Origin of the sequence: Longimicrobium sp., from assembly GCF_035474595.1 — a bacterium.
Lineage (GTDB): Bacteria > Gemmatimonadota > Gemmatimonadetes > Longimicrobiales > Longimicrobiaceae > Longimicrobium.
In genome coordinates, this window is sequence record NZ_DATIND010000026.1 from 1 (window position 1) to 56827 (window position 56827).

Here is a 56827-nt window from a genome sequence, read left to right on the forward strand (position 1 = left end):
TTCACTCCCGGCGCCGTGAACTCTTCGAAAAACTTCCTCCGCTGCTCCTCCACCGTTCCACTCCAGGGCATGCCCAAGCCTCCTTTGAAGGTCTTGGGCGTTCATTCTGGAGTGTCACCCATCTCTCCGAACGGGTGTAACCTATGTCTCCGGTCTATACAACAGCCTGGGGGAGGGTGTCGCGGCCTGCACCGACCGGCTTGCAGTCCAGCACCGGTGTGTCGGAGGCGAAGGGAAGCAGGGGTGCAGTCCCGCAGGGACTTTGTGCTGTTGTTGCCGGCGAATTCCATTCGCCCTCCCCGCCTTCCGACCGACCGGATGCTCCGCTCCGCATCACCCGCTCCCCATCTCCCGTTCCTGTAACGCCATCGCCCCTCCGCTCCCCTTGCCGCGCCTCGCGCACGCCGCGTAATTGCACCCATCCGCGCCAGGGCGCGCGGGCGGACCGCGAAACCGGGAGGGGGCTCATGCGGCTCGGGATGGTCGGGCTGGGGAAGATGGGCGGGAACATGGTCGAGCGCCTGCTGCGCGGCGGCCACGAGGTGGTGGTGTTCGATCTGGATGCCGAGCTGACGAAGAAGATCGGCTCGGCCGAGCGTGCCACCCCCGTGTTCTCGCTGGAGGAGATGGCGGGCGCGCTCACCGGGCCACGAGTCGTCTGGGTGATGGTGCCCGCCGGCGCGCCCACCGAGGACACCCTGCAGAAGCTGGCGGCCCACATGCAGCCCGGCGACGTGCTGATCGACGGCGGCAACTCCAACTTCCAGGACAGCAGGCGCCGCGCGACCGAGCTGGCGCAGCGCGGCCTGCACTTCGTGGACGCCGGGACCAGCGGCGGCATCTGGGGGCTGAAGGTGGGCTACTGCCTGATGGTGGGCGGCCCCGCCGAGGCCGTGCGCATCTGCGAGCCCGCCTTCCGCACGCTGGCGCCCGAGGACGGGTACCTGCATGTGGGCCCCAGCGGGGCGGGGCACTTCGTGAAGATGGTGCACAACGGCATCGAGTACGGGCTTCTGCAGGCGTACGCCGAGGGGTTCGAGATCATGCACGCCAGCGACTATCCGCTGGACCTGCGCGCCATCGCCGGGCTGTGGAACCACGGGAGCGTGGTGCGCAGCTGGCTGCTGGAGCTGCTGGAGCTGGCCTACGGGCAGGAGGGGCAGGACCTGGAAGCCATCAAGGGGTGGGTGGCCGACAGCGGCGAGGGGCGGTGGACGGTGCAGACCGCGCTGGAGCTGAACGTTCCCGCGCCCGTCATCACCCTCTCGCTCCTCCAGCGCTTCCGCTCGCGGCAGGACCAGAGCTACGGCGCGCAGGTGATCGCGGCGCTGCGCAACCAGTTCGGCGGGCACGCCGTGAGGTCGGCGGACGCCGGGGGCCACGCGGGCGGATGAGCGACGCATCTCCCCAGACCGAGGTGACGATGGCCTCGGGCGCGCCGGCCGATACGCCGCTGCGCAAGACGATGAAGTCGGGGCGCACGCCGGAGCCGCAGGCGCTGGTCATCTTCGGCGCCACGGGCGACCTGACGCGCCGCAAGCTGATGCCCGCCGTCTACAAGCTCTTCTGCGACGGACTTCTCCCCGAGCACTTCGCGGTGGTCGGCTTCGCGCGCGAGGCGATGACGGAGGACGAGTTCCGCCGGCGCATGCGCGAGGCGCTGGGGGAGTTCGCCACGAAGCCGGGCGACGAGGAGTGGGCGCGCTTCGCCCCGCACTTGGCCTACGTGGGCTCGGTGTTCGAGGACCCGGAAGGCTTCCTGGCGCTCCGCCGCCGGCTGGAGGAGCTGGACCGGGAGCAGGGGACGGGGGGGAACCGGCTGTACTACCTGGCCGTCCCGCCGGGGGTGATGGAGCTGGTGGCCGAGCAGCTGGGGCGCGCGGGGCTGGTGTGCGACGCGCGCTCGGATTGCTTCTCGCGCATCATCGTGGAGAAGCCGTTCGGGCACGACCTGGAGAGCGCGCAGCAGCTGAACGCCGACCTGCACCGCGTGTTCGACGAGCGGCAGGTGTTCCGCATCGACCACTACCTGGGGAAGGAGACCACGCAGAACATCCTGGTCTTCCGCTTCGGGAACGTGATCTGGGAGCCGGTGTGGAACCGCACCTTCGTGGACCACGTGGAGATCACCGTGGCCGAGACGGTGGGGGTGGAGCAGCGGGCGGGCTACTACGAGAAGGCGGGCGCGCTGCGCGACATGGTGCAGAGCCACCTCCTGCAGGTGCTGGCCCTGGTCGCGATGGAGCCGCCGGCCAGCTACGACGCTGACTCGATCCGCACCGAGAAGGTGAAGGTGCTGCGCTCCATCCGCCCCATCCGCGGCGAGGACGTGGCGCACGACGCGGTGCGCGGCCAGTACGCGGCGTCGGAAGACGGGAAGGCGGTGGGCTACCGCGCCGAGCCGAACGTGGACCCCCAATCGCGAACGGAGACCTTCGCGGCGCTGCGGCTGTGGATCGACAACTGGCGCTGGGCCGACGTGCCGTTCTACGTGCGCACGGGAAAGCGGCTGAAGAAGAAGGTGAGCGAGGTGGTGGTCCGCTTCCGCCCCGCCCCGCACCCCATCCTCGACAACGTGGAGGGCGACCGGCCGGCGCCCAACGCGCTGGTGCTGAAGATCCAGCCGCAGGAGGGGATCAGCCTGTTCTTCGAGGCCAAGGTGCCGGGGATGCGGGGCGAGCTGCGCCCGGTGTCGATGGACTTCGACTACAGCCGCGCCTTCCAGCGCGAATCCCCCGAGGCGTACCAGCGCCTGCTGCTGGACGCGATGGTGGGCGATGCCACGCTCTTCGCGCGCGAGGACGAGGTCGTGGCCGCGTGGACGCTCATCACCCCGATCCTGGAGGAGTGGGCTCGCACCGGCGAGCCGGAAGCCTACCCCGCCGGGAGCTGGGGCCCCGCGTGCTCGGACCGGCTGATCGGGGAGACGACGCGGGCCGAGGACCGCGGGCGCGAGTGGCGGGAGCCGTGAAAGTGCTGAGTGCTGAGTGCTGCGTGCGGGGTAACTGAAGGCGAATGAATTCGCGGCAACAACTGCACAAAGTCCCTGCGGGACTGCGGTCCAGCATCCGGCTGCTTCTTCCGGCACACTGCCGCCCGCCGGGTGAGCCGGTGGATGCAGGCCGTGCCGATGCCCCGTCCCTCCCCCAGGCGGTTTTGGGGGAGGGACAGGCGGACCGGCGGCGCGACGGGAGTCGCGCCGGGCAAGCCAGGGAGAGGGCCCGCGATGCGGCGGGCGCGCCGCCTACTCTTCCGCCGCGCCGCTGTCCGCGGGGTAGATGCCGCTCATGGCGCGGTCCAGCGCGGCGCGCAGGTCGGCGGCGCTGGCGCCCTGGTGGTACGCGGCGACCACCACCGGGCGGATGAGCCCCGCCAGGTCGTCGATGCGCGCGGGGACGGCGGCGGAGCGCTCGGCGATGCGGGTGCCGCGCGCGCCGTCGGTCACCACCACGCCCAGGCGCTCCAGCTCGGCGTAGGCGCGCGCCACCGTTCCCGGGGCCACGTCCAGCTCGTCGGCCAGGCCGCGGACGGAGGGGAGGCGCTCGCCCGGCTTGGCCCGACCCGTGGCCACCGCCTCCTGCACCTGCCCCACGATCTGCTCGTAGATCGATTTGTCCGACGCATCGTCGACGTGGATCGCCATCCCCGGCGGCGACGACGCGGGGCGGGTGGCGCGCAGGGCCTCGGGGGTGAGGCCGAATGTGGCCAGCGCGCGCGCCCCGATCCCCGTCTCCTCGCCCAGCACCCCGGCCAGCAGGTGGCGCTGGGTGATCTCGGCGGTGTCGCCCATGCGCGCCTCGTCCACGGCCAGTTCCAGCACGCGTTTGGCGCCGGCGGTGTAGGGAAGCTCGCTGCGCACCGGCGCGTTCCCCGGCCGGGCGGGCGCCGCGTCGCGCACGTAGCGCCACAGCTTCTCCGGGTTCACGCCGACCATCCCCAGCAGCCGCACCGCCTCGCAGCCGGAGTCGCGCAGCAGTCCCAGCAGGATGTGCTCGGTGCCCACCTGCGGGTGCCGCAGCTCGGCGGCTTCCTCGCGCGCGTTGGCCAGCGCCAGGCGCACGTCCTCGCCGAAGGTGTAGTGCCCCGCCTGCATTTGTGGCTCGCGCCGCCCCTGCGACCGCCATCCGAACACCATCCGCAGCTCTCCGGAACGGGTAACATCTTGTACTACATATGATAGTACATCGACGGCAGAGATGTGTCAAATCTTCTGGTACAAGAACATCGATCGTATTCGCCAGCCACATCTCCGCGTCTCCCCAACCGCGATTTCTCACGCGGAGAAGCGGAGTCGCGGAGAACCCCGTGCCGTGACGAATCCTCCGCGCCTCCGCGTCTCCGCGTGAGATTCAACGATATAGCGGTCGAGCGACGGTGGAATCGTCAGGACTGTTGTGTACGTACTTAGAGCCGCGTGCTCGGCCCGCGCTCGGGGCCGGAGGCGAATTCGCGGAGCCGCTCCAGGTTGCAGCCGCAGCTCGCCAGCGCGATGCAGGCGGGCGACCGCGGGTTGCGCAGGAGGCCGGCGAGAAGGTGCAGGGGATTGATGACGTCGTTCCCGCGCTCCCCGGCTTCCGCGGCGGCCTGGGCGAGCACCGCGTGCGCCGATGCGCCGAAGGGAAGGTCGCCGAGCGGGACGTCGTGCCCGCCGGGCCGCATCCCGGACCCGATCGCCGCGCGGACGGCGGCGGGATCGACCTCGGTGCGCACCAGCGTGGCGTGGATGAGCTCGTGCTCCAGCAGCGCCAGCAGGATCTCCGCGTCACCCACCTGGCCGCGTCCCGCCCCCGCGGCGATCTCGCGCGCCCGGGCGAGCGTGGGCGTGCAGCGGCGGAAGGCGTGCAGATCCAGCGCGCCGTTCGCCCGCGCCGGGGCCGGACGGAGCCATTTGCGGAAGATGCGGAGCCAGTCCAGAATCATCGGGGTGCGCGCGGCGGGGATCGGATCGGCGCCCGCAATGTAGCGCGCCGGACGGCAAAGGGGAGCGGAGATGAGCGAGGCGAGGATCGAGGTGCACGCGGACGCGCACGCGGCGGCCCGCGCGGGCGCGGAGGCGTTCGTGGCGGAGGCGCGCGCGGCGGTGGAGGCGCGCGGGCGGTTCACGGTCGCGCTCTCCGGCGGCACCGCGCCCAGGGAGATGTACGCGCTGTACGCGGCGGAGGAATTCGCCTCGCGGATCCCGTGGGAGGGCGTGCACCTGTTCTGGGGTGACGAGCGCTGCGTGCCGCCCCGCCACCCGCGCAGCAACTTCGCCGTGGCGTGGGAAGCGTTCATCCGCCGCGTTCCCATCCCCGAAGCCAACGTGCATCGCATCCTCGGCGAGATGCCGGCGGAGGAGGGCGCGGCGCAGTATCGCGACGAGCTGGAGCGGGTCTTCGGTGCCGGCATCCCGCGCTTCGACGTCATCCACCTGGGCGTGGGGCCGGACGCGCACACCTGCTCGCTCTTCCCGTTCAGCGACCTGCTGCGCGAGCGCGAGCGCACCGTCGCCCCCGCGCTCCTCCGCGAGCTGGGCGAGCCGCGCGTGACCTTCACCTTTCCCGTGGTGAACGCGGCGCGGCGGGTGGAGATGTTCGCCGTCGGCGCGGGGAAGGCGGGCATCGCGTGGCAGGTGCTGCGCGGCCCGCTGGACCCCTTCCGCCTCCCCGCCCAGAACGTCCGCCCCGGCGACGGCGACTACGTGTGGATCATGGACGAGGCCGCCGCCGTCAAGCTTTGAGAGGAATGGAATCATACGGAGGTAACGGAGAAACGCGGTTCCCTCCGTTTCCTCCGTGTCATCGTTGGTAGCATCGTCAGCAGCAGCACTGTGCGCGCCGCCAAACTGCCTTATGCCTGCAACTTACGCCACCGGACAAGATCCGTTACCTGCCTGTGGTGGGATAGGTGTGGGATATGTTCACGAAGTCTTCTTCTGGTGTCTGTCCCCCTCGGCGAGGAAGGCCCGCATGCTGCGCCGGCTTCCGCCGCCCGCGCCCGCACCCACTCGTTCTGCGGCTCCTGGTAGATCCGTTCCCGCGTGGCACTGTCGGCGTGGCCGGAGAGGCGGTTGAGCACCCGGGCGTCCTGCGCAAGCTCGAGTGCGAGGTCCGTTGCCTGTCTCCGGAAGCCCGTAAGACGCGCGGCCCTCCTGATGCAAAACGCCCGCAATCGCCTCCAAGGCCTTGAACAACCCGCGTATGGTGCAATCCGACCAAGGTCGCTTTGTCGCACGTGCAGGCTCCGGCTTACGGAATCTGCGAGGCATTCCGCTTTTGTAGCGGCGGCTTCAGCCGCTCCCGCGCAGGCGCCGGACGACGCGGATGTCATTGCCCGTCGCAAACGAGAGCGGCGTCACCCCGCGCGGGATGCCGCCGCTTCGTCATCTGTCGATCAGCGATGGCGACTAGACCGCCGTCCGTGATGTCGCGGGATCTCACCCGGCCGCTTCAGGCCAGTGCGGCCCCCAGGCAGAACTTCATGCCGGCGCCTTCAGCGCACCACATTTGTGTAGCATTCGCGGTAGCCGAACGAATTCGAAACCACGTGCGTCGTGGAAATCCAGCCGTGGATGCTCATGAACCATCCCGAGGCCAGTATCCTGCTGATCTGGGTCGCTCCGAAGTTGCTGCCCGAACGCGGGCTCTGCCAGATCGGGGTGCCGGAGGCCCTCCTGAGACTGGCCGAGTGATCATACGCCAGCATGCCGTCCTGCCACGTGTTCGACCAGCCAAAGAACTTTTTCCGCTCCCACTGGGTCCGCACGCCGGCTTCACCGTATATCCCTAGGTTGGTGATGTACGAGGTGCCTTTCATACGCTTGGTGCCACCGTCGAAAAGTTCGACACAGGCGTCCTTCAGAATGCGTATGCTCGAGCCATCGGATGCCCCATCCGCCGTCCGGACGAGCAGCGGCTCTTCGTCGGACACGGAAGTTTCCACCGGATTCACGACGATCCGCGGATCCGCGGCGGGAGCCGGTGAGCTCAGGGTCGGCACCAACTGGCTCAGCAGGGCCAGGTTCTCCGGGGCGACCACGTAGGCGTTATCGCGGGTCACCTTGTAGATGCTGTCGCCGACCTGAACCTCTCCCTTTTCGTTCAGGATGGAGAGAAACGCATCGCTTACCTCAAAGTCCTCGCGGAACACGCCGTCGTTCTGCAGCGCGATGGCCTCGTTCCCGGTGGGGCCGTCCGTGTAGGCCCATGCCAGCGCGCCGGCCTCCGTCGATTCGCCGTTGTCCAGGTAGCCACGCAGCGACAGGGCCGGGCCCCGTTGCTGCTCCGCGGCGCGAAGCTGGACTTCGGATGCATCGTAAAGCGTGCTCAGGTACGACTCCAGGTCGGCTCCGGAACTGAACACGATCCGCTCCGCCGGCAGCGGGCAGGGGTACAGGTCTCCCGTCGCGGGGTCCAGGCATTGGAGATCCAAGGGAGCGCACGTGGTCCCCAGGCCGGACACAAGGGAGCACACCGGCTGGCACGGGGCCGGGTCGGTGGAGCAGTCCACCGGCACGCCGACGACGTCGGCCTTCACCGTCCGCTCGGGGGTCAGGGTGGTGGAGTCACACGCAGAAATAAATAACCCGATAAGCGCGAAAACTGTGCAGAGCACGAGGCCCCGTCGGCGGAGGTGCGTCATGGTGAACTCCTGTGTCTTCTGGAATGAAGGGGCCGTATGCAGGATTCTACGGCGAGGGAGAGCGGACGCGGCGCTGATGCTCCGCGTCATTTGCATCATACGTCGGGAAATAATTGTTCGCAAGCATTATGGCGTTTTTTGCTCGCCCCGGCGGAGACGATAGGGTACATGAATAAGGCCTTGCAGGCCTTGTTTTCGCTGCCCAGAGTCGCCACGACGGCGAGGTCCGCCGAAGCGCCATCTTTCAAGCCGGCCGGGCCGCTGCTGGGCGGCGTTCTGGCGACCTTCCTTCAGCATCGGTCCCGTGGTGCCCTCGGAGCCTGTAACGGTGCGGGTGTTCCGTCCCCGACGCCCCCTCGCCGCCCGCTGCGGCCCGTAGCCCTGTGGCTCCTGCGGTGCACCGTTCAGGCTCCGCGCCGGACGCGGCTCGGGCTCTATTCGTGTTCCCGGCTTGGGGAAGTATACAGATTGTACGCGCGAGCCCGACGGAGCAGGCCGGAAGGTGGGATAGGTTCTGGGATAGGGTTACCGCGAGAACGCGGCATGTCGGCGCCGGAAGTCCGGTAGGCCCTTCCGAAACATCAAGGATTGACACGGGTTTCGGCATCCGTGCCGATTCCTTTGCTGACTCCGTGTGATCGTAAACAGGAAGGGCGGAGATCGCACGGATCTCCGCCCTTCGCATCGGAACCCGGCCAGCGCCTCAGTTCCGCATGGAGCCCACGGTGCCGGGGTTGATGGACGGCGGCGGGGGCGGCGGCGCGCCCATCATCGCGCCCACGCGGGCCGACTCGGGGGCCAGCAGCGCCGGCGTGGGCCGGCCGTGGATCTTGTTCAGGTAGAAGTTCGCCGCCTCCGACGCGATCGGCGCCGCCGACGACGCGCCGTGCTCGCCGAACTCCACGATCACCGCCACCACGATCTCCGGCGGCTTTCCGCGCGGCCCCGCGAACCCGGTGAACCACCCGTGCGGCCGCGCGGGGTCCGCCGAGTTCTGCGACGTTCCCGTTTTCCCGGAGAGCTGCCAGTTGCGCAGCTCCACGGCGTGCGCGGTGCCGCCCTCCTCGATCACCCGCGCCAGCCCCTCGTGCACCGCCGCCAGCGTGGTGGGCGCCACGTGCAGGTCCGTCTCCACCGGGATGGTGTTCAGCGGCTTCATCAGCAGGTGCGGCGTGCGCGACGTTCCGTTGCCCGCGAGCGCCGAGAAGAACTGCGCCATCCTGAGCGGCGTCTCGTCGTTCGGCCCCTGCCCGATGGCCACGTTCATCACCTCGCTGGGCGGCGGCCGCCACCCGAAGCGGCGCACGTACCACTCGCGCCCGGTGGGGAAGTTCCCCGCCTTCTCCGAGGGCAGGTCCACCCCCGTCTTCCGCCCGAACCCCAGCCGCGTGCCCTCGCGCGTCAGCACGTCCAGCCCCAGCATGATCCCCAGCTGGTAGAAGTAGACGTTGCACGAGTTCTGAATGGCCTGCAGCAGGTTCTGCGGGCCGTGCCCCTCGCGCTTCCAGCAGTGGCTGTAGCGCCCGGCGTAGCTCATCCCGCCGGTGCAGGCGATGGGCATCACCTGCGTGGGGGTGATCACGCCGCGCTCCAGCCCGATCAGCGCCGTGGCCAGCTTCCAGGTGGAGCCGGGGGGATACGTCCCGTGCGTGGCGCGGTTCAGCAGCGGCTTGCCGGGATCGGTGTTCAGCTGCTGCCACACCGCGCGGGGGATGGAGCCCACCAGCAGGTTGGGGTCGTACGTGGGCGCCGAGTACAGCGCCAGGATCTCGCCGGTCGACGGCACCATGGCGACGACCGCGCCGCGGCGGTCCGCCGGCCACACCTGGTGGATGTAGCGCTGCAGGTCCAGGTCCAGCGTAAGGCGCACGTTCTCGCCCGCCGCGGGGTCCTCGCTCAGCCGCCGCGTCAGCCCGCGCACCAGCTTGCCGCGCGCGTCCACCTCCACGTAGCGCGCGCCGGCGCGGCCGCCCAGCATGCGCTCGTACTCGCGCTCCAGCCCCGTCTTGCCGATGTTCTGGCCGCTGCGGTAGCCGCGCCAGTCCTCGCTCTCCAGCTCGCGGTCGCTGATCTCCGACACGTACCCCACCACGTGCCCCACCGCCGCGCCCGCCGGGTAGTGGCGGATGGGGTACGGGTCCACGTGCAGCCCGGTGAGCCGGCCGCTCCGCTCCGCGAACCACGACACCTGCGCGAAGCTCAGGTTGTGCGACACCTGCACCGGCTCGTCGCGGTGGCGCATGCCCCACTCCACCAGCTCCTGGATGCGCGCGTCGTCCAGCCCCACCACCCCCGCCACCTGCCGCAGGCGCGCGCGCAGCTGCTCCGGCGGGCCGGGGTCGGTGGTCAGCGAGTAGCCGGTGACGGTTTCGGCGATGACCTTGCCGTTGCGGTCCAGGATGGCGCCGCGCGGGGCGGGGATGGGCTGGATGCGGAAGCGGTTGTCGTCCGAGCGCAGCACGAACTCGTCGTTGCGGACGATCTGCGTGCGGAAGAACGCCGCCCCCAGCAGCCCCAGCATCATCAGGATGCCGAAGCCCGCCTGGAACGCGCGACGGCGCCGGGCGTGCGGGTGGTACGGGTTGTACGTGCTCAGCGAGCGATTGTAGGTGCTCAGCGAGCCGTTGCGCGTGCTCAGCGAGCGGTCGATCAGGGTTGCCATCGGAGACGGCGAGAGAAACGGCGATGTGGGGGTGCCGTAAACATAGACGCTTTAACGCTTTCGCGCCAGCGTCACGTGCACCGGACCGCGGAGCGGCGGCGGTCGTGTTTTCGGAAGACGGGAAGATGACGCGCATCCACTTCTCCGCGTCACTTCCGCCACCCCGTGCGGTTGCGCGGCTCGGGACGCCTGTTTACCCTTCGGCCGGTTCCATCATCTTCCCGTTTACGGCCGGCGCCGCCCTTTGACGGATGGATTCACGGCCGCCGCTACGATGCCGGCGGCGACATCGCGCTGTTCGACCGCGAGGACGAGCTGGCGCGCACGAGCCCGCTTGAGGGCCGCCGCGCACGAGCTGAACGCCTGCGTGGACCGGCATCGCGACGCGCTTGACTCGCTCCCCGACTCGTTCGCCGCGGGCGGCCGCTGACCCGCCGCGCGCGCCGCGCCGCGATGTGACGCGGCGACCGGTCCGGGCGTCCATGGAGACAGCCTCGACGCGCCGGAGAGGAAGGGGCGGGGACGACGGAGCCGCGGGGGTGCGGACGGTGGATGAGATCCATTGGCCGCCTTGCGTTTCCGTCCCGTTTTGCTATCTTCCTGCTGCCCGCGCACAGATCGGACGTCATCTCCTCCCTGCCGCCTTCCGCGGCACGCAACTTGACGTGCTCCACGCGCGGCCTCTCTGACCAAGCCCACACACGAGGAGACGGGCACTTCCAAACTTCCGGCACTCCGCCGGCGGCGTCTTCGCGTCCCTGAAACGAATTCTGGAATAAACTGCATGACCATTTCCGCCCAAACTGCCGCAGCGGAGCGCGAGCCGCGCCCGGCCGCCGCCCCCGCCGCGTCGGGCCTCCTCGAGATCCTTCCCAGCGGCAGCGGTTTCCTGCGTACCCTGGCCAACGGCTACCAGTCGGCCGACGGCGACGTGTTCGTCAGCCAGTCGCTGATCCGCCGCTTCGGGTTGCGCACCGGCGACCGCGTGGAGGGCTCGGTGGGCACGCCGCCGGGGCGCGGCAAGAGCGCCCCGCTGGACGCCGTGACCGCGGTGAACGGGCTGGACCCGGCGCTCGCCCGCGGCCGCGTGGACTTCGGCTCGCTCCCGGCCACCTATCCCGACGAGCAGCTGCGCCTTGAGTGCGAGTCGCAGCGCTTCCGCGGCAAGCGCGACAACACCAACCGCATCATCGACCTCATCGCCCCGCTGGGGAAGGGGCAGCGCGCCCTGATCGTGGCGCCGTCGAAGGCCGGCAAGACCACCGTGCTCCAGAACATCATGGAGGGCGTGGCGGTCAACTATCCCGAAGCGGTGCTGCTGGTGCTGCTGGTGGACGAGCGCCCCGAGGAAGTGACGGAGATGGAGATGCTGGGGCGCGGCGAGGTCATCGCCAGCTCCTTCGACTGCCCGGCCGAGCGGCACGTGGCGGTGGCCGAGATGGTGCTGGAGCACGCCCGCCGGCAGGTGGAGAGCGGGCGCGACGTGGTGATCGTGCTGGATTCGCTGACGCGCCTGGCGCGCGCCTACAACACCACCGAGCGCGGCACCGGCCGCGTGCTGTCGGGCGGCATCGACAGCGGCGCGCTGGAAAAGCCCAAGCGCTTCTTCGGCAGCGCGCGCAAGGTGCGCGGCGGCACCGGCAGCCTCACCATCATCGCCACCGCGCTGATCGAGACCGGCAGCCGCGGCGACGAGGTGATCTTCGAGGAGTTCAAGGGCACCGGCAACAGCGAGATCGTGCTGGACCGCGAGCTGGCCGACCGCCGCATCTTCCCGGCGATCAACGTGGACAAGAGCTCCACCCGCCGCGAGGAGCTGCTCTTCGCCGCCGACGAGGTGGACAAGGCCATGCAGCTGCGCCGCGCGCTGAACTCGCTGCAGCCCGCCGACGCCATCGAGCTGCTGAACAAGCAGCTGAACGACACCAAGACCAACCGCGAGCTGCTCAGCCGGCTCCGCTAGGTTCTTTCGGACATCGCAGCAAAAGAGGACGGCGCCGCAAGGTGCCGTCCTCTTCTGTATTCAGTATTCCGGAGATCGCTGGATCTCACGCGGAGCCGCGGAGACGCGGAGGTGCAGGCAAAGTCCTTCCGCGTCTCCGTGACGCCCGGTGGGGCCAATGCCGGGAGACGCGAAGAACTCTGTGTCGCGATCAGTTCTCCGCGTCTCCGCGTCTCCGCGTGAGATTACCGGACGCTACGGACGCTCGATGGGGAGGCGCACCGCGTTGCCCCACTCCGTCCACGAGCCGTCGTAGTTGCGCACGTTCGGCCAGCCGAGCAGGTAGCTGAGCGCGAACCAGGTGTGCGACGAGCGCTCGCCGATGCGGCAGTAGGCGATGGTCTCCTCGCCCGGCTTAAGCCCGAGCTGCCCCTCGTACAGCCCGCGCAGTTCCTCGGCGCCGCGGAACTCGCCGGTGTCGGGGTTCACGGCGCGCGCCCAGGGCATGCTCTTCGCCCCCGGGATGTGGCCGCCGCGGACGGCGCCTTCCTGCGGGTACTCGGGCATGTGCAGCTTCTCGCCGCGGTACTCCTCGGGCGAGCGGACGTCCACCAGCTGCCCGTGCTTCTTCACGTGCTGCAGCACGTCGTCGCGGAAGGCGCGGATCTTCTCGTCGTCGCGCTTGGGCACCGGGTACTCGGCCGGCGGATACGACGGGTAATCGGTGCTGGTCGGGCGCCCCTCGTCGTCCCACTTCTTCCGCCCGCCGTCCATGATCTTCACCCGGTTGTGGCCGAAGAGGCGGAAGACCCAGAGGGCGTACGTGGCCCACCAGTTGTTCTTGTCGCCGTAGAAGACGACGGTGGTGTCGGGGGTGATCCCCTTCTCGCGCATCAGCTTCGCGAACGCCTCCTCGTCCAGGTAGTCGCGGTCCAGCGGGTTCTGCAGGTCGGTGTGCCAGTCGATCTTCACGGCGCCGGGAACGTGGCCCACGTCGTACAGCAGCACGTCCTCGTCGCTCTCGGCGATGCGGATGCCGGGGTCGTTCAGGTGGTCGGCCACCCACTGCGTGGAAACCAGCGCCTCGGGGTGCGCGTAGCCGCGCGCCTCGATGGGGGTGGGGGTGGTCAGCGTGTCGGTCATTCCATCCCTCCTGGATTGATCAGGTGTTTCGCCCGCCCGCCGTGCCCGCGCGCCCCCGCCCGGAGACAGGAACGCCCGGCCTCGCAAGTGCGGACCGGGCGGCGCGGCCGGGTGGGTTGACCCGGCGAAGTTGGACCCGCGCTTCAGCAGCGCGCGCGCACCGTCGGTCCGTCCGGAGACGGGCGACAGGCGGTACAGGCGCGGAAGCAGGCGGCGAAGGTCATGCCTGCCATCCTATGGGAACCGCTGGATGATGTCAAGAATCATTCTTTGCGTCCGTGGGTGACGGATCGATCGATGTCGGCGCGCTATTGGACCGCGACGCGTCTCCGCCGTATCGCGCCCTCTCCGGCCGGCCGAGGCTGTCCACTCTCCCGTACCGGGAGAGGTAGCTGCCGCGACATCTCCGCGCTGCGATTCCGTCGAGAGCGCAACGAAACGCGAGCCCCTGCGCATGAATGGCGCGGGAGCTCGCGATTTCCATCCAGAGAAGCGCCCTACGAGTTGCCGCCCTCGGCCTCGCGGACGGCGCGCTCGGCGGCCTGGAAGCCGAGCTTGGAGTGCGTGCCGTCGCAGAACGGCTTGTTCGTCGACGCGCCGCAGCGGCACAGGGAGATGCCCTTCCCCGGCGTGAGCGGGTACTCGTTCCCGTCCGCGTCCACGAGCCGGATCGGCCCCTCCACGCGGTACGGCCCGTTGTTACGGACGGTGATGGTGACCTGCGGCGTCTCGGCCTGCGGCGTTTCGTCGGTCATTCGCGGTTATCCGGGAAGAAGGAAGTCCTAAGTCCTAAGTGCTAAGTCCTAAGCTTGGTGACGGAATCACCCTCTACTTTCGCACTCTCGCACTCATCAGGCCGCGCTGAGGGCGCCGGCCATCCACACGATGCCGAGGGTGGCGCTGCCTACGGCCGTCAGCGTGCGCAGGGTGCGGCCGAGCGTGGGGACGCGCGTGCCGGCCTGGTCGAAGAGGAGGCCGGCGGCGACCGCGTAGAGTCCCATCGCAACCGTGGTGCCGACGCCGAAGAAGAGCAGGTAGGCGCCCGCGAGCCAGGCCGAGCGCGTCAGCGCGGCGGGGAGGAGCGCCACCAGCGGCGCCGTGCCCGCCAGCCCGTGCGCCATCCCCACCCACAGGCTGCCGTGGCGGTGCGTGTGCGGATGCGCGTGGTCGTGCTCGCCGCCGCGCGCGGCCATGCGGTGCGCGCGCTCGTGCAGCACGCTCCAGAGCAGCCACGCGCCCAGCCCCAGCAGCATCCCGCCCACGCCGAACTCCAGCCCGCGCGTCAGCCGCTCGGGCACGCGCAGGTCCAGCGCCACCAGCAGCAGCCCGACCACCAGCAGCGCCGCCGAGTGCCCCACGCCCCAGCGCACGCCGAACGCCACCGACTTGGCGGGGCCCGGGCGGCGCGAGACGAAGGTGGTGACCGCAGCCATGTGGTCGGGCTCCAGCGCGTGCGCGAAGCCCGCGATCAGCGCGGTCAGGAGCGGAAGCAGGTGCATCAGGGGAGCGCGGGCGAGGAGAAAACGGAGCGCGGGCGGAGCAGGCTCCGTCCGCGCGCGCAGAAGTCTATCCCCATCCCCCGGGTCCGTCAATCGAATCCGTCACCGCAAAGTGCTGAGTGCCGAGTGCCGAGTGCCGAGTGCCGAACCACGCGGCCGTGTGGATGCCCAACTTGAAGTTCCACTCAGGACTTGGGACTCAGGACTCAGGACTTCTTCTATCAGTTCAGATTGAACGTCAGCGTGAAGCGGGTGCGCACGTCGTACGGCACGTCGTCCAGCGTGGCGGGGGTGAAGCGCAGGTGCTCGGCGATGGCGGCCACGTAGCGGTCCACGAACTCGTCGCCGGTGGGCTGCACCACCTCCACGTAGCTTACCGTGCCGCGGCGGTTGACGACGAGCCGCACGACCGCCGACCTGCTCACCGGCGCGGGCATCTTCCCCGCCTGCGGATGGTGCTCGGCGACGCCGTGGAGCAGGTCCACCAGCTCCTGGCGGTTCTCCAGCACGGGGCTGCACGCCCGCTTCCCCGGCGCGGGGGCCACGTAGTCCGCATCCAGCCGGATCAGCGCCTGGTACGCGCGCCCGCCCTCCAGCGAGGTCTCGACCAGGCCCAGGTTCGTGGAGCTCTCGAAGAGCCCCGGCGTCACCCACTTCCGGAGACAATCTATGGGCGCCGATAAAATCTGTCATCCCGCGGCGTCGGCGGCGGATGCGGCACCGGAGCGCTTTTGGGGGCGGATGTGGATCACCTTCTCCACCTCGGCGTGCACGGTGCCCTCCGCGTCCGCCAGCTCGATGCGGTAGGTGCGGTCGAGGGCGCGCTCCGTCTTCAGCGCCTGGCGAATGGCGCCGAGCTCCGCGTCGTCCAGGGTGAAGCGGGCGTGCAGCGTGGTGCGGCCGGGCTTGCGGAAGCGGATGGACGCGGACTTGTCCCACACGGTGTAGCCGGGGCCGAGCAGCTTGATCAGCATCACCATGTAGATGGGGTCCACCGCGCCGTACATGCTGCCGCCGAAGATGGTGCCTACGTAGTTGCGCGTGCGCCGGCTCAGCGGGATCTCCACCCGCACCTCGTACCAGTCGTCGGCGATGTAGGTGATCCTGCCGCCCGTCCCCCGGTACGCGGGGAAGAAGTGGGTGACGGCGATGCGCGTCAGGCGCGTGCGGAGCGATTCGGGCATCGGGATACGCGTCTGGGGATGAGGACCGTGGCGCGTCCATCCTACGATCCTGCTTGGCCGATGGAAATGCCTCACGCGGAGCCGCGGAGAACTCCGTCCAGCGATGAGTTCTCTGCGTCTCCGCGTCTCCGCGTCTCCGCGTGAGATCAAAAGCGAAGCGTCCCCCGCGAAGGCGCGGGGGACGCTTCGATTCCAGGCCGCAGCGGTCAGCAGTCGCCGATCGGGGCGTAGATGCGGGCGTCCAGGCTGCTGCCGGTGGGGTAGTTCGCGATCACCTGGTACTCGTACCAGCCGCCGTAGATGTTCCCGTCCGGCCCCTCGATGTCGCACTTCATGTACGAGCCCGTCCAGGGGTTCGCGGTGTCGAGATACGACGTGGAGGTGACGGTGGCGAGCGTACCGATGAAGCGGCGCTGGTAGGCACCGTTCACGGTGTTGTAGTTGATGAGGCTCACCTTGTACGAGGTGGCGCCCGCTGGCGCGGTCCAGCTGACCAGCGGGTAGCCGCCCGAGTTGGTGACGGAGAGCCCGGTGGGCGCCGACAGGGTGAAGCGCGCGGGTGTCTGCGCCGGGGTGCGGGCGGCCGGCGAGGCCGTGGGCGTGTCGCACGCGGCGGCCGCGATGATGGCCAGCAGCGCCGCGGCGCCGCGCAGGGTGGAGAACCGTCGCATCCTTCCTCCTTCCACAGGGGATGGTGCGCGCCAGACCAGGCCGGCGCATGAAGGCGTCCTCGTCTCTGCTCGTGAAGGGCTAAAGAGGACGGAAGTGGATCCGCCCCTCCCGTCACGCGGTTGCGCACCGGGAGAATCTCCAACGCCCAACTTAGCTGTCTCAGGAAGACGACCTAAATCTAAACCATGCGTTTAATGACCGCAATTGTAAATTTCGTCTATCTCCAGAGCGGGTGGATCTCACGGAGAGATGCAGAGCCGCGAAGAACTCCGTCCAGCCGGTGATGCCGAGTTCGGGATCGATCGTGCAATCCGGCAAGCGCACGTGCGACCTCGCCTATAGATCCTTCGGCCTGCTGCCGTTCGTGTGGGGGCAATAACGGTGTGACCGGCCTCAGGATGACGTCTCTTTGTGCGTTTGCGATGCTCAGGTGATTGCCAGACCCGGTAAGAATTCTCGCGTCTCCGCGTGAGCCCAAAGCGAAGCGTCCCCCGCGCCGAAGCACGGGGGACGCCCGATCGCCATCTACCGAAATCGTACTTTCGTACTTCCGCCTACTGCCGGTACGCCCGCGAATCGTCGAGGTGGCGGTAGCGGTCGCGGAGCTGCGTCTCGCGGCTCACCAGCGGGATCTCGCGGCCGCGGATGAACACGTGCTCCACGCGGGTCAGCAGCTCCAGCGGGTCGCCGTCCCACACCACCACGTTGGCCACCTTCCCCGGCTCCAGCGACCCGTAGCGGTCCGCCACGCCCCAGATCTGCGCGGGGTAGAGGGTCACCGCGCGGAACGCCTCCTCCCACGGGAGCCCGTAGGCCACGGCGTTGCCGGCTTCCTGGCGGATGTTGTACGCCTTGAAGGTCTCGCCGCTGGTGATGGCCACCTGCACGCCGGCCCGGCGCAGGAGCGCGGCGTTCTCGTAGCGCGCGCCCAGCGCCTCGTAGCTGGCGGGAAGGTTGTTCAGCACCTTCACGATCACCGGCACGTGCGCGGCGGCCAGGTCCTGCGCCACCATCCACCCCTCGGTGCCGCCGGAGATGATCAGCTTCAGCCCGTACTCGCGGGCCACGCGGATGGCCTCCTGGATGTCGGCCGCGCGGTGCGCCTCCACCACCAGCGGAAGGCGCCCGGCCAGCACCGGCTGCAGCGCCTGCAGGTCCAGCCGGCTCACGGAAAGCTCGCGGCTCTCGCCCCGGTCGTAGCTCGCCGGGTTGCGGCCGTACGCCTTCGCGTCCTCCAGCACCTCGCGCAGGCGCATGATGATGCCGCCGCGGGCGCCGTGCCCCGCGTCGCGCGCGTTCTCGCCGATGCTGGCCCACATCCCCGCGGGGTTGCGGATCAGCATGGTCTCCACGCGGCTGCCGTCCAGGTCCAGCAGCACGCCCTGCCCGGCGATCAGCCCGCCGGTGGGCCGGCTCACCGCGGTCGTCACCCCGGCGATGCGCGTGACCGGGATCACCATCGACCGGGGATTGAGCCCGTCGGCCACGTTGAAGCCGGCGGCCACGCGGTCGGTGTCCTGCATCCGGAAGTCGTTGGTCTCCTGGACGCCGCCGACCTCGACCAGGCCCAGGTTGGTGGAGCTCTCGAAGAGCCCCGGCGTCACCCACTTCCCGCGCGCGTCGATGCGGACGGCACCGGCGGGGATGGCGATGCCGGCGCCGACGGCGGAGATGCGGCCGTCCTGAATGAGCACGGTGCCGCCGCGGATGGGCGCGCCGGCGGCGGTGTACACGGTGCCGCCCTCGATGGCCACGGTCTGCGCCGCGGCGGGGGCCGCGGCCAGGAGCATGGCGGCGGCGACGATTCGGGTTCTCACTGGCTGGCCTCCGCTGGGAACAGTCCCACCTCAAAGTCGGTCCGGGGCTGGCGCCGCGGGTTGAAACGGTCGAACATCAGCGCGCCGTCGATGAAGACCTGGTCGGCGCGGGTGTAGACCGAGAAGGGGTTGCCGGACCAGATCACCACGTCGGCGTTCTTCCCCGGCTCCAGCGTGCCCACCCAGCGGTCGATCCCCAGCGCCCACGCGGGGTTGGCCGTCATCCAGCGCAGCGCGTCGTTGGGCGACACGTCAATGCCGATCTCCCGCCCCGCCTCGATGGCCTTGGCCGCCTCCTGGTTCAGCTTCTGGATTCCCGTGGGGTCGTCGGAGTGCACGATGGCGCGCACGCCGGCCTCGAACACCAGCGGGAGGTTGGCGCGGGTGAAGTCCAGCGCCTCCATTTTGAACCCCCACCAGTCGGCCCAGAGCGAGGCGCTGATGGAGTCGGCTGCCAGCAGGTCGCGGATCTTGTACGCCTCCACGCCGTGGTGGAACGAGCGGATGTGGTAGCCGAACTCGCGCGACATGTCGATCATCTGCGCCATCTCGTCGGCCCGGTAGCAGTGGTTGTGCACCAGGATCTCGCCGCGCAGCACGCCGGCCATGGTCTCCAGCTCTAGGTCGCGCTCGGGCGCGGTTCCCGAGTGGTCGCCGCGGTCCCAGCGGTCCCACTTCTCGCGGTACGCCTGCGCGCGGATCCAGGCCTGCCGGTCCCACGCCATCTCGCCCATCCGGGTCGACGGCCCGCCGCGGTTGCCGTACACGCGCTTGGGGTTCTCGCCGCAGGCCATCTTCAGCCCGTACGGCGCGCCGGGAAACTTCATCCCCTGCACGGTGCGGCTGGGCACGTTCTTCAGCACCACGCTGCGCCCGCCGAACAGGTTGGCGCTTCCGGGAAGGATCTGCAGGGTGGTGACGCCGCCCTCCAGCGCGCGCACGAAGCCGGGGTCCTGGGGCCAGACGGAGTGCTCGGCCCACACCTCGGCGGTGTTGGGCTGCGTGGCCTCGTTGCCGTCGCTGTGCGCCTGCACCTCGGGGCTCGGGTAGACGCCCAGGTGCGAGTGGTCGTCGATGATGCCGGGGGTGACGTACTTCCCCGTGGCATCGATCACCGTCACCCCCGCGGGCGCGGTTACGGTGGCGCCCACGGCGGCGATCTTCCCGTCCACCATCAGCACCTGGCCGTTGGGGATCACCTGCCCCGCCGCGGTCATCACCGTGCCGCCGCGGATGAGCGTGGGGGTGGACGCGAAGGGGCGGTACGTGCTGGGGAAGGGCGTCGGGGCGCGCGCGGGGGCGGGCTGGCTCTGCGCGCCCGGCCGCGTGGCCGGACGTGCCTGCCCCCCTGCGCACGCCGCGGCCGCCGCCAGCACGAGCGCGTACGGCGCACGTTTCATCGGGTCGGGCTCCTGCGTGGGAGATCGGGGAAGATGGGGATGGATGGGCGCCAAACTAGGCGCGGTGAACGGCGCGTGGCAAGATGGGTGAATACCGTATACATCTTCGTCGTCCCCCCTTTCGGTTCTCTCCGTTTGAAGATGCTGGATCTCACGCGGAGACGCGGAGACGCGGAGGTGTATGGAAGCGCTTCCGCGTCTCCGCGTGAGATCCAGCGATGCGGGAGAGGCGCGGAGGGGCCGGGTGCGCCCACTGTCCCCCCGGCGGACGCCTCCCGTCCCCGCGCGTGGACGCGGCGCCACCGTCCGTTTCGTGCGCGGACGGGCAAAGCCGCGCGCCCGCTGAAAAATCTCCCATCCGCTTGGGAATACCGGAGATGGCACCGCCCTTGCTCCTTCCACGGCCAAACGGGCGTAGCAGATCGCCGTAACCAGGAGTTTCTGACCAATGACGAGCAAGCTGACCCTCCCCCTGGCCCTGGTGGTGGCCGCCGCGTTCTCGGCGTCGCCGGCACTGGCCCAGCACGGGAACGGGCATGGGAACGGCCGCGGGCACGAGGCCAAGGAGCACGGCCGCGGCCACGACGACCGCGACGGCGACCGCCACACCGATCGGCGTGACGACCGGCGGGACGACCGCCGCAGCGACAGCTGGCGCCGCAGCAACGGCACGCTGAGCCGCCGGGTGCCGCCGGGGTGGTGCATCGGGCGCGGGAACCCGCACAACACGGTGGCCAACTGCGGCCGCGGCAACAACCGCTACGACCGGCGCTACGATCCGCGCTACCGCGACCAGTACGGCAGCACCAGCGGCCGCACCACGGACCGCTTCGGCCGCTCGTACGACCCGCGCACCGGCCGCTACTACGATTCGCGCACGGGCCGCTACTACGACTCGCGCGGCAACGTGTACGGCGGTTCGAGCAGCAGCAACCGCGGCGCGTTCGACGCGTGGAAGCGCAACCACGACGCGCAGTGCCGCGCCCTGGCGCGCCAGCGCCCGCTGGACCTGAGCTACCAGAGCCGGGTGCGCAACCAGTGCGTGGCCGAGGAGCGCGACGCCCGCCGCCGCTACGGTGTCTGACCTCGCCTGACCGGCTGACGGACTTCGGCCCCTCGCCCAATTCACGGGCGGGGGGCTGATTCTCTTGGGCCTTACGCGGAGACGCGGCGGCGAACCGGATCGCGGCGCAGGTGTAACGTGCGGCGAAGCTGCGGGCGGGATAGAATGGAGACGACGAAGCGCGGGAGGGGCCGGTGCCCTTCCCGCGTGCCGTTCAAGGAAAGGCGGAGGGATGACGCGGCAGGAGGTGGAAGCGAGCGCGATCCAGGCGGAGGCGGGCGGCCCCGTTCCCGGCTGGGGATGGACGGAGACGGCGCTCTCGCTGATGGTGCTCGTGTGGGGCGTGAACTACTCGGTGGTGAAGCACGCGCTGGCGCAGTTCGATCCGCTGGCCTTCAACGCCCTCCGCTTCTGCATCGCCAGCGTGTTCGTGTGGATGGTGATGCGCGCGCAGGGCGACGTGGGCCGCCCCGAGCGCCGCGACGTACTCCGGCTGATCGGGCTGGGGATCCTGGGGAACGTGATCTACCAGGGATGCTTCGTGCTGGGGCTCGCGCGGACGCCCGCGGGAAGCGCCAGCCTGATCCTGGCGGTGAGCCCGGTGATGACCGCGATGCTCTCCGCGCTGACCGGACACGAGCGCCCGGGGTGGCGCACCTGGGGCGGCGCTGCGGTCGCCATCGGCGGGATCGCGTTGATCACCGGCTCGGGGATCGGGCTGCGCAGCGCGCGCGAGGTCACGGGCGACGTGATCCTGATCTTCGCCGCATTCGCGTGGGCGGCGTACACCGTCAGCGCCCGGCCGATGGTGCGCAAGTACGGCGCGGTGCGCACCACCGCGTGGACGATGTGGACCGGCGCGGTCGGGCTGGTGGCGCTCGGCTCGCCCGCGCTGGTGCGGCAGGACTGGGGGAAGGTGGACGTGCTGGACTGGGCGGCGCTGGTGTTCTCGGCGCTCTTCGCCATCGGGCTGGCATACCTGATCTGGTATCGCGGCGTGGAGCGGATCGGCAACACGCGCACCGCCATCTTCTCCAACCTGAGCCCCGTGGTCGCGGTCGCCTGCGCGGCGGTGCTGCTGCACGAGCGGCCGTCGGAGTGGGCGCTCCTCGGCGCGATCCTGACCCTCGGTGGCGTGATGATCGTCCGCTCCGACCCCGGCCACGCCTCCCCCGCGGCGCGCATCATGGAGGCGGAAGCGGCGGACTGAGGTTTCCGCGTCTTCCGCGCATCGCTGGATCTCACGCGGAGACGCGGAGGTGCATGGGAACCCGCTCCGCGTCTCCGCGGCTCCGCGTGAGGCCAGGTTTCTTCAACGAGAGATAGAGTACGGACGATGGCGGAATACACGCTGGTGGCGGACCGGACGGGCGAACTGCGGATGGACGCGGCGGCGAAGGAGGAGCGCTACCGCGACGTGGCCGCGCAGATCGAGGCGGTGCTCGCCCCCGAGCGCGACCTGCTGGCGGCGATGACCACGGTGGTCTGCCTCCTCCACAACGCGTTCCCCTACTTCTTCTGGACGGGCTTCTACCGCCGGGTGGGCGCCACGCGCCTGCTCGTCGGCCCGTACCAGGGGACGATGGGGTGCCTGGAGATCGACTTCGCGCGCGGGGTCTGCGGCGCCGCGGCGCGCGAGCGGCGGACGCAGCTCGTCGCGGACGTGAACGCCTTCCCCGGCCACATCGCCTGCGACTCGGCCTCCGCGTCGGAGATCGTGGTGCCGGTGCTGGACGCGCGCGGCGAGCTGATCGCCGTGCTGGACGTGGACAGCACCCTCCCCGCCGCCTTCGACGAGACGGACCAGCGCTGGCTCGAACGGATCGTCACTCTGCTGGCCGGCAAGGAGATTCTCCCCGTCGTCTCGGTCGAATGAAAGCGCGGCGCGGGGATGCCCGTCCCCGCGCCAACCCCCCCGCGTCTCCGCGTCTCCGCGTGAGATCCAGCGATGCCGGGAGAACGCACCGAATCCTGTCCACGACGGATCGCCGCCGGTATCTTCCGCACCGTTTCCGATCCCCCAGAAATCCCGCCTGATCCGCGCATGGACGACGCACCGGAGACGGACGAGCCGAACGCCGCGCCGCACGCGCCGCCATCGCGCCTCCCGGGGTCCGTGCGCGCGCTGCTCCGCATCCCCCTCTTCTACAAGATCCTGATCGCCAACGCGGTGCTGGTGCTGGTCGGCACCCTTTTCGGGACGCTGGTGACCGCGCGCTTCGTGCGCGACGAGCCCGGCGCCTCGCTGCTGGGCTTCACCGGGCTGCTGGCGCTGATCGGCATCGCCGTCACCCTGCTGGTGAACGCGGTGATCCTCCGCGTGGCGCTGCGCCCGCTGGACGACCTGGAGCGCACCGCCGCCCGCGTGCAGCGCGGCGAGCTGGACCGGCGCGCCCCCGTCTCTCCCGTGGCCGACCGCGAGCTGGAGCGGCTGCGGCGCACCTTCAACGCCATGCTCGACACCGCCGCCGCGTATCGGACGCGGCTGCGCGAGGTGGCCGCGCGCGCCCTGAGCGCGGCCGAGGAGGAGCGCAAGCGCATCGCCCGCGAGCTGCACGACGAGACCGCGCAGATGCTGGCCGCGCTCCTGATCCGCATCCGCGTGGTGCGCAACAGCCGCGACCCCGCGCAGATGGAGCCGCTGCTGGACGGGATGCGCGAGGACGTCTCCCGCGCGCTGGAGGGGATTCGCCGCTTCGCGCGCGGCCTGCGCCCGCCCGCGCTCGACGAGCTGGGGCTGGTTCCGGCCATCGAGGGCCACGCCCGCTCGCTGGAGGAGATCGCCGGGTTGAAGGTGGAGCTGCGCGCCGACGACGTGGCCGGCGACCTCCCGCCCGAGGCGGAGCTGGCCACCTACCGCATCGTGCAGGAGGCGCTCTCCAACGTTGTCCGCCACGCACGCGCCACCCGCGCGACCGTCACGCTGGCGCACGAGCGCGGCCGCCTCGTCGTCACGGTGGAGGACGACGGGCGCGGCTTCGACCCGGACAATGTGATGTCGACGGAGGGCGGGGGACTGGGGTTGTTCGGGATGAAGGAGCGGGCGGGCTACATCGGCGGGCGGGTGGAGGTCGCCAGCACCCCCGGCACGGGCACCCGCGTCCGCGCCGAGATCCCGCTGCACGACGAGACACCGGAGTAAAGCGGAATCACACGGAGGGAACGGAGGAAGCGGAGGAATTGCGATGAGTCCTCCGCTTCCTTCGTTCCCTCCGTGTGATTCTAATCTTTTATACGGAATCCGCCGGAAGCATCAGTGCAGCTCGCCGAATCACGTGCTGCCGTGCCGATAGATCCTTCGGCCTGCAACCTCTCGTGCAGACGCTGGTTACGGTGTGGCCGGCCTCAGGATGACGTCGGGCGGGGGGCGGCGCGGAAGCACAGACTCATTTTCCGGATCCGGTATTAGTCTGACTCCTCTTCGTCCGCCTCCTGGCTGCGCCACAGCGCGCGGAAGCGTCCGCCGGGCTTGGCAACCAGTTCCGCCCAGGTGCCGCTCTCCACCAGGCGCCCGGACTCCATCACGTGGATGGCGTCGGCGTCGCGGACGCTGGAGAGACGGTGGGTGATGAGGAGGATGGTGACGTGGCCGTGCAGCGCGCCGATGGCGTCACGGATGCGCCGCTCGTTCTCGGTGTCGAGCGCGCTGGTGGCTTCGTCCAGGATGAGCAGCGCGGGGCGGCGCAGGAGCGCGCGGGCCAGCGCCAGCCGCTGCCGCTCGCCGCCGGAAAGGCGCACGCCGCGGTCGCCGATCACCGTCTCCATCCCCTGCGGCAGCGCGTCCACGAAGCCGTCCGCCGCCGCTTGGCGCAGCGCCTCGCGCATCTCCGCGTCGGTCGCGCCGGGGCGCGCCCAGAGGAGGTTGGCGCGCACGGTGTCGTGGAAAAGGACGGTGTCCTGCGCCACGTACCCGATCCCCTCGCGCCACCCGCGCATCCATTCCTCGTCCAGCACCCGCCCGTCCACCACCACGCGGCCCGACCTCGGGGGTACGAGCCCCATCACCAGGTCGGCCACGGTAGTCTTCCCCGATCCGGAGGGGCCCACGATGGCCGTCGTCCTCCGCGCCCCGATCTCCAGGTCCACCCCGCCGACCGCGTCGCGCTCCACGCCGGGGTAGCCGAACGAGACGCCTTCGAAGCGGATCCCCCGTGCCAGCGCGTGCACGGGCTCGCCGGGGGAGAGGCGCTCGCGCTCGGCCTCCAGCGCGGCGATGCGCCCGGTGACGTACTCGTACGCGGGAAGGTCGTGCAGCAGCAGCTGGTGGTACGTCTGCAGGTTCTGCAGCCGCGGGACCACGCGGAAGAAGATGAAGGCCAGCAGCAGCGTGGAGGCGCCGGGGAGCTTCAATACGGCCACCGACACCCAGGTCACCACGCCGAGCAGCACCACCGAGCCGATGCTGAACAGCGCGCGCGAGTCGCCATAGATGCGGGTGGCGTGCAGGTGCACGTCGGCCGCGTGCTGCGCGGCGGCGCCGAAGAGCGCCACGTTGCGCTCCTCGGCGCCGTAGCTCTTCACCGTCTTCATGCTCTGCAGGTGCTCGCTGGCGGCGGCGGTCATCTCGGCGTGCGCCTCGCGCAGCCCCTCGCCGTGGCGGCGGACGGAGCGCGAGTAGCCGCGCAGCGCCACCAGCAGCACCGCGCCGCACCCGGCGGCCACCAGCGACGCGGGGACGGAGACGCGCAGCGCCAGCGCGAAGTACGCGAGCGAAACGAGCAGGAAGGTGAGAACGGAGATGAGGTACGACGAGCTGCGCGCGCACCGGTCGCACTCGCCGGTGAGCGCGTGCACCAGGTCCGACGAGCGGATGCGGGTGAAGTGCAGCCAGCGCGCGCCGGCGATGGCCGCGTAGAGGCGGCGGCGGAAGGTGAGCGCGGTGGCCTGTTCCAGGCGCCACGCGGCCAGGTTCTGCGCGCGGGTGACCAGCGCGCTCGCCGCGGTGATGGCGACGAAGAGCCCGAGCACCGCCGCCAGCGTGGGCCGCAGCCCCACCGTCGCCAGCGCGTGCCGGGCCAGCCCGCCCATCCTCCCCGCGGAGCCGGCGGGAGCGGGAAGGCCGACGGCGGTGAGGAGCGGCACCAGCATCACCACGCCCGCGGCCTCGAAGCCGGCCGCGGCGAGCGACAGGACCAGCGACGCCACCACCCGCCGCGCGTCCAGCCGCCAGAGCTCGCGCAGCAGCGCGGGAAGGACGCGCCGCAGCGGCGGGCGCGCGGTGTCGCCGGTGGCGCTCATCCGCCGCGCCTCCCGCCGTGGCGCATCAGGAGCCGCACGGGCCGCAGCACGCGGTAGAGGGGGAAGAGCGCGTCGGGGAGATGCGCCCAGCGCCAGTCCTCCGGCGACGGGCCGAAGAGCCAGCGCCCGGCGTAGCGCGCGCGGTCCATCGTCCCGTCGCGCGCGCGGAGGTTGAACGCCAGGTTCGCCGCCGTATCCTCCCCCTCGTCCCCCGTCTCCTCGAACATCCGCCGCACCGCCTCGTCCGCCAGCCTGGAGAGCGCCGCGTCTCCCTCGATCTCCCGTACCACCGCGGGCGGCAACGGCGCGTCCAGAAGCCGCCGCGCGAGCGACAGTCCCAGGAGAACCGTCCGCCGCGCGCGCGCCTGCGTCGCACGCTCGAGCACCGTGGCGACGTCCCCGCGCTGGCCGCGGAGGAGCGCGGCGACGGCGGCCAGCCACTCCAGCCGCTTCCACCGGTGCTTGGCGCCGTGGACGCAGAGGACGAGGAGGAGATCGTCATCCCCCAGCGTCCGCATCGCGCCGCCGCCGACGGGGACGGATTGCGCGCGGCGCATCAGGCCGTGCGTCTCCACCGGCATGCAGAAGCGCTCGGACGAGACGCGCGCGTGCAGCTCGACCAGCAGCTCCGTCTGGCGATGCACGAGCGGGTAATCCCCATCCACGCGCCGGAAGTAGCGCTCCTGCGCGGGCGAAAGGGCGAGGGCGGGTGCATATCCCTGCGCGTCGAGCACCCCGAGCGCGCGCGGGACGTCGCCGGGCCGCACGAGGAGATCGAGATCGACGAAGGAGCGCAGCGACAGGTCTCCGTACGCCTGGACGGCGAGCGCCGGCCCCTTGTACGCCAGTACCTCGATCCCCGCGGCGCCGAGCGCGGCCAGGAGCCGGCGCAGCTCGGCGGCGAGGCGGAGCGCGCGGTGCACCTCGTCGCGGTTGCGCGCGCGCAGCTCCGCGGACACCTCGGCGGGGAGCGGGGCGTCCGCGAGATGGCGGTGCAGGAGCGGGATCATCCGGTGCCGCTCCGCCAGGGCGAAGACGTGCGGCCACTCCATCCCCCCGAGCGAAGCATCATCCTCCGCCGTCCCCATCCGCGCGGCCCGGAGGAGAAGCTCGCGCGCAGAGACGGGGCGCCGCTCCGCATCCCCCCGATCGGCCCGATCCGCCGTCCGCGCATGCCCGTCCGCCGCCGCCATCACTCGCCGTACGTCTCGGAGAAGGTGCCCACGTGCGAGAGCGCCGCCTCCCAGCGGTCGAACCGCCCGGGGAAGCGCGCCATCAGCTCGCGCGCGATCTGGCCCACGCTGGCGCCGCCGTCCATGCGCGAAAGGACGAACGCGGCGACCTCGCCGTTCCCATTAAGCCGCGGCACGAACGTGTCCGCGCGGCGGCGCAGCCGGTCCGGCGAGGGGAGGGTGGCGAGGAAGGTGGACTGCCGGAAGGAGATCGCATCGGCCCCGTCGCGGTCCAGCGTGGTGTCCCAGCGCCAGAGGTAGTCGCCGCCCACCAGCCGCGCCTCGAGCGCCGCCCGCACGCCGCCGCCCGCTTCGAGCCGCACCGGCTCGGGGAAGGGGAAGAAGGCGGTCTGGTAGATGGTGGTGTTCCCCGGACCGGAGTCGAACGCGATGCCGGGCGCCAGCTCGGCGCGGAACCAGACGGCCAGCCCGTGCGCGGTCCCGGCCCGTTCGGCGCGCCACTCGGCCCCGCCGCGCACGTCGGTTTCGGCGAGCATCGCGTAGTCCATCCGCGCCCACTCGCGCGGGGCGGCCAGCAGCTGGTCGGGGTCGAAGACGCCGCGCCGCCAGTCGTTGCACGCCGCGCGCCGCACGGCCGCGAAGCGGAACCCCAGCACCGACGCGGGTCCCACCGCGTCTTCCCACGCCCGTTCGGCCTCCACCGGCGCGGCCAGCAGCACGTCGGCGGCGGGGACGAGGACGCCGCCCGGCGCCAGCAGCCGCTCGCGCGCGTCGCGCAGCGTGGCCACGATCCGCTGGAAGGGCGGGAGGACGCCGCGGAGGTCGGAGACGACCACGTCGGCGCGCTCCGGAAGCGTCACCCGCGTGGAGACGTCCTGGATGAACTCGATGCGGTCCGCCATTCCATTGTCGCGCGCCACCTCGCGCGCGGTGCGGATGGCGTCGGTGGGATCGACCGCGTACACCCGCCGCGCCCCGAGCCGTGCCGCCAGCAGCGCGAAGAACCCCGTCCCCGTGCCGATGTCGAGCACGATCGAGCCGGGGCGGACGACGGCCTCGATCGCGGCCGCGTAGGCATCCACCCGCGACCGGTCGGCCAGCATGCGGCCGTACGCGCCGGCGCCGTAGGTGTCGATCACGTGGCCCCTCCGGCGCGCGCGGTGAAGTCCGCCTCGATCAGCTCGCAGAGATCCGGGAGGCGGGCGGGGTCGGCGTGCGGGACGACGAGCTTCACCGCGGCCTGGCGGACGAGCGCGGCGTAGCGCGCCAGGTCGCGACCATGCGCGGCCATGTCCGGGAGCCAGCCGAGATAGGTGTTGGCGACCAGCGCCAGCACCGCGTCCGCCGCGGGGACCGGCTGCAGCCGCGGCGCGCCGGCCTCCTCGCGCGGGGCGATGAGGTACACGGCGCGGACGGGGAGGGGGCGGGGATGGAAGGACTCGCCGCGCGCGCCCAGGTCCAGGTAGCGCTTCTCCCAGTTGGGCGTGAGCGCGGGGAGGTCGGCCGCTGGCCCGAAAAGGTTGCGCACCGAGTCCGGCCACAGCCGCAGGTGGGGATACGCGGGGCGGACCTTCACGCCATCTCCATCGACGTCCAGCACCGCCACGTCGTCGCAGAGGACGGGGCGGCCGCGCGCGGCGAACGCGGCCGCGGTGGTCGACTTTCCCGCTCCGGCGGGGCCACAGAGGAGAAAGGCCGAATCTCCCGCCGAGACGGCGCTGGCGTGCAGCGCGGAGAGCCCGCGCAGCCGCAGCACCAGACCGCAGACGGGGCCCAGCAGGTAGGTGGAGGTGTCTTCGAGGGTGGATTCGGGGCGCCAGGTGCAGCCGACGCGGGTCCCCGCCTGGTCGACGGTGAACTCGGTGCCGTCGGCGTAGCGCAGCCGGAACCAGCCGCCGCCGCGGAAGACGGCCAGCGCGGGCTCTCCCTCGGGAGAGGACCGATTGGCCACGTACCACGGCTCGGAGACGGCGGACGGCGCGCACCCGGGCGGGTGCGCGCCGATCCACATGCGCACGTCCGGGGGCCCGGCGCCGGGTTCGGCGCGGAGCCCCGGGAGGGCGCGGTCGGTCTGGACCTGGAGGCCGTACAGGAGGTAGTGCAAGCGAACCGGCAGCGGCGGCGGAGCGGCGGCGCCCCGAAGGCGCCGCGGGTGCAGCCGGGCGGAGCGCACGGCTCCGCCCGCGCCGCTCACGTCTTGGTCTGCGAGCTGTTCCCGGGGTCGTTCATGTTGTTGTTGGTCGCGGCGGTCTGCGTCAGCGCGCGCGCGTCGCCGTACACCTTCAGCGCAGGGGCCTGGTAGCTCTTGCGGGTGGGGAGCTGCATCGCGTCGATCCTCGTGTGCGGGTGCGGGGTGTCCGGACGGCTTGTACACCGGTTGTTCCGAAAGGTGCTTAGGCGCCGCGCCGGAGCCAGAGCGAAAGGGCCAGCGGCCGCAGGTGCAGCCAGAGCGGGTCCGCGGGGGCGTCCATCCGTCCGCCGGCGGCGCGGGGGACGCGGTCCGCGTCCACGAACGGCGCCGCCTCGGGGCCCAGCGCGCGGCCATCGAGCCAAGCATCGCCCTCCGCCCGGTGGCGCGCGGCCAGCGGGTCGCCCGCCAGCGGCGTCTTGGGGCGCGCCAGCAGCGCTTCGGGGAGGCGGCCCCGCATCCCGATCCGCAGCAGCCCCTTGTCGTTGTACCACTGCGCGGGCGGCACCGACAGGAGGAAGCGCACCAGCCGCAGGTCGAAGAAGGGGTGCCGCACCTCCAGCGGGATGCGCGTGGTTCCCGGGTCCATCCAGCGGAACAGGTGCGGCCAGAGCGGCGAGGCCAGCTGCTCGCCCGCCTCGGGGCGCGCGGGGTGCGGCGGCATCTCCCGCGCGTTCTGCGCCGCGATCCGCTCCGCCACCCCCGCGCGACGGACGAAGTCGTCCGCAAGCCAGGGCGGCATCTCCGCGTTCCACCCCTGGCGCGTGCCGCGCGTCCGCAGCCAGGTGCGCACGCCGGGGCGGGGGAGGCGGCGGTGGTGCCGCGCGTACTGCAGTCCCTCATACGCGGCGCGCAGCAGGTGCCCGCCCAGCGCCAGCCGCGTGAGGCGCGAGCGCGACTCGCGCAGCACCGCGTCTCCCCCGAAGCCGGTCAGCAGCACCCGCGCGTGCGAGGCGGCCTGCGACCACTGGTCCACCTCGATGGCCATCAGCGCCGAGTCGGTGGGCTCGGGGCGCGCGAAGAGCGGATCGGCCTCCCACCGCTCGAACACGCGGTAGCCGTCCAGCGGGAGCCAGGTGATGGGGATTTCCAGCGCCCGCCCGGCCATCTCCGCCCACCGCCCCTCGTCGTCGGCGAAGAGGCGCCGGTAGACGGCGGTGAAGCCGCGGATCTCCCCCTGCCGGTCCCCACCCCGTGCGGCCTCGCGCGCCATCGCCCCGACGGCGGGAGAATCGCGCCCGCCGCTCAGGAAGATGGAGACGCCGCCGCGCGGCATCCGGTCGCGCACCGCCGCGCCGAGGAGGTCGACGAAGCGCTCGGCGTACTCGCCCGGCCCGCGGAGGCGGAGCGGCTCGTCCACCGGCAGCGTCCACCAGCGGCGCACCCGCATCCTCCCGTCCCGCACCTCCAGCGCGTGCCCCGGCGCCAGCGCGCGGACCTCGCGGCGGATGGTCCTCTCCCCGTCCTGGTGGAAGCCGTGGACCAGGAAGTCGGCCACCGCGGCCTCGTCCACCGCGCGCCCCACGCCCGGGTGCGCGAGCGCGCAGTCGAGCGAGCTGGAGAAGACGAAGGCGCCGCCGGGAGATGCATGGAAGAATTGCTTCAACCCCAGCGGGTCGCGCGCGCAGAAGAGCGTCCGCCGCGGCGCGTCCCACACGGCGAAGGCGAAGTCGCCCAGCAGCCGGTCCACGCATCCCGCCCCCCACGCGGCCCAGGCGCGGAGGATCAGCTCCGCGGCGGGCGCATCCGGCCGCGCCTCTTCCCCCGCGCCCCGCAGCTCGCGGACGAGCTCGTCGCGCCCGTCGATCCGCGCGTCGGCGATGGTCCAGGCGCGGCCGTCGAGCGAGAAGGGCTGCGGCGGCGCGTCGTCCTCGTCGCCCGTGCGCAGGAGCGCGTGGGCCAGGCCGCATCCCTCCAGCACCCGCGCCCGCGTCCCGTCCGCGAAGGGATTGGAGAGGCAGGAAGCCATCCGCTCCAGCACCGCGGCGTCCACCGGCGCGCCGGGCGGGGGAACGATGCCGGCGATCCCGCTCACCGCGCCGGGCTCAGGCGCCGGCGGCGGAGACGACCTCCACCAGCCCGCGCTCCAGCAGGTCGCCCAGCAGCCGCTCCAGGTCGTTCCACGCCGTCTCCGCGTCCACCTCGTACTCGGCGGTCACGGCGTCGCGCACCTGGGCCAGCGGGCGCGGCTCGCGCAGCATCTCCCACACCCGCGCGCCCACGCCGTCCAGCCCGTAGTAGACCCCGTCCGCCAGGTTCAGGATCACCGCCCCGCCCTCCACCTCGGCCGAAACCTGCTCGCGCGCGGCGACCAGGACGGTGGCGGGGGTCAGGGCGGGGGACTGCCCGGTCACGGCGCGTTGGGGTTGCGCAGCGTGTGGTAGACCACGCTCTGCAGCGCGTCGTGGATGGCCAGCAGCTCGGGCGCGGGCGGGCTGAACGCCGAGTCGGGCGCGTTGTGGATGTAGTCGTTGAAGGCGCGGATGGCCTCCTGCCACTGCGGCGCCTCGTCGAAGCTGTCGCGGTCGGCCCCGCAGGCGCCGCGGTCGCGCATCAGCCCGTTCAGCGCGTCGGCCAGCGAGCGCGCCGCGCGCCCCAGCGGCGAGTCGGGCGCCGCGCCGTGGGCGAGCGCCGCGGCGACGGCATCCGCGTCGCCGGTGCCGTCGCGGGCGCCCAGCAGCGTCTGCACCCGCGCCTCGGCCGCCGTGGGCGTGGTGGCGGCGATGCTGTCGCGGTACGCGCGCTCGGCGCCGCGCAGCGCGCAGCCGGTGCGGGCGTTGCGGAAGGTCACGCGGTCGCCGTTGCGGGCGAACATCTCGTTCTCGGTGCGCAGCCCCGGCCCCAGGAAGCTGCCGCTGTGCGCCCCGCTGCCGCTGGGGATGAAGCCGCTGTTGTCGGAGTTGTTCCCGCTCTGCGCGGCGGCCGGCGCGGCGGCCAGCACCGCGGCGGCCGCGGCAAGGACAAAGCTCGTACGGCGTAGGGTCGGCATCATGATCAGAAGAAGGGGGGAAGCCAGCGGAAGCCCAGCCCCGCGGACAGGATGAAGCGCGCGCCGTCGCCGGCGCTCCCGGTGATGTCGGCCACGCCCGCGTTGATCACCAGCGGCACGCGGCGGATGGGGGCGATGGAGGCCGCGGCGTACAGGTCCTGCCCGTTCCAGTCGGCGGTCAGCGACAGCGGCTCGATCACCTGGATCCCGATCGCCCCGAAGGGGTTCACGGTCTTCCTGTCCGCCGCCACGTCGCTCTCGGAGCGGAAGCGCCCGGCGCCCGCGCCCAGCGTGGCGGCGATGGCGCTGAAGGGCCGCGACGAGTCGTCGTTCAGGCGGAAGACGCGGGTGACGGTGGCGTACGGACTCTGCCCCGCGTCGGATCCGCCCCAGCGCACCGCGTTCTCGTACCCCACGGCCACGCCCCACACGTCGCCGAAGGCGTGGTGCAGCTTGAAGTTCAGCCCGCCGGTCTCGAAGGGCCCGCCGCCGCGCAGCGTGGAGTACGAGGTGGCCGACACCTCCAGCCCCACCAGGCGGTCGCGGTCGCCGAAGCCCATGCCGATGGACGCCGTGGCGTCGTCGCTGGTGGTGAAGCGGGTCCGCTCCTGGTAGGCCACGCCCACGAACGCCTCGCCCATGTCCACGCCGAAGCCGGTGGGCGAGCTGATGCTGGCGGCGGGAACGGCCAGCAGGTGCGTGCCCGGATGGCGCAGCGTGAGCTTGCTGCGCCACTCGCCGGCTCCCAGCTGCGGGAGCGGCCGGTCCTCGGCCACCAGCCGCGGCTGCTGCGCCGGCATGGCGCCGCCGGGGTTCACGTCGGTGGGCGGCGCGGGGGTGCGCGGGGTGTCGGCGCGCATGGCCATCGCCGGCGGGGCCGAGGCCGAGTCGGCGGCGGACGCGTGGCACTCGGCGGCCGGCGGCGTGCCGGTGTCGGCCGGGGCGCGGGCCACGAAGCGGCTGGGGTTGGCGAAGTGCGCGCCCACCACGCGGCAGTCCTGCACCACCACGTAGTCGTCGCCGCCGGCGGCCGCGCTGCCGTTTGCGTAGTACAGGTAGGTGAGCGTTCCCTCGCGGCGCGTGCGCAGCGGCTCGCCCAGCACGGCGCGCACCTGCGCCGGCGTCATCCCCTGCGACACCACCTCGATGCGCTTGTGCGGCCGCGGCGCGCGGACCTGCGCATGGGCGCTGGCGGTCCACCCGGCGCACAGCAGGGCGGCGGGAAGGAGCAACGTACGAATGCGTGGCATTGGGGTCCGGGGCACGGGCCTTGGAGAGAAGGACTGCGCGAGTTTTGTCGGGAATTCTGGCGGGAGCGGGTCGGCCACGGTGGGCAACCCCTTGGCCGCAGTGAATATGCGGCCTGCGGCGAGTTCGCACAAGCTTCGGTTTCCCCGCTCCCGCGGTGCCCGGGCTGGACTTCCCCCCGGCGCGCGGCTTAGGTTGCGCGATCGCCAGCGCCCGCCCCTCCCTCCGCCTCCGCACCTCCATGCGCCGAACCGTCCTTGTCCTCCTCGCGCTCCTGGCCCTGGTTCCCGCGGGGCGCGCCGCCGCGCAGGCCTCGTCCGACAGCGTGTACCTGCGCCCGGGCGACGTCATCCACCTGGTCGTGTTCCGCCAGCCGGAGTTCAGCGGCGACTTCGGGATCAGCCCCGACGGCACCGTGCAGCACCCGCTGCTCTCCGACGTGCACGTGGTCGGCGTTCCCCGCTCGGTGATCCGCGAGCGGCTGCGCACGGCCATCTCGCGCTTCGAGCGCGACCCCAACTTCGTGTTCGACTTCCTGTACCGCGTGGGGGTGGGCGGCGAGGTGCGGCTCCCCAACCTGTACACGCTGTCGCCCGAGACCACGCTGGGGCAGGCGGTGGCGGCGGCGGGCGGGGTGACGGAGTTCGGGCGGCTGGACCGCGTGCACGTGATGCGCGGCGGGCGCGAGATCCTGGTGAACCTGCAGCGCCCGGACGCCGACGTGTCGGAGATGCGCATCCGCTCGGGCGACCAGATCCGGGTGGGCCGGCGCTCCAACGTGATCCGCGACTACGTGGGCCCGTTCGCCGCCATCCTGGGCGCCGCCGCCGCCATCGCCACGCTCGCCACCTCGAAGTAGCGCGGCATCGGGCGGGCCGGGGCGGCGGGCGGGGCCGGAGAGTGAGATCTCCGGCCCCGCTTCCGTTTTCCGGAATTCCACGAATCCGCGAACCCTATCGGCGATTCCTCCTCGCGTTTCCCCGCGGAGCCCCCGCGAGCCCTCCCCCCGCTGGGGCCGCGTACCCCCTCCCGACAACGGGAGGGGGTAGCTTCGATCGCGACGCGCAGGTACCTGAGCACTCGTCTGATTTCCGCGTGATGCGATGCCCTTCCAAGCATCCCCGCGGTTTCCGGAGGCTCCGCCCGCGTTGAGTTCTCCCCTCCCCCGCGGAGCGGGCGGAGGGGCCCGGGGGAGGGGGCCAGCCAGGCGGGCAGGATGCCTCCAACCCACTGGAAACCCTCTCCTCTCGATGAGGTCTCCCCCTCCCCCGGTCGGTTTTGGGGGAGGGGGTGGGGGGAGAGGGCCGCGAGGGCGCGGCGACGCATCGATGCTTCTCCCCACACCGGGAGCTCTCGTCACCCGCCACGTGGATTTCGGATCGACCCGGAACGTTTTTCCGCTCTGCATCCCCACCGTCAAATTTCTGTACATCGCGCCGTCGGCCGACATCCACCGCGCGGACGTCCATTCCGCGCGCCATTCCTCGCATCTCCATCCCCCCGCTGTCCGGATCCTCGGCAACCGGGCGCCATCCGGCGAATCGGTCCGCGTCTCCCTAAATACATCTCCATAAACGACATAGGAGATTGCGGCACGCCGGTACGCGAATGGCTCTGGACGGGGTCGTCCGCGCCGGTCCCGGCGCGGATGGTCACGCACCCGATCCGAGCCTCGCAAGCCAATGATCGCCAACCATCACCGCCTGGGTCTCGCCGCCCTCTGCCTCGCCGCGCTGCCGCTGGCCGCCTGCGGCGGCGACGCGGGCGGCTCCGTCACCGGCTCCACGCAGGGGCCGTCGACGACCGCCTCGTGCGCGCCCGGCGCCACCGTGGACCTGCAGCCCGGCCAGACCGCGTCGCTCACCGCCGCGCAGGCCGCCTGCTTCCAGCTGGCCCCGCACGCCGGCGCGCGCTACGCGCTGGCCGGCTTCGACGCGCGCGCCATCGAGGGCGCGCAGGCCGGCCCCGAGCCCTCCCTGTCCGACGAGCCCAGCTACGTGGTGGGCGACGGGTCCAACGCCGCGCCGACCGCCGCGCCCAACCTGGACCGGCTCGCCGCCTCCGCCGCCCCTGCGGGCGACGTCACCCTGCGCGCCGATGCCCAGGTGGACGCGAACACCCCCTTTGCGCGCGCCACGCCGTGGGCCGAGGGCGAGCGCTTTCCCATCCGCCGCCTGACCGGCGAGCAGGCCACCGCGCGCGTGGTGCGCGTCATGGGCCGCTACGCCTTCGCGCTGGTGGAGGGCGACGAGGAGGGGCACACCGCGCGCTTCATCTCCGACACCGAGAAGGCGATGGACTACCTGGTCCGCGAGGGCGAGGCGGTGCTGGACCGCACCTGGGGCGCCGGCCGCCCGGTCACCAGCGCGGGGTCGGGGCAGTTGCTGGTCGTCTACGGCGCCTGGAACCCGGACCTGGGGATGGGGAGCGCCACGACCAGCGCGGCATCCGACGGGAGCGGCATCGGCACCTACGTCTGGCTGAACCTGAACGTGCGCCCCGGCGTCCGCGACGGCTACTCGCTGGTCGACGTTCCCTCGTTCCGCCTGAAGGTGCTGGCGCACGAGCTCACGCACGCCTGGCAGATGCGCTACGCCTACCAGTCGCAGCCGGCCGGCCCGCGCGCCGTGTCCTTCGGCCCCGCGTGGGCGATGGAGGGCACGGCCGACCTGGTGGCGATGGACATCGTCCGCCGCTCTCTGGGCGTGCCGCTGACCGCCAACTGGAGCTGGGAGAACCGCTTCGAGGCGCCCGGCGCCAACGTGACCTACGCGCTGCAGCCCGCCGACACGCGCGGCCGCCTGAGCCGCGGCTACTACGACGCCGCCAGCTTCCTGCAGGACGTGCAGGTGCGCATGACCCGCCGCGGCGTGGCCGCCGACGAGGCGCTGGCGCAGGTGGCCCGCGGCGCGGTGGAGGGGTGGTACGGGATCGACGCGGCCGGCGTGCGGCGGCAGGGGCTGTCGCAGCGCGTGCGCGCCGTCCTGGGCTCCGGGTGGGACCCGGCCGACGCGGTGCTGCTGTGGACGCTCACGCAGGCGTCCGACGACCAGACCGACGCCGTGGAGCTGAACAACCCCGTGTACGAGCGCGCCACCGACGCGGCGAACCCGAACTCGTGGAAGGCCGCGATCGACGAGGTGCAGGCGGGGCGCGGCTTCGCCTACCAGGTCACGCGCGGCGCGGGAACCAGCTTCTTCGTGCGGATGAAGGACGGCGGCGAGGGCGGCACGGTGGCGCTCACCGCCACGGTGGCGGGCACGCGGTGGATGGTGGCCCGGCTGAAGTAGTGGTGTCGCGATTCCGTACGCCGTCCGGTCCGCCGACGCTCTTCCCGAACTGCGAGGCGGGGTGCGGGGCCGAGGTGGCCGGGCGGCGTACGGAGTCGCGAAGCTGGACGGACGCAGGGAGATGGGCGGACGGATCGAAATCTCCCCAAGTAGTTGTAGATGAGTGACTTGAGAGAGACGGCCCCGCGTGGCGCGAAGCTCGCCTTACAGCGCGGTGGCAGACGGACGAACCCGAAGCAACTCCGGAGACACGACGATGAAGACCGCGCGCATTTCGATCATCCTGGTGACGCTCGCCCTGGCCGGCTTCGCGGGCACCGCCGACGGCTCCACGCTGCAGAGCGCCGCGTGCCGCTTGGACACCGTCGCCCGCGCGCTGGCCGGCTCGGTCGTGACCGGCACCTGCCAGCCCTGAAGCTGATACCGGATCCATCCGGAGCGTGGGCGTTCCGGCGCCCCCCTGACGTCATCCTGAGGCCGGCCACGCCGCAACCTGTTTCTGTGCAGATGGTTGCAGGCCGAAGGATCCATACCCTGCCCAGCACGTCCGCTGGGAAAAGCACGTCGAGTCTTCTTCCGGATTCGATATGAGCGGCGGAAGGACACGGAGCCCAGCGGAAGGGGGCTGGGCGATGCGATCCGCCCTCCGCTGAATCGGGGGACAACGACAGAACAACGCGGGGGGGACCTGCGGTTCCTTCCCGCACCGGGCGGGGCGTGTGTGTGGACACGCCTCGTCCTTTTTTCTGTAGATGATGGAAATCTTCCTCCGCTGCTCCGCGTGAGATCGTTCCGTCGTTCGCCACGCGTAACCCCGTGCCGCGCATCCGCATCAGACGGGGACCGGCGATCCGCAGCCGCCCACCCGAGCCAGCGAAGAACGTTGCGCGCTCCGCGTCCGCAGCCGTATCTCTACCTCATCCTTACCACGCCCGGACGCACCGGGCCGCGGGCGCCCCTGCCCGCGCGCCGACACCGCCGCACCCCCGCGCCGTTGCAACCGCTGCCGCCCGCCCCCGCCACTGCCGCCGCGGAACCCGAGGCCGACCTGCTGGCGCGGCTGCGCGCGGGCGACGAGGCCGCGTTCCGCGACTTCGTGCGCGAGCAGACGCCGGCGCTGCTGCGCGTGACGCGGCGCCTGCTGCGCTCCGAGGACGAGGCGCGCGACGCGGTGCAGGACGCGTTCGTGGCCGCCTTCCGCGGCCTCCCGCGCTTCCGCGGCGACTCGCGGCTGGGCACGTGGATCTACCGCATCGCCATCAACGCCGCCCTCGCGAAGCTCCGCGCCCGCGCCGGCGCCGACGAGGTGAGCCTGGACGAGTGGCTCCCCCGCTTCGTGGACGACGGGCACGCCACCGAGCCCAGCGCCGCCTGGCCCGCGGACGCGGAAACCGGCGCCGAGCAGGCCGAGGTGCGGGCGCGGGTGCGGGCCTCCATCGACCGGCTGCCGGACACGCACCGCACCGTCATCCTGCTGCGCGACATCGAGGAGCTTTCCACCGACGAGGCGGCCGAGGCGCTCGGCATCACCCCCGGCGCGGTGAAGGTGCGGCTGCACCGCGCGCGGCAGGCGCTGCGCACGCTGCTCGACCCCTGGATGCGAGGCGAGCAGGGATGACCGCGATCCCCACCTGCCGCGAGGTCCTTACCTTCCTGGGCGACTACTGCGCGGGCGAGCTGGACCCCATGCGCACCTCGGCCTTCGAGCGGCACCTGCAGCTCTGCGTCTCCTGCCGCAACTACCTGGACAGCTACCGCCGCACCATCGTCCTGGAGCGCGAGGCCTTCGCCGACCCCGATCTCCCGGACCCGCCCGAGGAGCTGGTCGAGGCCATCCTCGCGATCCGGCGGCCGGGCTGAACAGAAAGTGCGGGAGTGCGGAAGTGCGGAAGTGCGCTGGACCGGTGCGTGGCCTACCGCAGTGTTCGATCCTCGCTCCGGCAGGTTTCCCACGCAGAGACGCAGAGGCCTCACACCGCTGCGTCCCCGCTGAAAATCCACGCACTCACGCACTTCCGCACTTCCGCACTCCCGCACTTCTTTTTAGCCCGTTCGCTTCGGCGGTCGCACCGCCATCACCACCTCCGTAGGGCCGCCGCAGTCGGGACATGCATCGGCGGCGCCTTCCTGCCACTTTCCGCACTTCACGCACAGGGTGATCAATCGCCCCTCCTCTTCGCCCTGGGCGCGGAGGAGGAACGCCGTGCCATCGTCCGCCACCGCGCGCAGCGACGGGCCGGTGTAGAAGTGCGCCAGCAGGTCGCGCACGTCCACGTCCTCGCTCTTCGCCGTCACCACGTCCTCGCGGCTCACGGCGGTGCGGTTGCGGAAGCGGCTGCGCTCGGCCGTCCAGGTGCGCTCCACCCCGGGCTCGGGCTCCAGCTTCAGCGTCAGCCCGCGGCTCTCCAGCGTGAAGGGGACGGCCAGGCGGCGCCGCAGCCGGTCCGCCGCGCGGTCCACCTCCAGCGCGGGCGCCAGCTGCCGGCGGTTGGCGGCGTGGATGGAGGGGTCGCAGAAGATGGTGGCCCGCGCGTGCGACCAGAGCGGCGTGCGCAGGTCGCCCACGTCGGTCTCCACCACCGCCGTGTAGTCGTACGGCCGCTCCACCGGGCCCACCTCGATGCGCGCGCCCGTCACTCCCGGCGCGCCGCGCAGCGCGTCGAGCACCGCGCGCGCCAGCATCTCGCGCCGCTCGCGGTCGCTCAGCGGGCACCACAGGTCGGGATCCAGCAGCTCGGGCGCGTCGGTCGGCATCGTCGTTCGTCTTCGGGAGATGGGGAAGCGCGGCAATCTACCCGTCTCCCCATCCCCCTGCCATCGGCTGCCGGGATGATGGTCTCACCAACAGGAAGCCCCGGCGCGCGGCCGGGGCTTCGAAGGATGGATCGGATGATCGGCGGAATCAGGGCCGCGGGGCGTTCGGCGCGGGCCTGGCGCCGGCGCCCGTGCCGCTGAAGTCGGCCTTTGCCGGCGGATCCGGGTGCATGAATCCGAAGTGGATGGGGACGGTGGCCCAGACCTTCACCGGCCTGCCGCCGACCCGCGCCGGGGTGAAGCGCATCTGCCGCACCACCGCCACGGCCGGCTGGTCGAAAGCCAGATCGGTGGTTTGTTCCAGGGTGACGGTTTCGGGATCGACCGTACCGTCTTCCAGAACGCGGAACCTGATCACCACGTCGCCCTCGACCCCGCCGTCCCGCAGCGCGGGCGGATACTGCGCGGCGAGCTGCCGCGCCGTGGTGGGGCCGTTCCGCAGCTGCGGCCACTCCTCGACGGCCGAAAGCTCGTAGGTGCCCTCATCCGGAGGCACCTCGCCGTTCCTGACTCCATCGTTCTCCGGGCGTGGCCGCGGCGCGAAGTCGACGGGAACGACCGTCACGTACGCCACCGGCTGGTGCTGCGCCCTCGCCGGGGTGAAGCGCATGCGCCTGGCGACGGCCCTGGCCGGCTCCACGAACGCGGGGTCCACCGGCCGCACGACCCTGACCGATGCCGAATCCACCGTGCCGTCGGGCAGGATCCTCACCCGCAGGAGCACGCGGACCCCGCTGTCCGCCATCAGCGCGGGATTACGGGCGGCGATCTCCCGCTCGATCTCGGCGGTGTTGATCGCCACCGGCAGCTCGTCGACGGCCGGCGCGGAGCTTCCCGGGGCCGCGGCCGGAGGTCGATCCGTCTGCTGCTGCGCGCCCGCCGCTCCGGCCGAGGCGAGGGATGCCGCCGCGGCCAGCAGCAGGGCAGGGCGGCGGCGCGCCGCGCACGGGCGATGGGGGAGAGACGTCTTCATGGGGTCACCCAGTGGGGGGATGCGTGCGATGCGCCCGTGCGGCGAGGTGGCGGGCCTCGGGGCCGATGGATCGGGACGATTCCGCGGGTCAGGGCCGCGGCGTGTTCGTCCCGCCCCTGGCGCCGGCGCCCGTGCCCTGGAAGTCGGCTCCTGGCGGTGAATCCGGGTCCTCGAATCCGAAGTGGATCGGGATGGTGGCCCAGACGCGCACCGGCGTCCGCCCGACCAGCGCCGGGGAAAAGCGCATCCGCCGGACGGCCGCCGCGGCAGGGGCGGCGAACGCCGCGTGCGTGGCGTGCTCGATCGTGACCGTCTCCGGGTCCACCAGCCCGGTTTCCATGATCCTGAACCGCAGCGTCACGACGCCCCGAACCAGGCTGTCCGCCAGCGCGGGGGGATACTGCGCCTCGATCATCCGCGCGATCTCGCCGCCGTTTTGCAGCCGGGGCTGCACCGTGACGGCCGACAGCTCGTAGGTGCCCTCGTCCGGCGGCGTGGAGCGATCCAGGGGCGGGCCCGGCGGGGATTTGCCGCCCGCGGCGGGGGAGTCGTCGTCCTCTACCCGGAACTGGATGGGCTGCGTCACCCACACGGGAACGCCGCGCCCGCGCAGCATCGCCGGGCGGAAGCGCATCCGTGCCACGACGGCCCACGCGGGCTGCACGAACCGCGGATCGCTGGCGTGCTCCACCTCCACCGACATCGAATCGACCGTCCCGTCGCGCTCGACCCGGAACTTCAGCAGCACCTCGCCCGTGATCCCCGCGTTCAGCAGCGGTTCGGGATACAGCGCCGCGATGGCCGCCCCCACCTCGCCGCCGTTCAGCAGCGCGGGCGGCGAATCGACCTGCTCCAGCTTGTACGCGGTGTCGGGGAGCTTGTCCCCGCCGCCCTGCGCGGACGCCGGGAGCGCGAGGAGGAGCGCGGCAGAAACGGCCGCGGCGTGACGCAAGCGAAGGAGCGGCATGGAGATGGGCCGGGAATGAAGGGAGATGGACGACGGATCAGGGTTGCAGCTGGAAGGTGACCGGCAGCGTGACCCACACCGCGACCGGGCGCCCCTGCACCTTCGCGGGGCGGAAGCGCATGCGCTCGACGATCCGCGACGCGGATTCGCCGAACATCGGGTGCGTGGCGTTCTCGACCGTGATGCTCTCCGGGTCCACGCTGCCGTCGCGCCGCACGCGCAGGCGGACGTTGGCGCTCCCCTCAATCCCCGCGTCGCGCAGGAGCGGCGGGTAGTTGCGCGAAAGCTGGGACGCGATGGCGTCGCGGTTCAGCAGCTGCGGCTGCTCCTCGACCGCCGACAGCTCCAGCGTCTCGTCGCCCGGTTCCGCCGCGCCCGAGCCGCCCGGCGGCAGCGGGGCCGCCGCTGGGGCCGGCGGGACCTCCGGGTAGTCCACCAGCTCCTCGGGCGGACGGTGCCGCCGGGCCTCGGCGCGCGCGCCGAGCTGCCGGTACGCGAACCACCCCAGCGCCGCCACCAGCGCCACGCACACGAGCACGGCGCCGAGCACCACGAGCAGCGTGCGGTTGGGGCTCGCCGCGACGGGCGCCACGTGCATCGGATGGCCGCAGCCGGGGCACGATGCGGCGTGGGCGCTGACCGCGCGGCCGCAGGCGGGGCAGGATACGAGGGGCATGGAGATGGGAAGATGTGCGAAACGCGAAGTGCAGATGAATGTGCGGGCTTCCGCGTGGATAAACAACTGTAATCGAGGTGATTCGATTCGCGGGATGCGAAGGCCGCCGCCCCGGTGCGGAGCGGCGGCCGTTGCGTCAGTTGGGCCGGCGCGGCGGGCGATGTCTCCGGCTCAGAGGTCCCGCAGCACGAAGGCGACGGAGAGCCGGGTGGGCGCCGCCACCTCCCTGTCGCCCAGCGTCGCGGCGCGGAAGGGAACGCGCAGCGCCACCCACCGCGCCGCCTGCACGAAGCGCGGGTCCGAGGCACCGAGCACGCGCACGCTCCCCTGCCGGACGTACCCGCCCGGTTCCACGATCATGCTCAGCGTCACGCTCCCCTCGATCCCGTTCCGCCGCATCTCGTTCGGATACACCTGCGCGACCAGCCTGGGCATCACCTCGGGATGCAGCATGGCCGGCGGAGCGTCGATCTCCACCTCGTCCGGCGCCAGCTCGTCGTCGCCCGAGGCTCGCGCGGTGCCGGCGGGCGCGGGCGGCGCCGTCTGCGCGTGCGCGCGGGGGACGGCGAGGGCCAGCACGGAAAGCACGACGAGCGGGAGAATCCTGGCGGAAGCGTTGCTCATGCTGTCCTCCCCTGTGTGAGTTAGGGATGGATTTTCGTCCCCCTGCCATGAACGACGGGCGCGTGCCGCTTGTGACGGGCGAGCGCGGTCTGAGCGGATGTCGAGCCCGATAAATCGGCTGCGCGCGGAACCATCCAGACGTCATCCTGAGGCCGACCACACCGTAAATGGCACATGCGCAAGCATTTGCAGGCCGAAGGATCCATACTCGTCATGCACGTCCGCCTCGGAGTCGCGATAGACATTCGGCGGGGCGATGGTGCGCTCCGACGGCCGAGTGCCACCCGTGCTATAGATCCTTCGGCCTGCATGTGATGGTGCGGGTCAAAGGATGGTGTGGCCGGCCTGAATAGAAAGTTCCGGGCGCAGCCGGTCACCGGCGACTGAAGTCGCAGCAACAACTACGGGAAGCCTCGCAAACTGCGCGAGGCTGATCCGCTCATTCTGTGGCATCAGCGCTCACGACCACTGTCCTTTCATCCTCCGTGGTCGCGCGCAGCGCGGTGTCCGACTCAGGATGGCGTCTCTTTGTGCGTTGTGCGTTTTCAATGCACAGGTGATTGCCAGACCCGTCAATGCGAGTGCGCGCGCTCCTCCGCTTCCGCGGCGCGCTCGGCCTGGATGGCGGCGTAGGCGGTGCGGACGAAGCGCTCCGGCGTCACCGGCCCGCGGCCCCAGCGCGCGTCCAGGTCGGCGGTGGGATGCGCGGCCACCGCCTGATCCACCGTCTTCCCCTCGTCCAGCAGCTTCTCGACGCGGTCGTGCACGGCGATCAGCATGTCGCGGAACTCGCCCAGCTCGCGGATGCTGGCCAGCGGCCCGCGCGCGGGGACGATCGGCTCGATGGCCTCGGGGAACGACGCGAAGTTGGTCGCGAACGCCGCCGCCGTCTCCGCCATTCCCGCCAGCGTGCCACCGTGCGCCACGTCGATGTCGGGATATCCGTCCATCGTGAGGCTGTTCAGGTACAGCAGCCCGGCGCCCTCGAAGTGGATGGCCGCGTCGGCGCGGCTGTAGCCCGGGTGCTGCTTCACGCAGTGCGCCTCCTCGCCGCCGAGCTGCACCTGCACCACCTCCGAGTACCCCATCGACGGCAGGCGCGTCCCCGCCGGCGCCCGCGTGACGGTGTCGCGCACGGCGGCGCGGATCTGCCCGCGCAGCCCCTCGTGCGCCAGCGCCAGCGCGCCGCGGCCCTCCCATCCCCCGTCCAGGAATCCGGGCGCGCCGGGGCCGTCCATCAGCAGCGCGTAGCGGACCGGGCCGGCGTGCAGCGCCGCCAGCGCCTGCCGCGCCTTCGCCACCAGCGCGGGCGCCTGCACCCCCGCCACCATTGCCCCCGCCGAGTCGGCGATCAGCACCAGGTTCCGCCCCTGGTCCGACACGACGTACGCATGCGGCGCCACCTGCACGGCCAGCCCGCCCGCCACGGCCTGCTGCGCGAGCGCCGCGGCCGACGGCAGGAGCAGGGAGATGGCGAGCGCGGAGATCGAAACGGATCGGCGGTTCATCGGGTCGCGGGAGATGGAGATGGACAGGCACGGGGGGACTGCGATTCGCGGCGACAAAGCTACACGGGCCGCCGCGCTTCCGTCAAAACGGGAGATGGAGATGCGAATCGATGCCGGACCGCACCGATGAAGTCCGCGAAGGCGGACTGCGTGCCGTTGTAGCCGCGAGTTCACTCGCATTTTCCCCGGCGGACGAACTCGGATACGCATGCCGAAGCGCACGTGCGACCTCGCCTATAGATCCTTCGGCCTGCAACCATTCGTGCGGGGGCAACGACGGTGTGGCCGGCCTCAGGATGACGTCTCTTTGTGCGATTGGTCGATTGGTGATGCACAGATGATTGCCAGATCATCCCGCGCGGATGGAACAACCTGCGCAGCGACGACGGGCCGGGCGGCGATCCTCCGCCACCCGGCCCGCATCTCCATCCCCCCGCTCGTTACGGGTTGCTGCCGCCGGACGATCCGCCCGACGAGCCGCCGGAGCTCCCGCCCGAGGACGCGCCGGGAACGTTCACGTCCACGTCCACCTTGTGGGTGTCGGTCCCGCCACCGCCGCCGCGGATGAAGAACACCCACACCAGCGCGGCCAGCACCAGCACCGCCAGCAGCCCCACCAGCAGCGACCCCGTGCCGCTGCCGTCCCCGCCGCCCGCCGGGGGCGGGTTCACGTTGTTGACTTCCACGTCGGCCATCGGTCGTACCTCCGGGTGAGCACCCCGGGGCGCCCGCACCGCGGAGACGCCGCGCGTAGCACCGGGGCCGTCCAGGCCATGCCCTGCAACGGCCCATCATGCGCACTCCGTGCCAGAACGCCGCGCGATCGCGCAAACTCTCCGGGCGTGGCCGCGGAAAGTTCACGGACGGCATCTTCCGCCGCGCGCGGCGAGGCCAGATATTTCCTGCATTCCCCGGCGCATGACCCACCGGCACACCCCTCGTCCCGACCCGACCGCGCCCGTGCCCGACCCGACTCCGCACTCCCCCCCGGCTCCCGCGCTGGCGCAGGGCACCACCGACCGGGGCGACCTGGCGCTGGTGCTCACCGGCGGCGGCGCGCGCGGCGCGTACCAGGTGGGCATCCTGCGCTACATCTCGCGGCGCTGGCCGGAGATGAGCTTTCCCATCATCACCGGCGTCTCCGCCGGAGCGATCAACGCGGCGCACCTGGCGCAGGCGCACGGCACCCTGCCGCAGGCGGTGGACGAGCTGGCCGCGCTCTGGAGCGAGCTCACGCCGGACCGCATCTTCCGCGTGGACGTGTCCGGGCTGCTGGCCAACATGGGGCGCTGGGGACTGCAGCTGGCGGGCGGCGGAATGCGCGAGAGCCGCGTGCGCGGGCTGGTGGACACCGCGCCGCTGGGCGAGCTGCTGGCCGAGGCGCTGGCGCCGGTGAACGGCGAGCTGACCAAGATCGACTACAACCTGGCGCGCGGCACCCTGCGCGCGGTGGCGCTGGGGACGACCAGCTACAGCACCGGCCAGTCGGTGATCTGGGTGCAGGGGCGCGACCTGCAGACGTGGGAGCGCCCCTCGCGGCGTGCGATCGCCACCAAGCTGCGGGTGGAGCACGTGATGGCGTCCAGCGCGCTTCCGCTCTTCTTTCCCGCGGTCCAGATCGGCGACCAGTGGCATGGCGATGGGGGGATCCGGCTGACCGCGCCGCTCTCGCCCGCGCTGCACCTGGGCGCGCACAAGATCCTGGCCATCTCCACGCATTACGAGCGCGACGAGGCCGAGGCCAGCCGCCCCACGGTGCGCGGCTACCCGCCCCCGGCGCAGGTGATCGGGCTGCTGATGGACGCCATCTTCCTGGACGTGGTGGACCAGGACGTGATGCGGATGGAGCGGATGAACCACCTGCTGCGCGCGGTTCCGCCCGAGCGGCGCGAGGGGATGCGCGTGGTGGAGCTGATGACCTTCCGCCCCTCGCGCGACCTGGGCGCCATCTCGCGCGAGCACGAGCCGCGGCTCCCGCGCGCGTTCCGCCTCCTCACCCGCGGCCTGGGCACGCGCGAAACCTCCAGCCCCGACGCGCTCTCGCTGATGATGTTCCAGGACGACTACATCCGCCGCCTCATCGAGATCGGCGAGGAGGACGCCGAGCGCCGCGGCGACGAGCTGGCCGAGTTCATCGAGGGGAACGGCGGGGAGTGAAGTGTGGAAGTGCGGAAGTGCGGAAGTGCGGAAGTGCGGAAGTGCGGAAGTGCGCTGGGGGATCGAGATACAGCGCATGGGAGCGCAACCGGCACACCGGAGTCATCCGCCCCGACGAACCATGCAGGCCACCCAGATGCCAACCCTCGCCCGGTACGGGAGAGGGCGAGCGCTCCAAGGCGCGGGGAGAGGGCCCCGCGGCGAGCGCCGGCGCCTGTTCAGCACGGATCTCGCGCGGCTCGATGACGTTGTTGCCCGGCCTCAGGCGACGTCTCTTCACCGCGTCGAGCGGGAAAGATGTAGCTTCCGCGCTGCGTCTGGACAGCGCCCGCGGCGGATGCTAGAATACCGGCCTTCCGCGGCCGGCCTGTACGGGCGCGGCAGGGCGATCACGCGAACGCTGGCGAGCTGAGCCATGGCCGAGCTGAACCTGAAGCACGAGCGCAACGAGGTGGGTGTGGTCGGCGAAGACTACACCTGGGGCGAGGTGATCTACTGGCTGATCGGGATCGTGATGATCCCGCTCGTGCCGATCCTGATGATCACCTTCTTCACCCCGTTCTCCGGCGTCGGCCCGCACGGCCACTGATCGCCCCGAACGGCCCGACGCAGCGAGGCCCCGCCCGGATGGTTCCGGGCGGGGCCTCGTCTCGTCGTGGGCGGAAGTACGAAAGTACGGGGAGTACGAGAGTACGGAAGGGAGGGTTACTCCGCGCGGCGGATCTCGCCGCTGACGGCGCAGGCGCGGACCACGGAGCGCGCGTGCGCCGCCACCTCGCCCGGCGACACGCGGCGCGGCTCGCGGCGGCGGAGCCCCGGCGTGCGCGCGGGCGGGAAGCCGGGGCGCGTGACCGGCGGGTAGCTGGCGGGCTGGGGGATGGGGCCGCGCGTGGTCTCGGCCACCCGCTCCGCGCGGACGTACAGGCGCGGCTCCGTGGTGTCGCCCGCGACGCTGACGCTCAGGTAGCCGCGCACCGTCTCGGTATCCGAATCGCGCAGGCGCCGCTCGGCCTGCAGCGACTCGCCGGTGTTCGAGACGACGTGGTAGCCCATCTGCCACACCAGGTGCTCGGAGCAGCGGAACGACCCTCCGTCGGCCACGCCCTCGCTCACGAACACGTCGTCGCGCCCCGGCTGCTGCGGCAGCATGCACCCGCCGAGCGCGGCGCAGGCCAGGACCAGGCTCCGCCTCTTCATCTCCATCCCCCTTCGCGGTTTACCGCGCCTCCGCCTGCGTGGGGGCCGCGGCGTAGCGCGCGTACAGCTGCCGCACGTCGCCCATCTCCCCGCCCCACACGCGGCGGTTCAGCACCAGCGTGCCCCGCGGCTGCAGCGTCACGCGCCCCAGGTCGATGGTCTGCGCCACGCCGCCGCCCTCGTCCAGCACCTCCAGCCGCACCGCGTGCTCGCCCGCCGGCAGGGTAAAGCGCGCCACGGAGATGCGGTCGGGGAGGAGCGTCCAGCTGCGGGTGTCGGCCCGCTCCAGCGCGTTCCCGGCCAGGTTCGCCAGCCGCCCGGCGATCCATCCCGCCGTCTCGCCGTGCTTGTGGGTGGTGCTGGTCTCCAGCGAGTGCGCGGCCATGTACTTCACGATGCTGCGCCCCACCATCCGCGTGAACACGCCGGGGCGCTGCGCCTGCCAGCGGCGGAACATCACCGCCGACAGGTCCTCCACCACGGGGGCGTCCACCGCCTGGCTGTCCACCACCACCCGCACCCGCGCCGCGTCCGAGGCCTCCAGCCGCGACTCGGGCCAGGCCAGCTTCATGATGTAGGCGCCGTCCGCGGCCGCGGCCAGCTGAAAGTCCGGCCGGTCGTCCAGCGCCTCGCCCCAGTACGCCTGCTCCTGCAGGTTGCCGACGAGGTTGGCCACCACGCGCGTCGCGCCGGAGAGCACCGACTCGCCGTCGTCGCTGTCGATCCCCTCGACGTCGCGCGGGAAGATGGGAACGTGCACGTCGGCGCTGGCGCGGTGCGCGACCCAGCCGTTCTCCACGAACACCACCAGCTCGCCCGTTCCCGCCTCCGGCCGCATGGCATAGCTCGCCAGCCGGTACCGCGCCGCCGCCGAATCCGCGACGGGACGCACGCCGGCGTCCACCGCGGCGCGGTACAGCTCCGCGCCCAGCCACTCGGGCGGCCCCGCCGCGTCCTTGGCGGCGCAGGCGCCGAACGAGCGCTCGGCGTTGCGGTAGGAGACCAGGGCGTCGTTGCGCTCCCCCGCGCCGCGGAAGGCCAGCCCGGCCAGGTAGTGCACGAAGCCGTCGCCCACGCAGGGGTCCTTGCGGTCGCCGAGGCGCGACAGCCAGTCGCTCGCCTTCCGCGCCTCCACCAGCGCGCCGTCGCTGCTCCCCAGCGCCAGGTAGTTCAGCATGCGGTAGTAGGGGATGAGCGCCATCTCCCCCGACGCGGGGACGTAGTCGACCACCGCGTCGTTCACCAGCAGCTGCCCCGCCTGCTGGGTCAGGCTGCGCGTCCACCGCTGCCCGGCCTCGCGCTCGGCCCAGTCGAACGCGGCGTTGCTGGCCTCCCACTTCCCCGCGTAGTGGTAGACGACGCCCAGCTGGAGCTGCCGCACCAGCTCGTCGTGCGGCCGCACCTTCGACTGCGAGTCGAGCAGAAGGACGGCGCTGTCCGCCTTCCCCTGCATCACATAGTGCCGCAGCCACGCGTCGGTGCGCCCCAGCGTCCGCGACAGCAGCGGCGAGTTGGCGGGAAGCGACCCGGGCGCCGGCATCCGCGGGTACGCGCCGGCCCCCGCGCACGCCCCCAGCGCGACCACGACCATCGGCATCGCCAGACGCGAGATCCGGCGGACGGCGCGGCGTACTTCCGTACTCTCGTACTTCCGTACTCCCGCGCAGCGGGCCCACCAGCCGGGGTTCATCGCCCGCCGCGCTCCAGCACGATGATGCGGCTGCGCGCCTCGGCCACCGCGGCGCCGTACTGCGCGTACGCGTCGCCGTAGGCGTGGATGCGCTCGATCTCCAGCTGGTGCAGGAAGAGCTGGTAGCGGATCAGCGCCTCGTACGGCCGCAGCTGCTTGTCCAGCGCGCGGGCGATCCGCAGCGTGGTCGCGGGGTCGTCGGGCTGGATGATGTCGGCGCGGTCGTAGTAGTTCAGCGCGCGGTCGAAGTCGCCCGCCAGCGCGAACTCGTCGCCCTCGCGCAGGAGCTGACCGGCGCGCGCGCGGGCCTGTCCCCCCGCCGTCGCGTCGGCGGCGCTGGACACCACGCGGACGCCCTGCGGCTCGCGGTAGGCGTAGCTCGCCACGCGCCCGTTCTCCAGCGTCACGAAGGCGATCTGGCTCACCACGTCCTTCGGGCCGCTGGCGTCGTCGCGGGGCGACAGCGTGGCGATCCCGCCGCCGCCGCGTTCGTCCCACGCCGCGGCCGACGAGTGCGTGGCGGCCAGCACCTGCTCGCGCGTCATCCCCACCGCCAGCTCGCCGCGCGCGATGGCGTTGCAGAGCATGGGCGTGCAGGCGGCCAGCGCGCTTCCCATCACCTGGTCCTGCTCGGTGGCCAGCCGGGCGCGCTCGCTGGAGCCCTCGGCGCGGGCGCGGGCCACGTCGTCGTCCTGCGTGGAGCGCACGATGGCGCCGTTCGGCTGGATCGCCCGCACCGGCCGCATCCGCGGCGCGCACCCACCGGCCGCGAGCGCGGCCAGCGCCAGCGCCGAGATGGTCGAAGTCTTCATCATCCCCGGTCCCTTCTCGAGCGTGCGCTCGGGTTACAGGCGGAAGCGCGGCTGCTCGACGACCTTCTTGATCTTGTGCTGCCCGGTCCAGGTCTTGGCGTTGGTCTCCAGGTCCACGAGGGTCATGTCCACCTGGTAGTAGACCACGCGGCGGCCGCCCTCGCGGTCGTTGATCTGCGAGATGTCGCCCTGCAGCATGTACTGCGCGCCGTGCTCGCGGCCCATGCGGGCGCGGGTGTCGGCGGCGGCGTTCTCCTGCTGGTCGGCGCGCTCGTCGCGCACCTCGGCGCGCTCCTCGCTGCTGGCCACCACCTGCACCTGGCCGCTGCCCAGGTAGGCGCGCTCCAGGTCGCGGACGAAGGTCTCGACCGGGATGTGCTCCATGCTGCGGTTGCGGATGGTGCCCACGATCACGGTGGGGCGGCGGCCGCCGTGCGTCTGCATGTACTGCATGGCCCAGCTCTGGCCCAGGTCGCCCTGGAAGCTCTGGCGCACCATGGCGTCGGCCACCTGGCGGCTGTCGACGTCGTTCCAGCGGCCCGACAGGTCGATCTGCTGGTCGGGCGAGACGCGGGTGACCTGCGTGGCGCAGCCGCCGGAGACGAGGATCGCCGCCGTGGCGAGGGCCGCGCGCAGGCCGCGGGTCAGGGTGTTCATCGGTTCTCCGTAGACGGATCGGGAGGGTTCCGCGCCGGTGGCGCGGAGGACTGTGACGGGGGATGGAGTGCGCATCGGGCGTACCCGGCGCGGATCTGCTACGATCTGATTGGTGAGAAAGAAGTTAGCTTTGCGGGCGTGGATTCGTCCAGCATTCCGTGTCACCCCGCGCGGACAGTGCGAGGACAGCGGCGGGGGACAGATGGGAATCGAATCGTCTCATCACCGTGCATCCCTTATCCATCGACTCGTCACCGACTCACCTCATCACCCATCACCTGATTACCACTCGAACAGAGCATGGGACGGGCGGCGGCTCGCTTCCGCCGGCATCGCGCCCTCTCCGGCCGGCCTAGGCCGTCCACCTCTCCCGTACCGGGAGAGGTAGCTGGGCAGCATCCGCGCTGAATCCCGAGCATGGGTGCTACCAGAGGCTGCTGGTCGCGCCCTCCGGCGCCGGGTGAGGGCGCGACGGCCGCGGAAACGCGAAGCGCGCCGGCCCCGAACCGGAGCCAGCGCACTTTCGCACTCACGCACTTTCGCACTTCGGTTCAGGGTGCAGGCAGCGTCGACGTCGCCGGCCGGTCCACGCCCAGGTTGCTCTCGTGGTAGTCGGCCTTCAGGTCGGGAAGGTCGATCAGGTGCACCGAGAAGGCGAACGACGTGTTGCCGTTGGGGGCCAGGTTGTAGTCGAAGTTGGCCTGCCAGCGGTACAGGTCGCGCTTCAGGTTGATGGTGTGCGCCGCGAACTGCCCCGTGGTCGTGGAATACTGCGTCTGCCAGCTCACCGCCCAGTTCTTCGTGGGCTGAAAGGTCAGCCGCCCGCCCAGCTGCGAGTTGCCGCGGTTGAAGGTGCCCGGCACCGAGTCGGCCGGGCTGCGGCGCTGCCGCGTGAGCGAGTAGGTGAGCCCCAGCGACCAGGGGCCGCCGCCGGCCTGCTGGTTGTTGGCGGTGGCGTTGGCGTTCCCCAGCGGCGTCTGCGTCTGCTCGCCCCGCGCGTCGGGGGTCTGCCCGCGCTCGGACACGCGCTGCTCCTCGCTCCCGCGCGCGAAGCCCAGCCAGCGGAAGAGCGCCGAGTTCTGCCCCAGCGTGAACTGGGTGGAGAACGAGGTCAGGAACGGCTGGAAGCGCCCGCGCTTCAGCTCCGAGCGCCCGCTGTCGCTCACCACGATGCGCTGGTCGAACAGCGAGTGCGACATCTGGAACTGGAAGCCGCCCAGCAGGTCGGTGCGCACCGTGGTGCTCAGCTCCGGCGTCAGGAAGCGCTCGTTGAAGCGGTTGCTTCCCACGAAGCTGTAGCCGATGGCGCTGGTGTTCAGCGCCAGCAGCGTGATCTTCTGCGACTGCGAGGGCGCCGCGCGGTTTCCCGCCGCGGCCGCCGTGTCGCGCGCCGAGTCGCCGCGCACCGGCTTGGGGGTGCGGAGCTTGGCCTCGAAGGTCTGGTTCAGCCCGATCTGGATCTGGTTCACCGCGCGCGCCGAGAACGGCCCGAACACCTGCCGCTGCACCCGGATGTCGCCCGTGTCGCGCAGCGTGACCGTGGGCGAGTAGGTGTACGACACCACCGGCTGGATGTGGTGGCGGATCGTCTCGTAGTTGCCGAAACCCGGGAAGAAGCCGTACAGGTCCGTTCCCAGCGCCACCCCCAGGTTCAGCCGCGGCGGCCCGGCCACGTACTCGCCGTACGCGCCGCGCAGGCTGTCGGGCACCGCGCCCGTGGTGTCGCGCCGCAGCAGCTCGCGCGAGAAGCCGATGGTGGGCGTGAGCCGCGTGCTGGCGAAGAGCGTGAGCTGGTAGCCGGTGTTCACGCTGAAGCGCAGGTGGTCGGCGCCGTTGCCGGCGATGGCCGCCAGCCGCGTGGTGTCGCCCGAGAAGAGCGTGCTGTCTACCTGGCTGCGCTGGATGGCCGCCAGCGACCCCCGTCCGCTGTGCGAGTACGCCGCCGACCCGTCCACGCCGAAGTTGCCGATGGCGATGCGCCCCGAGCCGCTGAAGTCGCCGGTGCTGCTGGACGGCTGGCGGCGCAGCAGCGCGTTGCCGAAGCTCTGCTGCGTGGAGCTTCCCGAGAACGAGGTGGTGAACACCACGTTGGGGACGAGGGTGATGGGGTTCAGGTTCAGCCCGAAGCGCGGGCTGAAGGTGCGGTCGTCGTTCCCCACCGACTGCCGCCGCTCGGCGCTCAGCGAGAGCGAGCCGAAGTCGAACTCGCGCGTCAACGAGAAGTTGCTCGACAGGTCGGCCGTCTGCCGGAACGGGTCCACCACGCGGTTGCGCTCGAACGCGGTCGACGAGGCGAAGCCCAGCGCCAGCGCCAGCTTGGTGCGCTCGTTCAGGCTCCAGTTGGCCCCGCCGTTCAGGTTCAGCCGCCCCGGCCCGTCGGTTTCCCAGAAGCGCTCGCCCTCGATCTGCCCGCTCAGGAAGCGGCGGCGGAAGTTGAACTCCAGGTTCCCGCGCGCCGCCATGTAGCTCTGGCTGCGCCACCGCCCGGCCACCTGCAGCCCCAGGAACGGGCTGATGGCCCAGTAGTAGCCGATGTTGCTGATCTCGCGCCCCGTTCCCCGGCTGTTCCCCGTGCCCCCGCGCGTGCGGATGATGTCGTTGATCTCGAACTGCGGGATCAGGAAGCCGCTGCGCCGCCCGTGCTCCAGGTCCTGCACGATGAAGGGCAGCGCCATCACCGGCACGTTCCGGAAGTACAGGTATGCCGGCCGGCCGACCAGGATGCGGTTGCGGATGATCATGATCCGGTCGGCCTTGAAGTAGTACGCCGGATTGGGGCGGTCGTCGCTGGTGAAGGTGCTGTTGTTGGCGTAGATGCGCTCGTTGCGCTCGCTGGTCACGTCGCCCGCCACGTACCAGGTGGCGTTCTCGGTGATCTTGGTGCGCGCCCCGAACACGTTGGCCCGGCGCGCGTTCAGGTCGTAGAAGAACACGTCGCCGGCGATGGGCTCGCCCTCCGTCGGCGTCCCCTGCGGGTTGCCGTACGCGGCCACCAGGTCCTGCAGGTCGCGGTAGACGATGGAGTCGCGCGCGGTGATCACGTCGCCCTCGCGCTCCACCCGCGAATTGCCGCGCAGCCGCAGCGCCCGGTCCAGCGAGCGGTAGTCGGCGCTGTCGGCGTTGTAGAAGATGGGAACGTACCCCTGCAGCTTCAGCAGCGCGTCGATCACCGAGTCGCTCTGCGCCGGGCGCCCGGTGGCCGCGGGGCGCGAGGTGTCGCCCGGCGCGCGCGTGTTGGGCCGCTGCGCCGGCTGCGGAGCGCGCTGCTGGCCGCGGTTCATCCCGGGAATGACCTGCGCGGCCGCGGGCGCCAGCGCGCACGCGGCCCACAGGGCGGCCAGGAGCGGGATTACGGCTCTGTGCTTCACGCGATTATCGTCCCCGTCGGGCAGGGGTGGGCGGACATTCAGGGGTCAATCTAGCGCCGCGCCGCCACATTCGGGGAGCGCGGCGCCCGGCGCCTAACGTTTTCCTCACCGCCCGCTCACGCCTGCGCGGCCGCGGCGGCCCGGCGGCGGCGGGTGACCAGCCGCGCCAGGAAGATGCTGAACTCGTACAGCAGGATCAGCGGCACCATCATCATCAGCGTCAGCGTGATCACGTCGCCCGGGGTAAGGACCGAGGCCAGCACGGTGATGATGACGATGGCGTGGCGGCGCTTGGTGGCCAGGAACTCGGGCGTCACCAGCCCCAGCGCGCTCAGGATGAGGATGACCACGGGAAGCTCGAACACGCCGCCGAAGGCCAGCAGCAGCCGCGTGACGAAGCTCAGGTACTCGCCGATGACGATGTTCTGCTCCAGGCTTTCCGTCTGGAACCCCATGGTGAAGCTGAGCGTCATCGGCAGCACCACCTCGTAGCTCATCGCCACGCCCAGCGCGAAGAGCACGAGCCCCAGGTACAGCGCGGGCACGATGTAGCGCTTCTCCGACGGCAGCAGCGCGGGGGAGAGGAAGGCCCAGATCTGGTAGATGACGATGGGCGACGCCAGCACCAGCCCGACGGAGATCGCCAGCTTCAGGGTGATGAAGAAGGGCTCGGTGGGGCTCAGGTACTTCAGCTTGCTCCCGTGCAGGAACGGCTTGATGGGGGCCACCAGCAGCCCCAGCACGTCCAGGCGCGTGACCAGGAAGAACCCGGCCACGGCGCAGACGACCACGGCCAGCAGGCTCCAGATCAGCCGCCAGCGCAATTCCTCGAGGTGGTCGAGGAAGGGCATCTCGCCGGCTCTTGCGTTCACGGTGTTCGGCATCCGGGCTCCAGGCGGGAAGCACCCGCCCGCTCGATGTCACGACGGGACGCATCCGCCATCGCGCGCTCGCGCGGCGCCGGTGCGTTCCGAAAATCTGTTCGCTGGATCGGCCGGGTGTCCCGGCACGCGGAAGGGGACCGGGCCCGCTGCTTCTCCCTGTCCCCTGAAACCTGTCCCTGTCCCCTGCGGTCCGGCGCGTCTACCCCCCAGCGCCCGGAAAGTGCGCCGGGAGGCCGCCTAAGCTGGCGGCCTCCCGTAACTTCGGGGTTTCCCCCGTCCGGCGGTAGGGGGGAAGGGCTACGACGGCGAGGGATCGGGCCCGGGCATCTCCCCGTCCCCGTCCCCGTCTCCATCCCCGTCCAGCGCGGCCAAGGGGAGCTCGCGCTGGTAGCGGCGCACCTCGCGCAGCGCCGCCAGCTCGCGTAGCTCGCCCAGCTCCTCGGCGAACTCCTGCACGTCGGCGAAGTTGCGGTAGACGCTGGCGTAGCGCACGTAGGCGATCTGGTCGCGCTCCTTCAGCCGCGCCATCACCATCTGGCCGATGTCGCCGCTGCTGACCTCGCCGGTCTCGCGCCGGTCCAGCTCGCGCTCGATGTCCTCGACGATGGTCTCGATCTCGGCGGGGGTGATGGGGCGCTTGGCGCTGGCCACCTCGATGCTGCGCAGCAGCTTGCGGTGCTCGAACGGCTCGGTCTCGCCGTCGCGCTTCACCACCTGCAGCGTGCGCTCCTCGATGTACTCGTAGGTGGTGAAGCGGCGGCCGCAGCGCAGGCACTCGCGCCGCCGCCGCACCGCGCGTCCTTCGCGCCCGGTGCGGGAGTCGACCACGCGGTCGTCCTGGTGGTGGCAGAACGGGCAGCGCAAGCGGGGATAGCTCCGTTTGGGGTGGTAAAGCCTCGTGTTTTAGTCCTGAGTCCTAAGTCCTGAGTGAAACAACGCCGTTCACTTGGCACTTGGGACTTTGGACTCAGGACTTCTTTTCTACCTCGTCCCCAGCCGGTCCAGCTGCGTCCGCGCCTCTTCGGCCTCGTCGCTGCGGGGGTACGACCGCAAGATCTGGTTCAGGTGCGTGCGCGCCTGCGTGCGGTCGCCGCGCGCGATCTCCAGCCGCGCGATGCGCAGCAGCGCCGCGGGGGCGCGAGCGGACGTGGGGTAGCGCTCGACCACGCGCTGGTACGCGGCGATGGCGGCGTCCGGGTCGCGCGTGTACGTCTCGCCGATGTAGAACTGCGCCTCGCCCGCGCGCCGGTCGCTCGGCGCGATGCGCAGGAACTCCTGGAAGGCGCCGCGCGCGGTGGTCATCGAGCCGCGCTGGTACGCGCCCATCGCCGCCTGGTACGCCTCGTCCGCGG

The 56827-nt window shown here is 71.5% G+C and carries 51 protein-coding genes (1 of these 51 cut by a window edge); 15 read left to right on the forward strand and 36 right to left on the reverse strand.

Annotated elements, in window-relative coordinates; translation table 11 throughout:
* The first annotated feature begins 467 nt into the window (after positions 1–467).
* Positions 468–1394: a phosphogluconate dehydrogenase (NAD(+)-dependent, decarboxylating) gene (gnd, locus tag VLK66_RS04360; protein WP_325308151.1), complete on the forward strand. Its 927-nt coding sequence runs from the start codon at positions 468–470 to the stop codon at positions 1392–1394.
* Positions 1391–2971, forward strand: coding sequence for a glucose-6-phosphate dehydrogenase (gene zwf, locus VLK66_RS04365; RefSeq protein WP_325308152.1), 1581 nt, complete (start codon positions 1391–1393; stop codon positions 2969–2971). Before gnd ends, zwf begins: the two co-directional genes overlap by 4 nt.
* 273 nt (positions 2972–3244) lie before the next feature.
* Here zwf and VLK66_RS04370 read toward each other — a convergent pair whose 3' ends face one another.
* Both VLK66_RS04370 and VLK66_RS04375 read right to left on the reverse strand, forming a co-directional pair.
* Positions 3245–4135, reverse strand: a complete 891-nt coding sequence (locus tag VLK66_RS04370) for a GntR family transcriptional regulator (protein ID WP_325308153.1) — start codon at positions 4133–4135, stop codon at positions 3245–3247.
* A gap of 269 nt (positions 4136–4404) precedes the next feature.
* Positions 4405–4920, reverse strand: a complete 516-nt coding sequence (locus VLK66_RS04375; RefSeq protein ID WP_325308154.1) for a Clp protease N-terminal domain-containing protein — start codon at positions 4918–4920, stop codon at positions 4405–4407.
* Positions 4921–4990: 70 nt separating this feature from the next.
* Between VLK66_RS04375 and pgl the strand changes: the two genes are divergently transcribed.
* On the forward strand, positions 4991–5719 hold the full coding sequence (gene pgl / locus VLK66_RS04380) for a 6-phosphogluconolactonase (RefSeq protein ID WP_325308155.1): 729 nt from the start codon (positions 4991–4993) through the stop codon (positions 5717–5719).
* Positions 5720–6471: 752 nt separating this feature from the next.
* Here the strand turns inward: pgl and VLK66_RS04385 are convergent.
* Both VLK66_RS04385 and mrdA read right to left on the reverse strand, forming a co-directional pair.
* Positions 6472–7620: a hypothetical protein gene (locus VLK66_RS04385; RefSeq protein ID WP_325308156.1), complete on the reverse strand. Its 1149-nt coding sequence runs from the start codon at positions 7618–7620 to the stop codon at positions 6472–6474.
* A gap of 703 nt (positions 7621–8323) precedes the next feature.
* Positions 8324–10282 (reverse strand): penicillin-binding protein 2, encoded by a 1959-nt coding sequence (gene mrdA / locus VLK66_RS04390; protein ID WP_325308157.1) that lies wholly within the window; start codon positions 10280–10282, stop codon positions 8324–8326.
* 784 nt (positions 10283–11066) lie between these two features.
* Between mrdA and rho the strand changes: the two genes are divergently transcribed.
* Positions 11067–12245 carry a transcription termination factor Rho gene (gene rho / locus VLK66_RS04395; protein WP_325308158.1) on the forward strand — a complete coding sequence of 393 codons (1179 nt, stop codon included), beginning with the start codon at positions 11067–11069 and terminating at the stop codon, positions 12243–12245.
* Between the two features lie 234 nt (positions 12246–12479).
* On the opposite strand, the gene VLK66_RS04400 is transcribed toward rho, so the two are convergent.
* The 8 genes from VLK66_RS04400 to VLK66_RS04435 all read right to left on the reverse strand — a co-directional run bounded on the left by VLK66_RS04400 (position 12480) and on the right by VLK66_RS04435 (position 19939).
* Positions 12480–13367 carry a sulfurtransferase gene (locus VLK66_RS04400; protein ID WP_325308159.1) on the reverse strand — a complete coding sequence of 296 codons (888 nt, stop codon included), beginning with the start codon at positions 13365–13367 and terminating at the stop codon, positions 12480–12482.
* Between the two features lie 497 nt (positions 13368–13864).
* Entirely contained in the window at positions 13865–14122 is a 258-nt protein-coding gene (locus VLK66_RS04405; protein ID WP_325308160.1) for a CDGSH iron-sulfur domain-containing protein, read from the reverse strand.
* Between the two features lie 96 nt (positions 14123–14218).
* The gene (locus VLK66_RS04410; protein ID WP_325308161.1) at positions 14219–14866 is read right to left on the reverse strand and encodes a sulfite exporter TauE/SafE family protein; all 648 of its coding nucleotides are present in this window, start codon (positions 14864–14866) and stop codon (positions 14219–14221) included.
* A gap of 221 nt (positions 14867–15087) precedes the next feature.
* Positions 15088–15516 carry a TonB family protein gene (locus tag VLK66_RS04415; protein ID WP_325308162.1) on the reverse strand — a complete coding sequence of 143 codons (429 nt, stop codon included), beginning with the start codon at positions 15514–15516 and terminating at the stop codon, positions 15088–15090.
* 39 nt (positions 15517–15555) lie between these two features.
* Positions 15556–16050 carry a DUF4442 domain-containing protein gene (locus tag VLK66_RS04420; RefSeq protein WP_325308163.1) on the reverse strand — a complete coding sequence of 165 codons (495 nt, stop codon included), beginning with the start codon at positions 16048–16050 and terminating at the stop codon, positions 15556–15558.
* A gap of 206 nt (positions 16051–16256) precedes the next feature.
* On the reverse strand, positions 16257–16721 hold the full coding sequence (locus VLK66_RS04425; RefSeq protein WP_325308164.1) for a hypothetical protein: 465 nt from the start codon (positions 16719–16721) through the stop codon (positions 16257–16259).
* Positions 16722–17276: 555 nt separating this feature from the next.
* Positions 17277–18539, reverse strand: a complete 1263-nt coding sequence (locus VLK66_RS04430) for an amidohydrolase family protein (protein WP_325308165.1) — start codon at positions 18537–18539, stop codon at positions 17277–17279.
* On the reverse strand, positions 18536–19939 hold the full coding sequence (locus VLK66_RS04435; protein ID WP_325308166.1) for an amidohydrolase: 1404 nt from the start codon (positions 19937–19939) through the stop codon (positions 18536–18538). Before VLK66_RS04435 ends, VLK66_RS04430 begins: the two co-directional genes overlap by 4 nt.
* 448 nt (positions 19940–20387) lie before the next feature.
* Here VLK66_RS04435 and VLK66_RS04440 point away from each other — a divergent pair, with 448 nt between their 5' ends.
* The 4 genes from VLK66_RS04440 (at position 20388) to VLK66_RS04455 (ending at position 24144) form a co-directional block, all read left to right on the forward strand.
* The gene (locus VLK66_RS04440) at positions 20388–21023 is read left to right on the forward strand and encodes an OCRE domain-containing protein (RefSeq protein WP_325308167.1); all 636 of its coding nucleotides are present in this window, start codon (positions 20388–20390) and stop codon (positions 21021–21023) included.
* Positions 21024–21234: 211 nt separating this feature from the next.
* Positions 21235–22212: a DMT family transporter gene (locus tag VLK66_RS04445; protein WP_325308168.1), complete on the forward strand. Its 978-nt coding sequence runs from the start codon at positions 21235–21237 to the stop codon at positions 22210–22212.
* 126 nt (positions 22213–22338) lie between these two features.
* A complete protein-coding gene (locus tag VLK66_RS04450) occupies positions 22339–22878 on the forward strand; it encodes a GAF domain-containing protein (protein ID WP_325308169.1) in 540 nt (179 codons plus the stop codon).
* Positions 22879–23046: 168 nt separating this feature from the next.
* The gene (locus VLK66_RS04455; RefSeq protein WP_325308170.1) at positions 23047–24144 is read left to right on the forward strand and encodes a sensor histidine kinase; all 1098 of its coding nucleotides are present in this window, start codon (positions 23047–23049) and stop codon (positions 24142–24144) included.
* A 263-nt stretch (positions 24145–24407) separates the two neighbouring features.
* Here the strand turns inward: VLK66_RS04455 and VLK66_RS04460 are convergent, their stop codons facing one another.
* The 9 genes from VLK66_RS04460 to VLK66_RS04500 form a co-directional block, all read right to left on the reverse strand.
* Positions 24408–26240, reverse strand: a complete 1833-nt coding sequence (locus VLK66_RS04460) for an ABC transporter ATP-binding protein (RefSeq protein WP_325308171.1) — start codon at positions 26238–26240, stop codon at positions 24408–24410.
* Positions 26237–27433: a nucleotidyltransferase family protein gene (locus VLK66_RS04465; RefSeq protein ID WP_325308172.1), complete on the reverse strand. Its 1197-nt coding sequence runs from the start codon at positions 27431–27433 to the stop codon at positions 26237–26239. Before VLK66_RS04465 ends, VLK66_RS04460 begins: the two co-directional genes overlap by 4 nt.
* A complete protein-coding gene (locus VLK66_RS04470) occupies positions 27433–28572 on the reverse strand; it encodes a 50S ribosomal protein L11 methyltransferase (protein WP_325308173.1) in 1140 nt (379 codons plus the stop codon). Before VLK66_RS04470 ends, VLK66_RS04465 begins: the two co-directional genes overlap by 1 nt.
* Positions 28569–29537: a hypothetical protein gene (locus VLK66_RS04475; protein ID WP_325308174.1), complete on the reverse strand. Its 969-nt coding sequence runs from the start codon at positions 29535–29537 to the stop codon at positions 28569–28571. The genes VLK66_RS04470 and VLK66_RS04475 overlap by 4 nt, the downstream gene beginning before the upstream one ends.
* Positions 29538–29623: 86 nt before the next feature.
* Positions 29624–29758, reverse strand: a complete 135-nt coding sequence (locus tag VLK66_RS04480) for a lasso RiPP family leader peptide-containing protein (RefSeq protein WP_325308175.1) — start codon at positions 29756–29758, stop codon at positions 29624–29626.
* Between the two features lie 68 nt (positions 29759–29826).
* A complete protein-coding gene (locus tag VLK66_RS04485) occupies positions 29827–31656 on the reverse strand; it encodes an asparagine synthetase B family protein (RefSeq protein ID WP_325308176.1) in 1830 nt (609 codons plus the stop codon).
* Positions 31657–31666: 10 nt separating this feature from the next.
* Positions 31667–31975: a PqqD family protein gene (locus VLK66_RS04490; RefSeq protein WP_325308177.1), complete on the reverse strand. Its 309-nt coding sequence runs from the start codon at positions 31973–31975 to the stop codon at positions 31667–31669.
* Positions 31972–32613 carry a hypothetical protein gene (locus tag VLK66_RS04495; RefSeq protein WP_325308178.1) on the reverse strand — a complete coding sequence of 214 codons (642 nt, stop codon included), beginning with the start codon at positions 32611–32613 and terminating at the stop codon, positions 31972–31974. The genes VLK66_RS04490 and VLK66_RS04495 overlap by 4 nt, the downstream gene beginning before the upstream one ends.
* Before the next feature lie 2 nt (positions 32614–32615).
* Complete coding sequence (locus VLK66_RS04500; RefSeq protein WP_325308179.1) at positions 32616–33860, reverse strand: hypothetical protein; 1245 nt, start codon at positions 33858–33860, stop codon at positions 32616–32618.
* A 239-nt stretch (positions 33861–34099) separates the two neighbouring features.
* Between VLK66_RS04500 and VLK66_RS04505 the strand changes: the two genes are divergently transcribed.
* The 5 genes from VLK66_RS04505 (at position 34100) to VLK66_RS04525 (ending at position 39008) form a co-directional block, all read left to right on the forward strand.
* Complete coding sequence (locus VLK66_RS04505; RefSeq protein ID WP_325308180.1) at positions 34100–34717, forward strand: polysaccharide biosynthesis/export family protein; 618 nt, start codon at positions 34100–34102, stop codon at positions 34715–34717.
* Positions 34718–35540: 823 nt separating this feature from the next.
* Positions 35541–37148, forward strand: coding sequence for a hypothetical protein (locus VLK66_RS04510; protein ID WP_325308181.1), 1608 nt, complete (start codon positions 35541–35543; stop codon positions 37146–37148).
* 256 nt (positions 37149–37404) lie between these two features.
* The gene (locus tag VLK66_RS04515; RefSeq protein WP_325308182.1) at positions 37405–37563 is read left to right on the forward strand and encodes a hypothetical protein; all 159 of its coding nucleotides are present in this window, start codon (positions 37405–37407) and stop codon (positions 37561–37563) included.
* 579 nt (positions 37564–38142) lie between these two features.
* Positions 38143–38766 carry a sigma-70 family RNA polymerase sigma factor gene (locus tag VLK66_RS04520; protein ID WP_325308183.1) on the forward strand — a complete coding sequence of 208 codons (624 nt, stop codon included), beginning with the start codon at positions 38143–38145 and terminating at the stop codon, positions 38764–38766.
* Positions 38763–39008 carry an anti-sigma factor family protein gene (locus tag VLK66_RS04525; RefSeq protein WP_325308184.1) on the forward strand — a complete coding sequence of 82 codons (246 nt, stop codon included), beginning with the start codon at positions 38763–38765 and terminating at the stop codon, positions 39006–39008. The genes VLK66_RS04520 and VLK66_RS04525 overlap by 4 nt, the downstream gene beginning before the upstream one ends.
* A gap of 183 nt (positions 39009–39191) precedes the next feature.
* Here VLK66_RS04525 and VLK66_RS04530 read toward each other — a convergent pair whose 3' ends face one another.
* The 7 genes from VLK66_RS04530 to VLK66_RS04560 form a co-directional block, all read right to left on the reverse strand.
* The gene (locus tag VLK66_RS04530) at positions 39192–39902 is read right to left on the reverse strand and encodes a hypothetical protein (protein ID WP_325308185.1); all 711 of its coding nucleotides are present in this window, start codon (positions 39900–39902) and stop codon (positions 39192–39194) included.
* Between the two features lie 148 nt (positions 39903–40050).
* Positions 40051–40935: an energy transducer TonB gene (locus VLK66_RS04535; protein ID WP_325308186.1), complete on the reverse strand. Its 885-nt coding sequence runs from the start codon at positions 40933–40935 to the stop codon at positions 40051–40053.
* A gap of 88 nt (positions 40936–41023) precedes the next feature.
* Entirely contained in the window at positions 41024–41902 is an 879-nt protein-coding gene (locus VLK66_RS04540; protein ID WP_325308187.1) for a TonB family protein, read from the reverse strand.
* Between the two features lie 37 nt (positions 41903–41939).
* Positions 41940–42578, reverse strand: coding sequence for an energy transducer TonB (locus VLK66_RS04545; RefSeq protein WP_325308188.1), 639 nt, complete (start codon positions 42576–42578; stop codon positions 41940–41942).
* A 171-nt stretch (positions 42579–42749) separates the two neighbouring features.
* Complete coding sequence (locus VLK66_RS04550) at positions 42750–43202, reverse strand: energy transducer TonB (RefSeq protein ID WP_325308189.1); 453 nt, start codon at positions 43200–43202, stop codon at positions 42750–42752.
* 572 nt (positions 43203–43774) lie between these two features.
* Positions 43775–44710: a hypothetical protein gene (locus VLK66_RS04555; RefSeq protein WP_325308190.1), complete on the reverse strand. Its 936-nt coding sequence runs from the start codon at positions 44708–44710 to the stop codon at positions 43775–43777.
* A gap of 440 nt (positions 44711–45150) precedes the next feature.
* Positions 45151–45405: a hypothetical protein gene (locus VLK66_RS04560; protein WP_325308191.1), complete on the reverse strand. Its 255-nt coding sequence runs from the start codon at positions 45403–45405 to the stop codon at positions 45151–45153.
* 265 nt (positions 45406–45670) lie between these two features.
* Between VLK66_RS04560 and VLK66_RS04565 the strand changes: the two genes are divergently transcribed.
* Together VLK66_RS04565 and VLK66_RS04570 are read left to right on the forward strand one after the other, a co-directional pair.
* Positions 45671–46867, forward strand: coding sequence for a patatin-like phospholipase family protein (locus tag VLK66_RS04565; protein ID WP_325308192.1), 1197 nt, complete (start codon positions 45671–45673; stop codon positions 46865–46867).
* Positions 46868–47282: 415 nt separating this feature from the next.
* On the forward strand, positions 47283–47456 hold the full coding sequence (locus tag VLK66_RS04570) for a hypothetical protein (protein ID WP_325308193.1): 174 nt from the start codon (positions 47283–47285) through the stop codon (positions 47454–47456).
* A 116-nt stretch (positions 47457–47572) separates the two neighbouring features.
* On the opposite strand, the gene VLK66_RS04575 is transcribed toward VLK66_RS04570, so the two are convergent.
* The 8 genes from VLK66_RS04575 to VLK66_RS04610 all read right to left on the reverse strand — a co-directional run.
* Complete coding sequence (locus tag VLK66_RS04575; RefSeq protein ID WP_325308194.1) at positions 47573–48064, reverse strand: hypothetical protein; 492 nt, start codon at positions 48062–48064, stop codon at positions 47573–47575.
* 19 nt (positions 48065–48083) lie between these two features.
* Positions 48084–49661, reverse strand: coding sequence for a hypothetical protein (locus tag VLK66_RS04580; RefSeq protein WP_325308195.1), 1578 nt, complete (start codon positions 49659–49661; stop codon positions 48084–48086).
* A gap of 89 nt (positions 49662–49750) precedes the next feature.
* On the reverse strand, positions 49751–50569 hold the full coding sequence (locus VLK66_RS04585) for a hypothetical protein (RefSeq protein ID WP_325308196.1): 819 nt from the start codon (positions 50567–50569) through the stop codon (positions 49751–49753).
* A gap of 30 nt (positions 50570–50599) precedes the next feature.
* Positions 50600–51223 carry a penicillin-binding protein activator LpoB gene (locus VLK66_RS04590; protein WP_325308197.1) on the reverse strand — a complete coding sequence of 208 codons (624 nt, stop codon included), beginning with the start codon at positions 51221–51223 and terminating at the stop codon, positions 50600–50602.
* A 551-nt stretch (positions 51224–51774) separates the two neighbouring features.
* Complete coding sequence (locus tag VLK66_RS04595; protein ID WP_325308198.1) at positions 51775–54591, reverse strand: LPS-assembly protein LptD; 2817 nt, start codon at positions 54589–54591, stop codon at positions 51775–51777.
* A gap of 116 nt (positions 54592–54707) precedes the next feature.
* Positions 54708–55463 (reverse strand): twin-arginine translocase subunit TatC, encoded by a 756-nt coding sequence (tatC, locus tag VLK66_RS04600; protein WP_325308199.1) that lies wholly within the window; start codon positions 55461–55463, stop codon positions 54708–54710.
* A 309-nt stretch (positions 55464–55772) separates the two neighbouring features.
* The gene (gene nrdR, locus VLK66_RS04605; protein ID WP_325308200.1) at positions 55773–56339 is read right to left on the reverse strand and encodes a transcriptional regulator NrdR; all 567 of its coding nucleotides are present in this window, start codon (positions 56337–56339) and stop codon (positions 55773–55775) included.
* Between the two features lie 117 nt (positions 56340–56456).
* Positions 56457–56827: the 3' portion of a tetratricopeptide repeat protein gene (locus tag VLK66_RS04610; protein WP_325308201.1), read on the reverse strand. 559 nt of this gene lie beyond the right edge of the window; the window shows 371 of its 930 coding nt (coding positions 560–930); its start codon lies off the right edge, out of view; its stop codon occupies positions 56457–56459.

Bases quoted from the DNA above. Each gene is read 5' to 3' on its own strand.
- VLK66_RS04560 (WP_325308191.1), bottom strand. From the start codon at position 45,405: ATGGCCGACGTGGAAGTCAACAACGTGAACCCGCCCCCGGCGGGCGGC.
- VLK66_RS04500 (WP_325308179.1), bottom strand. From the start codon at position 33,860: ATGCCACGCATTCGTACGTTGCTCCTTCCCGCCGCCCTGCTGTGCGCC.
- VLK66_RS04580 (WP_325308195.1), bottom strand. From the start codon at position 49,661: ATGCCGATGGTCGTGGTCGCGCTGGGGGCGTGCGCGGGGGCCGGCGCG.
- VLK66_RS04465 (WP_325308172.1), bottom strand. From the start codon at position 27,433: ATGGCGGCGGCGGACGGGCATGCGCGGACGGCGGATCGGGCCGATCGG.
- pgl (WP_325308155.1), top strand. From the start codon at position 4,991: ATGAGCGAGGCGAGGATCGAGGTGCACGCGGACGCGCACGCGGCGGCC.
- VLK66_RS04540 (WP_325308187.1), bottom strand. From the start codon at position 41,902: ATGCCGCTCCTTCGCTTGCGTCACGCCGCGGCCGTTTCTGCCGCGCTC.
- VLK66_RS04460 (WP_325308171.1), bottom strand. From the start codon at position 26,240: ATGAGCGCCACCGGCGACACCGCGCGCCCGCCGCTGCGGCGCGTCCTT.
- VLK66_RS04370 (WP_325308153.1), bottom strand. From the start codon at position 4,135: ATGGTGTTCGGATGGCGGTCGCAGGGGCGGCGCGAGCCACAAATGCAG.
- VLK66_RS04440 (WP_325308167.1), top strand. From the start codon at position 20,388: ATGACGAGCAAGCTGACCCTCCCCCTGGCCCTGGTGGTGGCCGCCGCG.
- VLK66_RS04575 (WP_325308194.1), bottom strand. From the start codon at position 48,064: ATGAAGAGGCGGAGCCTGGTCCTGGCCTGCGCCGCGCTCGGCGGGTGC.
- VLK66_RS04410 (WP_325308161.1), bottom strand. From the start codon at position 14,866: ATGCACCTGCTTCCGCTCCTGACCGCGCTGATCGCGGGCTTCGCGCAC.
- VLK66_RS04385 (WP_325308156.1), bottom strand. From the start codon at position 7,620: ATGACGCACCTCCGCCGACGGGGCCTCGTGCTCTGCACAGTTTTCGCG.
- VLK66_RS04435 (WP_325308166.1), bottom strand. From the start codon at position 19,939: ATGAAACGTGCGCCGTACGCGCTCGTGCTGGCGGCGGCCGCGGCGTGC.
- VLK66_RS04550 (WP_325308189.1), bottom strand. From the start codon at position 43,202: ATGAGCAACGCTTCCGCCAGGATTCTCCCGCTCGTCGTGCTTTCCGTG.
- VLK66_RS04510 (WP_325308181.1), top strand. From the start codon at position 35,541: ATGATCGCCAACCATCACCGCCTGGGTCTCGCCGCCCTCTGCCTCGCC.
- VLK66_RS04420 (WP_325308163.1), bottom strand. From the start codon at position 16,050: ATGCCCGAATCGCTCCGCACGCGCCTGACGCGCATCGCCGTCACCCAC.
- VLK66_RS04445 (WP_325308168.1), top strand. From the start codon at position 21,235: ATGACGCGGCAGGAGGTGGAAGCGAGCGCGATCCAGGCGGAGGCGGGC.
- VLK66_RS04455 (WP_325308170.1), top strand. From the start codon at position 23,047: ATGGACGACGCACCGGAGACGGACGAGCCGAACGCCGCGCCGCACGCG.
- VLK66_RS04545 (WP_325308188.1), bottom strand. From the start codon at position 42,578: ATGCCCCTCGTATCCTGCCCCGCCTGCGGCCGCGCGGTCAGCGCCCAC.
- VLK66_RS04515 (WP_325308182.1), top strand. From the start codon at position 37,405: ATGAAGACCGCGCGCATTTCGATCATCCTGGTGACGCTCGCCCTGGCC.
- VLK66_RS04585 (WP_325308196.1), bottom strand. From the start codon at position 50,569: ATGATGAAGACTTCGACCATCTCGGCGCTGGCGCTGGCCGCGCTCGCG.
- VLK66_RS04525 (WP_325308184.1), top strand. From the start codon at position 38,763: ATGACCGCGATCCCCACCTGCCGCGAGGTCCTTACCTTCCTGGGCGAC.
- gnd (WP_325308151.1), top strand. From the start codon at position 468: ATGCGGCTCGGGATGGTCGGGCTGGGGAAGATGGGCGGGAACATGGTC.
- VLK66_RS04400 (WP_325308159.1), bottom strand. From the start codon at position 13,367: ATGACCGACACGCTGACCACCCCCACCCCCATCGAGGCGCGCGGCTAC.
- VLK66_RS04375 (WP_325308154.1), bottom strand. From the start codon at position 4,920: ATGATTCTGGACTGGCTCCGCATCTTCCGCAAATGGCTCCGTCCGGCC.
- VLK66_RS04495 (WP_325308178.1), bottom strand. From the start codon at position 32,613: ATGATGCCGACCCTACGCCGTACGAGCTTTGTCCTTGCCGCGGCCGCC.
- VLK66_RS04480 (WP_325308175.1), bottom strand. From the start codon at position 29,758: ATGCAGCTCCCCACCCGCAAGAGCTACCAGGCCCCTGCGCTGAAGGTG.
- VLK66_RS04405 (WP_325308160.1), bottom strand. From the start codon at position 14,122: ATGACCGACGAAACGCCGCAGGCCGAGACGCCGCAGGTCACCATCACC.
- VLK66_RS04530 (WP_325308185.1), bottom strand. From the start codon at position 39,902: ATGCCGACCGACGCGCCCGAGCTGCTGGATCCCGACCTGTGGTGCCCG.
- VLK66_RS04570 (WP_325308193.1), top strand. From the start codon at position 47,283: ATGGCCGAGCTGAACCTGAAGCACGAGCGCAACGAGGTGGGTGTGGTC.
- VLK66_RS04555 (WP_325308190.1), bottom strand. From the start codon at position 44,710: ATGAACCGCCGATCCGTTTCGATCTCCGCGCTCGCCATCTCCCTGCTC.
- rho (WP_325308158.1), top strand. From the start codon at position 11,067: ATGACCATTTCCGCCCAAACTGCCGCAGCGGAGCGCGAGCCGCGCCCG.
- VLK66_RS04450 (WP_325308169.1), top strand. From the start codon at position 22,339: ATGGCGGAATACACGCTGGTGGCGGACCGGACGGGCGAACTGCGGATG.
- zwf (WP_325308152.1), top strand. From the start codon at position 1,391: ATGAGCGACGCATCTCCCCAGACCGAGGTGACGATGGCCTCGGGCGCG.
- VLK66_RS04535 (WP_325308186.1), bottom strand. From the start codon at position 40,935: ATGAAGACGTCTCTCCCCCATCGCCCGTGCGCGGCGCGCCGCCGCCCT.
- VLK66_RS04590 (WP_325308197.1), bottom strand. From the start codon at position 51,223: ATGAACACCCTGACCCGCGGCCTGCGCGCGGCCCTCGCCACGGCGGCG.
- mrdA (WP_325308157.1), bottom strand. From the start codon at position 10,282: ATGGCAACCCTGATCGACCGCTCGCTGAGCACGCGCAACGGCTCGCTG.
- VLK66_RS04425 (WP_325308164.1), bottom strand. From the start codon at position 16,721: ATGCGACGGTTCTCCACCCTGCGCGGCGCCGCGGCGCTGCTGGCCATC.
- VLK66_RS04505 (WP_325308180.1), top strand. From the start codon at position 34,100: ATGCGCCGAACCGTCCTTGTCCTCCTCGCGCTCCTGGCCCTGGTTCCC.